We start from the raw sequence: 57,671 nt of genomic DNA on the forward strand, positions 1-57,671 counted from the left end.
GCGGCGGTGGCCGTGCTGTGGGGCGACGGCGGCACCTTCTGCGCGGGCGCCGACCTCAAGAGCCTCGGCACCGAGCGGTCCAATCAGGTCACCGAGGACGGCGACGGCCCGATGGGCCCCACCCGGATGCGGCTGTCCAAACCCGTGATCGCCGCCGTCTCCGGGTACGCGGTGGCCGGCGGACTCGAGCTAGCGCTGTGGTGTGATCTGCGAGTTGCCGAGCAGGACAGCACCTTCGGCGTGTTCTGCCGCCGCTGGGGGGTGCCGCTCATCGACGGCGGCACATTGCGCCTGCCACGGATCATCGGCACCGGCCGCGCCATGGACATGGTGCTCACCGGCCGCCCCGTCGGCGCGACCGAAGCACTCCAGATGGGTTTGGTGAACCGTGTCGTCCCGACCGGCGACGCCCGCCGTGCCGCGGAACAACTCGCCGCGGAGCTCGCCGCCCTGCCGCAAGCCTGCCTGCGCTCGGACCGCATGTCGCTGCTGGAGCAGGACGGCATGGACGAGGAGGCCGCGCTGCGCAACGAGCTGCGGCACGGCATCACCGCCCTCACCCACGGCGCCCTCGACGGAGCCAAGCGGTTCGCCGCCGGCGCGGGTCGCCACGGCACGCAGGCGTGAACCGGCATCGCGAATCACCCACCGGCGCAGCGCCGTCGAACACGGTCGAGAGCGGGGTGTAGCCGTGCGCCCGATGGGCCGGTTGAGTGTCGTCGACGAAATCTTCCTGCGCACCCACCGCGGCCTCGGCACTCCCATTGCGCTACAAGGCTTGTGGCGCACCGCCGACCGTATCGACCTCCAGCTGTTGCGCGCGGTCCACACGGCGCTGCGCACCGGGCCGTTGGGACGGCGGGTGATTCGGTCACGAGTGCCGGGCGCCCGGCGCGCCTGGCAGCCGAGCACCCGCGCATACCCGCTCACGCTCACCGACCAGCCGATTCCCACCACCGCGCTGCTGGCCTGGGCCGACGCACAGGGCGGCGGCCTCGATCCCGAGTACGGTCCCGGCTGGCGGCTGTCCGCCACCGCCCTGGACGACGGCGGTTCGCTTGTCTCCCTGACCTGTTCGCATGCGTTGGCCGACGGTCGAGCGCTGGTGCTCGCGGTGGACCACGCACTCGGCGGAACCTCGGCGACCACCGCCTCCGCCGCACCCGCATCGGACTGGGCCGATGCCCGACGGCAGTGGGCACTCGTGGTGGGTGGCACCGCACGAGCGTTGCGGCGCGATATTCCCGAGCGGCCAAGGCAACCGGCAGTTCGCGAAGTCATCGACGAGCCGTCCGTGGTGACGCCCAGCGCGATACTGCAATGTTCCGTGGCCGAATGGGACCGGGCGGCCGCCGTCCGGGACGGTACCGCCAATAGCCTGTTCATCTCGTTGATCGCGAACATGCTGTGGGCCAGTGGCTTCCAGCACGAGACGATCGACGCCAGCCTGCCGGTCGACACCCGCGACGAACCACGGGTCGACAACGATCTCGCGATGACCGACATCACCATCGACCGCACCGACACGCCCGCGACGATCCGGGAGAAGTCACGGGCCGCCTACGAGCACCGCATGTCCAGCCCCGGCGGCATGCCCGAGGAACTGCTCCAGGTGATCCCCGACCGCTTGGCCTACACCTTGTCCAAGGGCGCGGGCGAGCGAGACATCCTGTGCTCCAACATCGGAACCCTGCCTGCCACCTTGCGGACCCTGGGCCCGCACCGGTGCCTCGGCGTCGCCGCCCGGGCCATCCATCCCGGCCTCACCGCCGCCCGACTGCCGAGGACCCGCCTGTCCGGCTATCTCTGCCGTCTCGCCGACGACTATCTCCTGTCGCTGGTCGGTCTCGACCCGATGCGGATCGAATCATCCACCGCGCTAGCGGATTTGGCACAGCAGGTGCTCCGCGCTCACGGTATCCCCGCGCGCCGGTGGTGAACGGCGGCACACCGCCCACCCCACCGCGAGCTCACCGCACCGGGACGAGATCGGGTGCGGCGCGGTCGAGTACGTCTACCGGCACCGCGATGTCCGGCTCGAGGTCGGCGGCGGCGACCGGGTCACCCCATACCTGGCGCACCGGCAGCACACCCGCCCACACGCCGCCGTTCTCGATGTCCGCCGGGTCGTCGTTGGGGCCACCCGCCCGGACCTTTACCGAGGCCTCGGTGAGGTCCAGCGCGAGCACCATGGTGGCAGCCAACTCCTTCTTGTTCGGCAGGCGCACCCGCGACCAGGCACCAGGCGCGGCGTGTTCGGTGATCACCTCGAGGGCATGCAAACGCAGCGCGGGGTCGGTGATCTCCACCGCCTGGCCGTGCACCACGGCGGAGCGGAAGTTCATCGAGAAATGCATTGCCGATCGGGCGTAGACGATGCCGTCCACCAGGGTGACCGCGACCGAGACAGCACCGGCGATGGCCGCGCGCAGGTTGCCCGCGCCGGTCGACCCGTGCAAGTAGAGGGTGTCGCCGTCGCGTCCGTAAATGGTGGGCAGCACGACCGGCGCGCCGCCGAGCAGCACGCCGAGGTGGCAGACCAGACCGGCGTCGAGGACCGCGTCCAGGTCGGCCCGGTTACTGCGCGCTCGTTCCTTCGACCGGGTGAGCGTGCTGCGCGAGGTCGGCGAGAGTGCGGGCCGCGAGGTGGCTGATCCGTTCATAGGTTCAGAATCGGCTGCCGAGTGGCATTATCAAAGTGCCAATTCAGCGAAATTCGCACAGTCCATTCGTGAGGTGATCGGTGCTCGACGAACTACCCCTCGCCCTCGACCGAGGGCGGCCGGAGCCGCTGTCGGTGCAGGTCGCCGACGGTCTGCGGGCCGCGGCCAGCAATGGGCTGCTGCGCGGCGGCGACCGGTTACCGTCGTCGCGTTCTCTCGCCGAACGGCTCGGCGTGAGCCGCACCGTCGTGGCCGCCGCCTTCGATCAGTTGCACGCCGAGGGCTGGATCAGCGGCAAGCGCGGCTCGGGCACCTACCTGACCACCACACCGCCCGCCGCACCGACGCGGTCGGTGCCGCGGCACGGCGCGGGCGACGGCCCCGCACTCCTCGACCTGGAACCCGGCGCGCCGTGCGCCGAGGCCATCGATCGGCCTGCCTGGCGGCGCGCCTGGCGAGTTGCCGCCGATCTTTCCCCGCTGGTCCGCAAGGACCGCGCGGGCGAGCCGGAGTTCCGCGCGGCGGTCGTCGAGCATCTGCTCCGGCATCGCGGTCTCGGCGCGGGCAGCGAGACGGTGCCGATCGCTACGGCCGGAACCAGTTCGGCAGTGAGCGAACTCGCCGCCGCGCTGCTGCGTCCGGGGGACGCGGTCGCGATGGAGGACCCCGGATATAACCGCGCCGCAGGCGCTTTCGCGGCGGCGGGCGTCCGGGTACTGCCCGTCCCGGTCGACGCGCACGGACTCCGCGTCGACCTGCTGCCGCCGAACATCAAGGCCGTGTATTGCACACCGGCACACCAGTTCCCGCTGGGCGCTCGACTGCCCGCCGCGCGCCGGGTCGAGCTGGTCGAGCACGCGCGACAAGCCCGACTGCTCATCATCGAAGATGACTACGACGGTGAATTACGTTATGACACAGTGCCATTGCCCCTACTGGCCGCCATGGCACCGGACGTGGTCGTGCATCTGGGCACCACGAGCAAAATTCTGTCGCCGAGCCTAGGTGTCGGCTGGCTGGTCGCCGCGCCGGAGATCACGGACGCCATCGTCGCGTATCGGCACCGCACCGGGACCAGTCCGAGCCCGGCGGGCCAGCAGGTGTTCGTGTCGCTGGCCACCCATGGCGATCTGGCCAGGCATCTGCGCCGCCTGCGCCGCGCCCTGCCGCCGCGCCGGGCGCTGGTGGTGTCGGAGCTGCGCCGCCGCGGACTCGACGTGCTCGGCGACGACGCCGGTTCACATGTGGTGGTGCCGCTCGCCTCGGCCGCGGCGGAGGAACGCGGCGTGGCCGAGGCCCGAGCGCGGGGCGTCGCGCTCGACCCCCTGTCGCGGCATCATCTCGGCCCGCGCCGCCACCACTTCGGCGTCGCACTCGGCTACACCGCGCTGTCCTGGCCGGACCTGGCCACGGCCGTGCCGATCGCCGCCGCGTGCCTGGCGCGGCCGTAGCATGGTCGACATGACCGAACAGGACGTTTTGGCCCGCATCAAAGCACTGGTCGACCAGGAGCACGAGCTTCGTGCGCAGGCGAGCAAGGGTGAGCTGGACCCCAAGACGGAGCGCCAGCAGCTCGCCGAGCTCGAGGTGATGCTGGACCAGGCGTGGGATCTGCTGCGACACCGCCGGGCGCGGATCGACCAGGGCGAGTCGCCGGACACCGCGGAACCGAGTTCCCCCGGGCAGGTCGAGGGCTACCTGCAGTAGCCGCCGCCATGCCGAGCACAGAGCGCTCGCGAGCCGCGAACGCGCGAGGCCGCACAGAGCGCTTGCAAGCCGCGAACGCGCGAGGCCGCACAGAGCGCTCGCAAGCCGCGAATGCGCGAGGCCGCACAGAGCGCTTGCGAGCCGCGAATGCGCGAGGCCGCACGCCTGCCGTATACGACGTCATCGTGATCGGTGGCGGACCGGCCGGGGAGAACGCCGCCGCCTACGCCATCGCCGGGAGCGACCGCACCGCGGTGATCGTGGAACGCGAACTCGTCGGCGGCGAATGTTCCTACTGGGCCTGCATCCCGAGCAAGGCCCTGCTGCGGCCCGGCCATGTGCTGGCGGGCGCGCGGGCCATGGACGGCATCACCGCGACCGGTCTCGATGTCGAGGCCGTGTTGCGACGCCGCGACTCCTTCGTCGATAACCATGACGACGGCTCGCAGGTGAAATGGGCCAGCGACAAACGCATCGATATCGTCCGCGGCACCGGGCGGCTCACCGGTGAACGCCAGGTCGAGGTCGACGGGCAGGTGTTGCGCGCCGAGCACGCGGTGGTGCTGGCCACCGGCACCCGCGCGAGTATCCCGGAAGTGCCCGGCCTGCGCGCCGCGCTGCCGTGGACTTCCCGCGACGTCACCAACCTGCACGAGGTCCCCCATCGTGTGGTGATCATCGGCGGTGGCGTGGTGGCGTGCGAGGCGGCGACCTGGCTGGCCGCGCTCGGCGCCGAAGTCAGCATGGTCGTGCGCGGCGCCAGGGTGCTCGCCTCGGCCGAACCCTTCGCGAGCGAACGAGTGGTCGCGGCGCTGACGGAGCGCGGCGTCCGCGTCCTGTTCGGCACCGAACCCAGGAGCGTGGACCGGCCCGACGCCAAGAACACCGGCGAAGGCCGGATCCACGGCGGTCCGGTCACCGTGCGGCTGCACGGCGACCAGGGCGATACCGAGCTCGAGGCCGACGAGATCATCGTGGCGGCCGGACGCACTCCGGCCACCGAAGGACTCGGTCTCGCAGCCGTCGGCCTGCCGGACGGCTACGTGCAGGTCGACGATCACCTGACCGTGCGCGAGGTAGCAGGCGAATGGTTGTACTGCGTCGGCGATCTCAACCATCGTGCCGCCCTGACACACATGGGTAAATACCAGGCCAGGGTGTGTGGCGACGTGATCGCGGCCCGCGCGACGGGCAGGCCGCTCACCGACGCCCGGTTCACCGCCAGTGCCGACCACGGACAGGTCCCGCAGGTGGTGTACACCGCGCCCGAGGTCGCGTCCGTCGGATTGACCGAAGCGGCGGCCCGCGACGCGGGTCACGCGGTCGAGACGGTGGAGCTCGACATCGCGGTGGCCGGATCCGCGTTGGCGCGCAACGACTTCGCGGGGCACGCCAAACTGGTCATCGACACGGCCACCGACACTCTCCTCGGCGCCACCTTCGTCGGCCCCGAGGCGGGCGAACAATTGCACGCGGCGACCATCGCGGTGGTCGGCAAGGTGCCGTTGGCAACTCTGTGGCACGCGGTGCCCGCTTTCCCCGCGGTGAGCGAGTTCTGGTTACGCCTGTTGGAGACACGGCGCGCGTAAGTACCATCGGTGGATGGTGGCTTCGACAGATATCCAGACCGCCGACGGAGTCGTTCGCGGTCGTCGCGGCCACCGCGTGTTGCGCTGGCGGTCCCTCCCCTATGCCGCGCCGCCGGTGGGCGAGTTGCGGTTTCGGGCACCGCAACCCGTCAAGCCGTGGGCGGGCGTGCGGGAGAGCACCGAGTTCGGCTTCGCCGCCATGCAGCATCGGGCAGGCGCGCGGATCGGGCCGCGCCGGTACCAGCCGACCCACGAGGACTCACTGACACTGAATGTCACCGTGCCCGCGACGCCTTCGGCGACACCGCGCCCGGTGCTGGTGTTCATCCACGGCGGCGGCTACCTCACCGGCACCTCCGCGCTCGGGTTGTATTCCGGCGGGCGGCTCGCGGTGCGCGGCGATGCGGTGCTGGTGTCGATGAATTACCGGCTCGGCGCGTTCGGGTATGTCGATTTCGGCGAATTCTCCACGCCTGCGCATTCTTTCGAGTCCAACCTGGGCTTGCGCGATCAGGTCGCCGCGCTGGAGTGGGTGCGCACCAATATCGCCGCGTTCGGCGGTGACCCCGGCAACGTCACCATCTTCGGCGAGTCGGCGGGCGCACACGCGGTGCTCAGCTTGCTGGCCACGCCTGCCTCGAAAGGTATGTTCCACCAAGCGATTTCACAGAGTCCACCGGCCGACTGGGCGATGACCGCCGACGATGCCCGCCAGTTCGCCAGGCGCTGCGTCGACGCGCTCGGCGTGCCTCCGGACCAGGCGGCCGAGGCGCTGCTCACCGCCAGTGCCAACGACATTCGGCGCGCCGTCGACCGCACCAGCAACCGGGTGCTGCGCGAACGACGTGGCCTGTTCCCCGTCGCGCCGATGGTCGACGGCGACTTTCTCCCGCAGGCGCCGATCGATGCGATCACCGAAGGCAACGCGCATCGCGTGCCACTGATCATCGGCACCAACCGGGATGAAGGCACGCTGTTCGCGAAGTTCGCCGACTCGCTACCGACCACACCCGAGCGACTGCGCGCCGCACTGCCCGACGACGACGCCGAAGCCCGGATCGCGGCGGTATATCCCGGCTATCCGGCACCGAGGGCCGCAGTCCGTGCCGGTGGCGACTTCGTCTTCTGGCGGCCGTCGGTCACCGCGATGGCCGGGCACAGCCGCTACGCCCCCACCTACGCCTACCGCTACGACTTCGCCCCGCGCGCACTACATCTCGCGGGCCTCGGCGCCACCCACGCCGCCGACCTGATCCCGGTATTCGGCGTGGGCGAGACGCCGTTCGGCCGCGCCATCACCGCCGCGGGCGGCCGTCGTGGCCTGCGGGCCGTCACTCACCAATTCCAGGACAACTGGCTGGCCTTCGCCCGGACCGGGGCACCACTGCCCTCCTGGCCCGCCTACACCGAGTCGCGCCGCACCACCCTGATCATCGACGCGCCCACTCGCCTGGAACACGACCCGGACAAGGCCAAACGCTTTGCCTGGCAAGGTATCCGCGTGCCGACGTTGGCCGGGCCGATCATTTGAGCAGCCGCGACATCCGCCGGTCGGCGAGGATCTTGCCGCCGGTCTGACAGGTCGGGCAGTACTGGAAAGAACGCTCGGCGTAGGAGACCTCGCGGACGGTGTCACCGCAGACCGGGCACGGCATGCCGGTGCGGGCATGCACCTGCAGGCCGGACCGCTTTTCGCCCTTCAGCCGGGCGGCGTCCTGGCCGACCGACCGCCGCACGGCGTCGGTCAATACGGCACGCATGGCCGCGTACAGCTCGGCAACCTTGTCCGCCGCAAGGGTTTTGGTATTGGCGAAGGGCGAGATGCGTGCGGTGTGCAGGATTTCGTCGGAGTAGGCGTTGCCGATGCCCGCCAGCAACGTCTGGTCGACGATCGCGGTCTTGATCCGCTGCGAGGTGCCGCGCAGGATCTCGGTGAACTGTTCCTCGGTCACGTCGAGCGCGTCCGGCCCGAGCCGCGCGATGCCGGGCACGAGCTTCGGATCGTCGACGATGTAGACCGCGAGCCGTTTCTTGGTCCCCGCCTCGGTGAGATCGATGGCGGGCGTCGCGCCCTCCGGGGTGAAGAAACGCACCCGCAGCGCCAGCGGACTCTTACCGCCCGGCTTCGGCGGCGTCTGACTCGGTTCGTCGATCCAGCGCAGCCAGCCACCCCGGGACAGGTGGGTGATCAGCCACAACCCGCCGCATTCCATCCCGAGAAACTTCCCCCAGCGCCCCGCCCCGGTCACATCCCGCCCGGACAGCGCGGTCACCGGCGGATCGAAAGTCTTGACGGCGCTCAATGCCGCCACATCCACGCGCCCCACCACCGCGCCGACGGCATGTTCTCGCAGAAACTGCGCCAGCGCCTCCACTTCAGGTAGTTCGGGCACCCGTTCAGGCTACCGGCCACCCCCGACAAGAGCAGGTCATCTGCCCCGGCGCAGGAGGTAGATGTCCATGATCCAGCCCTTCTCGGCGCGCAGCCGGTCGCGGCTGGCGACGATCCGCTGCTCCACTGCACGCAGCGGGCCTTCGATCAGCGTTTCGTCCGGCATGCCCAGGTAGGCGCCCCACCAGATGTGGACGTCGTCGCCGGGGACCTGGGTGAACGAGCAGTCGCCGTCCAGCATCACCACGGCGGAACCGGTGAACCCGTCCTCGCGCAACCGCCTGCCCGTGGTGATGTGCACCGGTTCACCGATGCGGTGCAACACCATGCGGTGCCGAGCGGCCAGTGCCTGCACGCTGGTGACCCCGGGAATCACCTCATAGTCGAAGCGCACCGCACCGCGCGCCAGCACCCGTTCGATCATCCGCAGGGTGCTGTCGTACAGCGCGGGATCACCCCACACCAGAATCCCGCCGACCCCGTCGACCTGCGCAAAGGCTTCCTCCAGCAGCGCGGAGCGTCGCTCGTGCCAGTCCTCGACCACCCCCTGGTAGTCGGCCGGGGCACGGTCGCGCGGCGGGTCGGCGATCTCCACGATCCGATACGGCCGGTCGACGTGCTCGGCCAGGATCGCGGCCCGCACCTCGACCAGTTCACGCTTGTCCGCGCCCTTGCCGATGACGAAGAACACATCGACTCGGCGCATCGCCTTGATGGCCTGCACCGTCACCTGGTCGGGATCGCCCGCACCGATGCCGATCACGGAGAGCATGCGCATGCGCCGAGCTTGCCAGGTGCGGTGAAGACTAGAGTTGGCAGCCGTGGCGACCGATACCCAGTACGAGGACTTGCTCCGTCTGGTGCTGGAGTCCGGCACGAAAAAAGCGGACCGCACCGGCACCGGAACGCGCAGCATCTTCGGCCATCAGCTGCGATATGACCTCTCGCAAGGCTTCCCGCTGATCACCACGAAAAAGGTGCATCTCAAGTCGATCGTCTACGAACTGCTCTGGTTCCTGCGCGGCGAGTCCAACGTGGGCTGGCTGCAGGAGCACGGCGTCTCCATCTGGGACGAATGGGCCGACGCCGACGGCGAACTGGGCCCGGTCTACGGCGTGCAGTGGCGGTCCTGGCCGACCCCGGACGGCATGCACATCGACCAGATCTCCGAGGTGTTGCAGACGCTGCGGACCAATCCGGACTCCCGGCGCATGCTCGTGTCCGCCTGGAACGTCTCCGAGCTGGACAAGATGGCGCTCGCCCCCTGCCACGCGTTCTTCCAGTTCTATGTGGCCGACGGCAGACTGTCCTGCCAGCTGTATCAGCGCAGCGCCGACCTCTTCCTCGGCGTGCCGTTCAATATCGCCAGCTACGCCCTGCTCACCCAGATGGTCGCGCAGCAGACCGAGCTGGCGCCCGGTGACTTCATCTGGACCGGCGGCGACTGCCACATCTACGACAACCACCTCGACCAGGTCCGCGAACAGCTGACCCGCGAGCCGTTCCCGTTCCCCACGCTGCGGCTGCGCCCGGCGCCGACGCTGTTCGACTACGCCTACGAGGACGTGGAAGTGGTCGACTACCAGCATCATCCGGCCATCAAGGCCCCGGTGGCCGTGTGAGTGCCCGCACCATCGGACTGATCTGGGCGCAAACCCCCGACGGGGTGATCGGTTTCCAGAACACCATCCCCTGGCGGGTGCCCGAGGACATGGCCAACTTCAAGCAGGTCACCATGGGACATCCCGTGGTGATGGGTAGGCGCACCTGGGATTCGCTGCCGCCGAAATTTCGCCCGCTGGTCGGGCGCCGCAACATCGTGGTGACCAGGCAGGCCGACTGGGCTGCGGTGGGTGCCGAACGGGCCGCTTCGGTGGCCGAGGCGCTGACGCTCGGCGACCAGGACACCGTGTGGGTGATAGGTGGCGGTGAGATCTACCGCGCCGCTATGGATTTTGCGACCGACCTGCTCGTCACCGAGGTGGACACCACCGTCGAGGGCGACGCCTACGCCCCGCCCGTCGGCCCGGAATGGACCGCCGACGATGCCGCGCCGTGGCACGAATCGAGCACCGGTCTGCGGTACCGGATCCGGCGCTATACCCGCGGCCGACCCGACTAGTCGGCAAACGTCTCGCATCCACCGCTGGAGCCGCACAACACCGTTCGATCACAGATGCGGCGGCACGGCGACCCGGCCGCGCAAAGCCGACCCGTGACTTAGCCTGGTCGGGCATACTCCTGAGTAAGCGGCGGGCGACCTTCGTTCGCCCGAACGCTCCCAGCCGGTGCGCCAGCCCCCGCACCAGGTTGCTGCGATTGCGAAAGGCGGTCCATGGACAAGAAATCGCTGACTGCGGTTGCTCGCCAACAGCTCAAGTTGGCCAGCACTGCCACTAGCGGGCGCAGTTCGCAAACCATCTTCGGCGGTCACGCGAATTCGCTGCGGCAGACCGTGGTCGGACTCAGCGCGGGTCAGAGCCTGGCCGAGCACGACAACAACGGGGAATCCACCCTGCTCGTGCTCAGCGGCACCCTGACCTTGATCAGTGGCAGCAACGAGTGGAAGGGCTCCGCGGGCGACCTGCTCGTGGTGCCCAAGGCCAGGCACAGCGTCAAGGCCGTCGACGACGTGGCGTTCCTGCTGACCGTGGCGACGCCACAGTAACCACACCCCCGCCATCTGATCGGTCATCGGGTGCCTGGCACTACGCTGATCATCATGAGCGAGCCTCAGCCGATCCTCGATCCGCTCACCCCGGCCGCGATCTTCCTCGTCGCCACCATCGACGAGGGCGGCGAGGCGGTCGTGCGGGACACGCTCGCCGATATCTCCGGTCTGCGCCGCTCGGTCGGGTTCCGCATCCCCGGTGCGGGGCTCACCTGCGTCACCTCGATCGGCTCCGCGGCCTGGGACCGGCTCTTCGCCGGTCCGAGGCCCGCCGAACTGCACGAATTCCCCGGCTTCGTCGGCGCGCACCACCAGGCGCCCGCCACACCGGGTGACCTCCTGTTCCACATCAGGGCGGAGAACCAAGACGCCTGCTTCGAACTCGCCATGACGATCGGCGACCGGCTGGCCGGCGCCGCGACGATCGTGGACGAGACGGTCGGCTTCCGCTACTTCGAACAGCGCGACCTGCTCGGCTTCGTGGACGGCACCGAGAACCCAGAAGGCCGGGCCGCGTACGCGGCCGCGCTGGTCGGCGACGAAGATCCCGAATTCCGTGGCGGCAGTTACGTCGTCGTGCAGAAGTACCTGCATCCGCTGGCGGATTGGCGGGCGCTGTCGGTCGAGGAGCAGGAGAAGGTGATCGGGCGCACCAAGCTCGACGACTTCGAGCTGTCCGACGCCGACCAGCCCGCGGACTCGCACGTCGCGGTGAACACCATCGTCGACGCCGACGGCACCGAGCGGCAGATCCTGCGCGCCAACATGCCGTTCGGCAGCGTCAAGGACGGCGAATTCGGCACGTACTACGTCGCTTACGCGGCGACGCCGACCGTCACCGAGCTGATGCTCGCCCGGATGTTCGTCGGCACCGAGGAGGCAGCCTACGACCGCCTCCTCGACTTCTCCGTCGCGGTCACCGGCACCTCGTTCTTCGCGCCTCCCCTCGATTTCCTGGACGAACTCCCGCCACCACCGGACGAAGCCAGCGCAGCGAAAAACGTACAGCCCAACGACATCGGCTCAGGCTCACTCGGTATCGGCACGTTGAAAAGGAGCATGCAGTCATGAACAACCTCCATCGCGAACTCGCGCCGATCACCGACGAGGCCTGGTCGGCAATCGGCGAAGAGGCGACGCGCACCTTCAAACGGCACATCGCCGGGCGCCGCGTCGTCGACCTGTCCGGCCCGCACGGCCTCGACTACGCCGCGGTCGGCACCGGGCACACCACCCCGATCGCCGCGCCCGACGAGGGCGTCATCGCCCGGCAGCGGGTGGTCGCGCCGCTGGTCGAGCTGCGGGTACCGTTCCGGCTCTCCCGCGAGGAGCTCGACAACGTCGAACGCGGCGCGAACGACACCGACCTGGATCCGGTGAAGGACGCGGCCAAGCGGATCGCGTTCGCAGAGGACCGGGCCATCTTCGAGGGCTATCCGGCCGCCGAGATCACCGGCATCCGGGCCAGTTCGACCAACCAGGCGATCGCCCTGCCGAATGATCCGCGCCTGGTGCCGGAGTCCGTTACCCAAGCGCTCACCGCATTGCGACTGGCGGGCGTCGACGGGCCGTACTCGGTGCTGCTGAGCGCGGACCTGTTCACGGCGGTCAGCGAGACCTCCGACCACGGGCATCCGATCCGCACCCACATCGAGCGCCTCATCCCGGACGGCGAGATCATCTGGGCGCCCGCCATCGACGGCGCCTTCGTGCTGACCACCCGCGGCGGCGACTACGACCTGCGGATCGGCCAGGACCTGTCGATCGGCTACCTGTCGCACGACGCCGAGTCGGTGCAGCTGTACTTCCAGCAGAGCCTGACCTTCCTGGTGTACACCGCCGAGGCCGCGGTCGCCCTGGAAGCCTGACCCGGCCGAGGTGTGCGGTAGTGCGGCGCGCGGTAGCGTGTGCCGCAGCACGCCGGAAGCAGGTAGATGAGATGACAATGGTGCGGGCGGGTGTGGTGCCCACACAGCGCGCGGCGCTCTACAGCTGCCTCGGGATCCTGGTGACCGTGGTGCTGTGCGCGGCGGTGGTTGCCCTGTTCGGGGTCAACCGGGTGTTCACCGGGTTGCTGCTCGGCGCGGTCGCGGGCGTTGCCGTGGTGGCGGCGCTGTTCACCAGGGACGCCATCGTGCTCACCGAGCGGGTGATCTACCGGCGCACCCCGTGGACGGAGTCCAGCATCGATTGGGATCGCGTGGTCGCCGGACGGTTCACTCTCGACGAACGATCCCGCTGGTCGCTCGCACTAGACCTGGTCGGCGGGGACGAACAACACGGCGAATTGGTGCTGCTGTCGATCCCGCCGGTGCTCGGCCCGGTCTCGGGCGCCTACGACCTGCGTAAGCGGGAGCAGGTCAACGAGATCCGGGACATGTTGCGGCGCAAGCGCATTCCGGTGACCGTACTGCCGGAGATCGCCGGTGCGCTGGAACAGCACTGGCAGATCGCGCCGCCGACGCGCTGAGCCCCGGCCGACGGCCGCCTCGTCACCCGGCGCGGCCGCCACACGCGCCGGGACACCGGCCACTCGTTTCCGATACGTTGGCAAGTGTGTCGATGACAAAGGGCTCCAACGTGCCGGTGCCGACGTCCGCCGTCCGGATCGAACTGGGCTGGCAGGGCGGGCCCGGGGTGCCCGACGCCGACGCTTCGGCGCTGCTGCTGGCCGCCGGAAAGGTGCGGACGGACGCCGACTTCGTCTTCTACAACCAGCCCGCGCATCCATCCGGCGCGGTCCGGCACGAGGGCAAGCAGCAGGGGCCGACCGTGCTCGACGTGCTGTCGGCGAATCTGGACCAGGTCGAACCGCAGATCGACAGCATCGTGCTGGCCGCGTCCGCGGATGGCGGCACCTTCGGCCAATTCCATGGTCTCTACGTGCGTTTGGTGGATCCGAGCACCGGCGCCGAGGTGGCGCGGTTCGACAGTGTCGGCGCGAGCACCGAGACCGCGTTCGTGCTCGGCGAGCTGTATCGGCGCCAGGGGGCGTGGAAGTTCCGCGCGGTCGGGCAGGGCTACGACTCCGGATTGGCCGGTCTGGCCACCGATTACGGCATCTCGGTCGATGATGCTCCGGCACCCGCCGCGCCGCCGCACCAGTTCGCTCCGCCGCCACCGCCCGCCGCGCCGCCGCATCAGTTCACCGCCCCGCCGCCACCGGCCCCGCCCGCTCCGCAGTACGCGCCACCGCAACCCGCGGGTCCGCACGTCGCCCCACCGGCCGTCCCGGGGCAGCAGTCCGGATCGGTCGCTCCGCCGCCGGACGCAGCGGTCAATCTGAGCAAGATCTCGCTGACCAAGGAAGCGCCCTCGATTTCGCTGACCAAGCAGGGCGCGACCGGGGGCGTGATGCGGATCAACCTGAACTGGTCCGGTGCCACCGACAGCCGCCGCGGGTTCGGCAAACGCAAGCGCGGTCTCGATCTGGACCTGTGCTGTTTCTGGGAGCTGACCGACGGCACCAAGGGCGCCATCGGCCCACTCGACGGGTTCGGCTCGTTACAGCAGGCGCCCTTCATCCAACTCGATAAGGACGATCGGACCGGCGCCGTCGCGGCAGGCGAGAACCTCGACATCAACCTCGACCACACCGCACAGTTCCGCCGGATTCTGGTGTTCGCCTCGCTGTACGAAGGCACCGACGATTTCCGTGGCGTGCACGCCACGGCCACGCTGTACCCGGTCGGCTCGCCGCCGATCGAGATGTCGGTGAGCGGGTGCACCGACAATTCGCGGGAGATGGTGCTGGCGTTGATCGAAAACGTCAATGGGGAGTTCGTGGTTCACCGTCAAGGGGTGTTCATCCGCCCGCCTGCCCGGCGCCCGCTGTGGGGCAAGATGGAAGTCGACAAGGCCTACCGCTGGGGCCTCGAGTGGGGACGTAGCGCGGGGAAGTAGGTCTCAGGCCGGTTCGAGCTGAGCCAGCAACAGTTGCGCCCGGCCACGCAGCGCGTCCAGGTCCCCGGGCCAGCCGAGGACCCGCAGCGCCGCCTCCGGGATCGTCCGCTCCGCGTAGACCGGCGCGCTGCCTTCGTCCGAACGCATATTGATCACCATCTCGACCAGCCGAAACGGCAACGCCGCCGCGCCGACAATGCCCGCGCCACCGGCTTCGGCCAGCACCGAGGCCGACAACGTCTCGTAGTGCCCACGCAGTTCGTCGCGCCGTAGCCGGAACGCGGCGAACCGCTCGGTGCGCAGTTCCGGAAGCAGATACAGCGCACCCAGATTCCACCGCGCCGCGCAGAGTTGGCGCACATCGAACCAGGCGAGCGCATACAGCCGCGCGGGGGCCGGTTCCCGCACATCGCGCAATCGCTCCGCGAGTTCCAATGGGGCAGCTATGGTTTCGACAAGCAGCGCATCGAGGATGTCGTCCTTGGCGGCGAAGTGGTGATAGAGCGATGCCTGACGGATGCCGACCGCGTCGGCGACCACACGGGTGGAGGTGTTCGCATAACCATTGGTGGTGAACAGCTCCCCGGCAGCGTCCAGGATCTCGGCGCGCGGCGTCTGGCCGCGACGGCGTCGCTGCTCCACTCGAGGACGGCCGGGGCCGAAGTTTGCCACAAGGTTCATTCTGGCAGGTCTCCGCTGAGCCGATCCGCAACGCAGGCGTTACCCGGGTTACCGAAAGCGATACACGCGGGTCATCGAAAGCGCGATCGCCACCGCAAAACTGTCACCTGATAGGTATTGGCCGCTCGCCGAAGGACCCTCATGGCCACAACGTTCGCCCCCGCCCCGCCGCCCGACGCCGGCCGGGACGCCGCCGACCTCGCCCGATTCGGCTATCAGCCGGTCCTGCACCGCAAACTCGGCCGCTACGCCTCGTTCGCGGCCGGGTTCTCGTTCGTCTCCATTCTCACCACGATCTTCCAGTTCTTCGGCTTCGGCTATTCGTTCGGCGGCGCCGCCTTCTTCTGGACCTGGCCGATCGTGTTCGCCGGACAGTTCCTGGTGGCGCTGAACTTCGCCGAATTGGCTGCGCGCTACCCGATTTCGGGCTGCATCTATCAGTGGTCGCGCCGCCTCGGTGGCGAGCTCGTCGGCTGGTTCGCGGGCTGGATGATGGTGATCGCGCAGATCGTGACCGCTGCCGCGGCGGCGATCGCACTGCAGGTGGTGCTGCCGTCGATCTGGCCGGGGTTCCAGCTGATCGGCGACGACACCGCGCTCACCTCGTCGTCCGGCGCGACCAACGCCGTGCTGCTCGGCAGCATCCTGCTGGTGGTCACCACGGTCGTCAACGTGCTCGGCATCGCCCTGATGTCACGGATCAACTCGATCGGCGTCACCGTCGAGATCGTCGGCGTGCTCGCGATCATCGCCCTGTTCTTCACGCACACCGAGCGCGGACCCGGCGTGGTGCTGCACACCGATCAAGCGGTACCGGGCGCGTACTGGGCCGCGTTCCTGGTGTCCGGGCTGATGGCTGCCTACGTGATGGTCGGCTTCGATTCCGCCGGTGAGCTTTCCGAGGAAACGAAGAATCCGCGCCGGGTGGCGCCGCGCACCATCCTGGCCGCGCTGGCGGTCTCCGCGCTCGGTGGCGGACTGCTGCTGCTCGGCGCGCTGATGGCCGCGCCGAGCCTGTCCGACGGATCGCTGGCCACGGACGGCCTGGCCTACGTGCTCACCTCGAAACTGGACAGCCCGGCGGGCAAGGTACTGCTCGGCTGCGTCGCGGTGGCGATCACGGTGTGCACCTTGGCGATTCAGACCGCGGGTGCACGGCTGATGTTCTCGATGGCACGCGACGGGAAGCTGCCGTTCGCCCGCGGCCTGGCCGCGGTACATCCGCGCTTCGGTACGCCGGTGCTGCCTGCGGTCGTCATCGGTGTGCTCGGCATCGGCCTGCTGGTACTGAATCTCGGGAATGCCGCGATCTTCGCGACGCTGGCCAGTGTCTGCATCGTGACGCTGTACCTGGCTTACCTGTTGGTCACGGTGCCGCTGCTGGTGCGCCGGTTCAAGGGCATGCCCGCCGACGAGGCCAGCGAAACCGGCCTGTTCAGCTTGGGCCGCTTGGGATTCCCCATCAACGTGCTCGCCGTGCTGTGGGGCATTGCGATGGCGGTGAACCTGGCCTGGCCGCGGGCCGAGGTGTACACGCCGAACGGCGGCGGCTGGTGGATGCAGTGGGCCGCGCCGCTGTTCGTGCTGCTGGTGGTTGCCGTCGGAGCGGTCGTCCACCGGTTGGTCGCCGGTTCGCGGGACATCGCCGAAACCTCCGACGCCACAACACGATCCGTCTGATGTGCAGCGTGGTGGTGCTCCCGCCACCACCGCACAGCGCCCGCCGAAGGAGGCAACAATGGCCAGTACCTCATCCACCACCGGTGCCAAGGCGCACGCGCGTTCGCAGGCGGCCACCGCGACCGTCGCGGAACCGGATCTGCCCGATGGTGTCGAGTCCACGAGAATCACCTTCACTCAGCGCGTTCCGGGCGGGGGCTACGCGAATGTCGTGCTCGGGCGCGGCACTCGGGTCCGGCTGGCCGACCCGGCGGGCGCCGCGTGCGCGCACATGCTTCTGATGCGCGCCGAAGCGCCGTGGGAACGGCTGAATGTCGCCGACACAGTGAAGGTTCCGTGGCAGGCCTACCTCGGCGACGGGCATCCGCTGCTGTCCGACCAGGGCCGCGTTCTCGCCACCGTGCTCACCGATACCTCGGGCAGGCACGACGCCCTGTGCGGACCGACTGCCGAGGCGCGCCAGCTGCTGCGCCTGGGCGGGGCCAAACATGGTCTGCAACCACGCGATATCGGACCGACGGTGTCGTTCTTCCGCGGCGTGCGCGTCGAATCCGACGGCGCGCTCACCGCCACCGGCAGCGCCGCCCCCGGTGCCTCGGTCGACCTGCTGGTGCACCTGCCGGTGATCCTGCTCGTCGCCAATGCCGCGCACCCGCTCGACGACCGCGCCACCACCGATCTCGATGTCGTCGCCTGGGCCGCGCCGAAGGATCTGGCCGTCGCGCACAGCAGCGATCCGGAATACCAACGGGCCGTGGAGAACACCGAACGAGCCTGGTCGGCCGCACGCACGACGGAGGTAAGTCGATGACGTCTCGCACCATCGTGCTCGACGAGACCGTCCCCGCCCGCTCCCCCTGGTCGGCGGTGGTCGCGGCGGGCGACCAGCTGGAAATCATCGATCTGCACGGCAACCAGGCGGTCGACTGCCTGTTGTATTCGGCGGCCGATCACACCGACCGCTACAGCGCGCAGGCTACCGTCGCCGCGCAGCGCAACATCTTCCTCACCACCGGCAGCGTGCTGCTGACCGATACCGGAACCGCCTTGATGACCGTCGTCGCCGATGAGGTAGGCAACCACGACACCATCGCGGGCGCTTGCTCTCAGGAGTCGAACACGCTCCGATACGGGCACCACACCCGCCACCAGCACGCCTGCGTGGAGAATTTCCTCGCCGTCGCCCTGCACTGGGGCCTCGGCAAACGCGACCTGGTGTCGAACATCAACTGGTTCATGAATGTGCCGGTGGAAGCCGACGGCACGCTCGGCATCGTCGACGGATTGTCCGCTCCGGGAAAGAAGGTCACCCTCCGCGCCGAGATCGATACGCTGGTCCTCGTCTCCAATTGCCCGCAGATCAACAACCCCTGCAACGGTTTCGACCCGACGCCGATCCGCATGGTGGTGTCGCGGTGACCATCACGGAACTGTCCGACGGTACGAAGCGCACGGGCAATCCGCTCGAAACCAGCAGGTGTCCGCCCACGACCGTCGAAGTCATCCGTCCGGGAATGCTGACAACAGTGCAGGATTGGCCCGGGCGAACCGGATACTGGCACGTCGGAGTCCCACCGTCGGGACCGATGGACGATCCGTCGTTCCGGCTCGGCAATCGGGTACTCGGCAATCCCGAAGGCGCGGCCGGGCTGGAGTGCACCCTCGGCGGTCCGGCGCTGAAGTTCTCCGCGCCGACCTGGGTGTGCGTCACCGGCGCACCGACCGACGTCACGGTGGACGGCGTTCGGGTAGAGCAGTGGCGCACCGTTCGAGTCCCCGCGGGCGGCGTCCTCGACGTCGGTGCGGTTCGTGGACCCGGCATGCGCTGCTACGTACTGCTCGGTGGCGGCATTCAGTTGCCCGAATATCTCGGCAGCGCGGCTACATTCACCCTCGGACGGTTCGGCGGCAGAGACGGTGATGCCCTGCGCGTCGGTGCGGTCCTCCCGCTCGGTCCGCAGCAGGGCCGCGTCGCGACCGCCGTCCCGATGGACGACCAGCCCGCGCTGTCCAGGCGTTGGGAGCTGGCGGTGACCGAAGGCCCGCATGGTGCGCCGGAGTTCTTCACCCGCACCGACTTCGGCACCATCATCGGCACCGACTACCGGGTGCACTTCAACTCCGACCGCACCGGCGTGCGGCTGATCGGCCCGAAACCCGAGTGGGCACGCACCGACGGCGGTGCGGCCGGACTGCACCCCTCCAACATTCACGACACGCCGTATTCGGTTGGCGCGCTGGACTTCACCGGCGACACCCCGATCCTGCTCGGCCCCGACGGCCCGAGTCTGGGCGGCTTCGTCTGCCCGGTCACCGTGGTCGCCGCCGACCGCTGGAAGCTCGGGCAGCTCACACCCGGCGACGCCGTGCGTTTCGTGCCGATCCGTAGCCATCGCGCCGCCTCGGTCCGCGAGCTGGGACCCGCCCGCCGCGCCGCTTGGCCCACCGTGCTGTCGGCGGGCGGCGACGGTGACGACGGAATACTGCGCCGTACCGACGTCGACGACGAGACCGGCGTGACCTACCGCCGGGCGGGCGACGACGCTGTGCTCGTCGAATACGGCACCATGACACTGGACCTCGGCCTGCGGGCCCGTGTGCATGCGCTGCATCAACACCTGCTCGCGGCACGCGTCCGCGGCGTGACCGAACTGACCCCCGGTGTCCGATCGCTACAGATCCGGGTCGACCCGCAGGTATTGCCGGTGGCCGTTCTGCTCGATCTGCTGGCCGAAGCCGAACAGCTTCTGCCCGCCGCGGATCAGCTCGTCGTCCCCAGCCGCACCGTGCACCTCCCGCTGTCCTGGGACGACCCGGCCACTCGCGAGGCCATCACCCGCTACATGCACGGCGTCCGCGCCGACGCCCCCTGGTGCCCGTGGAATATCGAGTTCATCCGCCGCATGAACGGATTGGCTTCGGTAGCAGACGTTTACGACACCGTCTTCGACGCCGAATACCTCGTCCTCGGCTTGGGCGACGTGTACCTCGGCGCCCCGGTTGCCACCCCGACCGACCCGCGCCACCGCCTGGTCACCACCAAATACAATCCCGCTCGCACCTGGACGCCGGAGAACGCGGTCGGCATCGGTGGCGCCTACCTGTGCATCTACGGGATGGAGGGGCCCGGCGGCTACCAATTCGTCGGCCGGACCACCCAGGTGTGGAACCATCACGCGGGTCCGCTCGGCGGTAGCCCCGGTGCGGACCGGCATCCCGACGGCGGCGAAACACCGTGGCTGCTCCGCTATTTCGACCGGATCCGCTGGTACCCGGTCGCCGCCGACGAGTTGCTCGAGCTGCGCGCCGATTTCGCCGCGGGCAACGTCGAGGTGCGCGCCGAAGACGGCGAGTTCCGCCTCGCCGACTATCGCGCTTTTCTGGCCGCCAACGAGGGATCCATCGCCGACTTCCGCGCGACGCAGGCAGCGGCCTTTGCCGCCGAACGGAACTCATGGCAGCTGGCCGGGGAACTCACCGCCGGATAGCGGCTCACCAGCCGAACAGCTCTGCCATTTCGATCGATTCGTCGTCCCAGGCACGTTCGATCGCTTCGCGCTCGGTGGCCGGAAGTTCGGGCGACCACCCGCAGCGGCGCCAGAAGTCTTCCCGGTGTTCCTGGCTCAATGGTCTCGGTTTGTCCATGGCTGCACCTCGCCGACGGTCCTGCTCTCATGATTGTGGGCCTGCTCCGGCGGCGACATGCCGGAACAGGCCCACGGACTTCAGGTTTCAGCGCAGGTCGCGGAAGAACTCGCGGATATCGGTGGTGAGCAGCTCGGGCTCCTCCATAGCCGCGAAGTGACCGCCGCGGTCGACGTCGTTCCAGCGGACGATGGTGTTCTCGGCTTCGGCGTACTTGCGGATGCCGACATCGTGCGCGAAGACCAGCGCCGCGGTGGGCACACCCGAGTTCACCTGCCGCGCTCCCCACGGCGCGTCCTGCGCGTAGCCGACGTAGGCCGACGAACCGGCGGTTCCGTTGAGCCAGTACAGCATCACGTTGGTGAGCAGCCGATCCCGATCAATGATCTTGTCCGGGTCCACGTTTCGCGGATGTGTCCACTCCCGGAACTTGTCCATGATCCAGGCGAGCTGCCCGACCGGCGAATCCACCAGACCGTAGGCCACCGTTTGCGGGCGGGTGGACTGGATCGCTATGTAGCCGAACTCTTCCTGCATGAACGCCTCGATCCGGCGGATCCGGTCCCGCTCCAACTCGGTCAGACTCGCCAACTCCTCCTCGGACAGCGGCAGCGTCGGAATGGGGCCACCGTTGATATGCACTCCGGCAACGTGTTCCGGCGCGACCCTACCGACCTGCGGACTCACCGCGGCCCCGATGTCGCCGCCCTGCACGCCGTAGCGCTGGTAACCCAGTCGGTGCATGAGTTCGACCCAAGCCGCACCGATCCGCTCGATCGTCCAGCCCGCCTCGGTCACGGGGCTGGAGAAACCGAATCCGGGCAGTGACGGAATCACCAAGTGGAAAGCATCTTTCGGATTGCCGCCGTGTGCGCGGGGGTCGGTCAGCGGTCCGATCACGTCCAGGAACTCGACGATCGAGCCCGGCCAGCCGTGTGTCATCAGCAGCGGCAGCGCATCCGCCTCGGGCGAGCGGACGTGCAGGAAGTGGATGGTCTGCCCGTCGATCTCGGTCGTGTACTGGGCGTAGGAGTTGAGCCGTGCCTCAGCGGCGCGCCAGTCGTACTCGGTGCGCCAGTAGTCGACCAGACCGCGCAGCCAGGTGGTCGGCACGCCGGTTGCCCAGCCGTCGCTGGGCAACGGCGCGGGCCAGCGGGCGTTGTCGAGTCGACTGCGCAGGTCATCGAGCTGCTGCTGCGGGATGTCGATGCGGAATTCGTGGATCTCGTCGCTCATGAAACAGACGATATGAGCCACCTAGGACGACTTCGGCCCTAGGTTTCCGGCAGACTGAAATCCATGTTGGAAACTTCCGCGAGACTGCTCCGGCTGCTGTCGCTGCTCCAGACTCCCCGCGACTGGACCGGTACCGACCTGGCCGAACGTCTCGAGGTCGACGTGCGCACCGTGCGCCGCGACATCGATAAGCTGCGCAACCTCGGCTACCCGGTGGATGCCACCCCCGGCGTCGCGGGCTATCGGCTCGGCGCGGGCGCGAAGCTGCCTCCGCTGCTGCTGGACGACGACGAGGCGGTGGCGGTCGCGATCGGCCTGCGCACCGCCGCGGGCGGCACCATCACCGGCATCGAGGACAGCTCGTTGCGGGCCCTCACCAAGCTCGAACAGGTGCTGCCGTCCCGGCTGCGCCGCCGCGTCGGTCTGCTGCAGTCGGTCACCGTCACGGTGCGCGACGGTGGGCCGACCGTCGACCCGGACACGCTCACCGCGATAGCCGGTGCTATCCGCGATAATCACCGCCTTCGCTTCGACTACCGAAGCCACGACGGGACAGCGTCTTCGCGCACCACCGAACCGCATCGCCTCGCGCACGCGGGCCGCCGCTGGTACCTCATCGGCTGGGACGTCGACCGCGCCGACTGGCGCACCTACCGAGTCGACCGCCTCCACCCCCGCATCCCTACCGGTCCCCGGTTCACCCCCCGCGAACCGCCCGAAACGGACCTGTCCGGCTATGTCTCCCGGGGAGTATCGGATTCGCCGTACCGCTACTCCGCGCGCATCACCCTCGCCGTCCCCGCCGAGACCGCAGTGGAGCGCATCGCCCCCACCGTCGGCGTCATCGAAGCGGTCGACACCGACACCTGCATCCTCCGCACCGGCTCGAACTCCCTCGACGAACTGGCCATCTACGTGGCCACTTTCGGCTTCCCGTTCCGCGTCCACGAGCCACCCGAACTCATCGCTCACATCCGCGAACTCACAACCCGCCTCGCCGAATCGGTCGACTAGAGACACGTGGCTCAGACCACGATCACCGTCTTGCCTTCGGCGTGCCCGTCGGCGAGGTGCTGCAGGGCCGCCGCGGTTCGCGCCAAGGGATAGCGCTTTTCGATCAGCGGGCGGAGTTTGCCGTCCGCGGCCAGTCCGGCCAGGAACTCGAGGTCGGCGCGGCGCGGGCGCATGAGCAGCAGCGCTATCCGCTGGCTGGTGAAAAGGTTGGACAGCAAGACTTTTGCCATCCAGAGGACCGGACCCGCCCAGTTTCCGCCGGGTGCGCCTGCCGAGGAGACGAATACACCATTGGGGGTCAGTACCCTTCGACAGTCGCGCAGCGACCGATTGCCGACCAGGTCGAGCAGCACGTCGTAGTGGAGGCCACGCGACGCGAAATCGTCGGCGGTGTAGTCGATTACGTGGTCGGCGCCGAGCGATCGGACCGCCGTCACATGGCGCGTGCTGCAGACGGCGGTGACTTCGGCGCCGAGTGCCTTGGCAATCTGGATCGCGAAAGTGCCGACACCACCCGAGGCGCCATTGATCAGCACGGACTGTCCGGACCGCAACTGCCCGACATCACGCAAGCCCTGCAGTGCGGTCATGCCCGAATCAGGCACGGCCGCAGCCTCTTCGATGGCCAGTCCGGTCGGCGCGAGTGCCAGCCGCTGCTGCGGCACGCAGACGTATTCGGCGAAGGCACCCGAATCCACCGCACCGAACACCGTGTCGCCGGGTCGGAATCCGGTGACCTCGGGCCCGACCGCCAGCACGTCGCCGGCCAGATCGTGCCCGATGATCCGATCCTTGGGTCGCCGCAGGCCGAACCCGAGACGCAACAGGTAGGGCGTTCCGGTCAACAAGTGCAGGTCGCCCTGACTCACTGCCGCGGCACGGACACGGACCAGAATTTCGTCTGCGCGCGGTGTCGGCCGGTCCACCGTTTCCGTCCGAAGTACCGAACTGGGACCGTACTGCGGCGCGACGATCGCCGTCATCGTGCTGACACCGACTGCGGATTGCGGGCTGTGGACCTCGGCCATGGAACTTCCTCGCGTGAAACGGCTACTTACAGCGTAAGTCGCTCACCCTGGACGCTACGCTTACACCGTAAGTGCGTCAAGAGAGAGGGCCTATGCCCAAGACAACCGCCACCAGCCAACGCGCCCCGCTCAGCCGAGAAAGGGTGCTGCACACCGCTGTTCGCCTGGCCGACGAGCACGGCCTCGCGGCGCTGTCCATGCGGAAGCTGGCACAGACGCTGGGCGTCGAGGCGATGTCGCTGTACAACCACGTGACCAACAAGGACGACCTACTCGACGGCATCGCCGATCTGGTGGTCGCCGAGATGGGCGTGCCCGAGGTCGGCGGAGACTGGAAGACGGCCATGCGCGCTCGGGCGACCTCCGCCCACGAGGTGCTACTGCGTCATCCATGGGCCACCGGGCTGATCGGCTCGCGATTGAATGTGGGCCCGGCCATGCTGCGCTACGTCGACGCCACCGTCGGCTGCCTGCGGGCCGCGGGCTTCTCCTATCAGCTGGCCGACCGCGCGTGGAACGCGATGGACAGCCACATCTACGGATTCACCTTGCAGGAGTCCAACTTCCCGCTACGGCCGGACGAATACGCCTCCGCCGCACAGCACTTCCTACCCCGCCTTCCCGCCGACCGATATCCGTACATGAACGCGCTGGCCCAGCTGGTGATCGACGGAAAGCACGCCGGTGTCGCGGATTTCGACTTCGGGCTGGACCTGATTCTCGACGGGCTCGAACGCCTACTGGCCGAGTCCCGCGACTAGAGCGCCGAGTCGTCGACTGGCGCCGATCAGTCGGCGCCGACGGTCGCGTCGGGATTGGTCGCGTCACGCAGAATCCGCAGCGCCGCGACGAATTCGTCGAGCTGCGCGGCCGGTAGCAGTCCGGTGAACCAGCGGTCGACCGCGGCCAAATAGTCCGGCAGCACCTGCGCGAGCCGGTCCGCGCCGGACCCGGTCAACACCGCGTACGCACTGCGCCGGTCGGCGGGGTCGAGTTCGCGTTCCACCAGTCCCGACCGCGCGAGCCGATCGACCAGCCGGGTGACGCCGCTGGTGGACAGCGAGGTCTGCGCCGCCAGATCCGTCATGCGCAGCCGCCGGTTCGGCGAACGGCTCAGTCGCATAAGGGCGTTCAAGTCCAGCGCGGACAGGCCGTGCGCCTTCCATACCGGCTCCAACTTGGTGACCACACCTTCGTACGCCTCGAACAGCAGACCCATCGTGGTCAGCCTGGGGTCGTCGAACAGGTCCACATCCATGGCATCAACCTACCCGAAGTGGTTGCCGTGAGGATAGTTGACACGAGGAATATCACGATGTAGAAAAATGCATACGCATTATTCCCCGCAACAACTACTGGAGCTCTCGATGTCTGACACCACCCGCTGGGTCGCCGGTTTCCGTTCCGCGGTCATCAGTCCGTACGAGCAGGTCAAGCTGGCGGAATCACGGGCCTTCGCCGACGAAACCGTGCGCCAGGTGCTGCACCTGGCCGGCGGCGGCGAACAGCTCCGGATCCTGCTGACAAACCGCTACGGACGGGTCCCGCTCGTCATCGGCGCCGCGCGGGTCGCGCTGCGGAAGACCGGCAGCGACATCATCACCGACACCGACACCGGGCTCAGCTTCGACGGCGCGGCACAGGTCACCATCCCGGTCGGCGGCGAGGTGCTGAGCGATCCGATCGAGCTCGCCGTCACAGCGGGCGCCGACTTGATGTTGAGCCTCTATCTACCCGAGCAGACCGGGCTCGCGACCTTCTCCCACCAGCCCAACGAAATCGCCTATGTGGCAGCGGGAAACGTCGCCTCGAAGACGAGCCTCGCGGTCGCCGAAGAGGTTCCCGCGCGCTTCTACGTCACCGGCGTCGATGTGCTCGCCCCGGCGGACACCCCGATCGCGGTGGCACTCGGTGACTCGTGGTTCGAAGGCGTCGGCTCGACCATGAGCGCGAACCGTCGCTCGGTGGACGTCCTCAACAGTCGGCTCGACCGGGGCTGGGTGGTCAATCAGGGCATCGGGGGAAATCGCCTGCTGACCAACGAAATCGGCGTTCCCGGCTTGACGCGCTTCAACCGAGACGTCAGCACCGTCCCCGGCGTCGGCACGGTGCTGATCAACTTCGGCATCAACGACCTCATCCTCGGCGGCATGTCGGGTGAACCACCCGCCACCGCCGACGAACTGATCGCCGGATTCACCGAAATCGCCCGCCGCGCCCATGACGCGGGGCTGACCATCCACGCGGCAACCATCGGCCCTTACGCTGCCTGCGTCTATGCGGGCATGCCGATCGAGGAAACGCTGCCGATCCGCCGCCAGGTGAACGAATGGCTGCGCACCACCGACGTTTTCGACACGGTGTTCGATGTCGCCCGCGCGGTCGAGGATCCGGAGCGACCCGATTTCATCCGCCCCGCCTATGACTGCGGCGACGGCATGCATCTCAACGACGCGGGCGCCCGCGCCATGGCCGAATCCGTCGACGTCGCGGCATTGTTCCGCTGAATGCGGCGAGAGCCGTTGCGCCACTACGGGTGACGGCTCTCCTCAGCGGCCGATGCCGTCGGCGGCGCGGGTCGCGTACTCGATGGCCTCCTCGACCGCGGTCGCCACCGGGCGCCCCGCCCCCATCGCGGTGCGCCCGGCGGCGAACAACGCACCACACAGCCCACCGACCAGCACCGCGGCACGCACCTCGTCCAGCTCACCGGGAAACGCCGCACATAGTGCCTTGGCCAGCCGATCCTCGACCTCGAACAACCGCTGCAATGTGGCGGCGCGCAGCGCGGGAACCGACATCAACAACCGGAGCCGGGCCGCCTCGAGTTCACCCGTCAGGTCGCGGGGGCCACCCGCCATATCCGCGATCATCGCCCGCATCGCGGCACCGAGCACCTCCCCGACGCTGGCGTCGTCCGCGCGATCGGCGATCACGGCAAGCGCTACGTCGAGGATCTGCCCACCATCGGCGAAGAGGACGGCCTCCTTGGTCGGGTAGTGATTGAAGAACGTGGCGGGCGAAACCTCCGCCGCGGCAGCGATTTCGGTGACCGTGGTCTCGTCGTAGCCCCGCTCCTCGAACAACCGATAGGCCGCCTCGGCGATGGCCGCTCTGGTGCGCTGCTTCTTGCGTTCGCGCAGCCCGGGTTCACTCATAACAGCAGCTTACTATATTCACATCAATCTTATAGTTGCTCTATCTTTATAGTGACTCTAGCATTGGGGTATGTGTGGAATCACCGGATGGGTCTCCTTCCAGCGAGACTTCTCGACAGCAAGCAGCAACACCATCGATGCGATGACGGCCACCATGGCCTGTCGCGGCCCCGACGACAGCGGCATCTGGATCGCGCCGCACGCGGCCATCGGCCACCGGCGACTCGCCATCATCGACCTGGTCGGCGGCACTCAGCCGATGACCGTCGAAACCCCGGAAGGCGTTGTCGCCATGGTTTATTCGGGTGAGGCGTACAACTTCCGGGAGCTCCGGGCCGAACTGCGCGCCCGTGGGCACCGGTGCACGACCGAATCCGACACCGAGGTCGTGCTCCGGGCCTACCTGGAATGGGGTACGGCCTTCGCCGAGCGGCTGAACGGCATGTACGCCTTGGCCATCTGGGACTCGCGGACCGATCAGCTGGTGCTGGTGCGTGACCGCCTCGGCATCAAGCCCCTCTACTACTACCCCACCGAGGACGGCGTGCTCTTCGGCTCCGAGCCCAAGGCAATCCTCGCGAACCCACTGGCGGACAGGACAATCGGTTTGGCCGGACTGCGCGAGTTGTTCGTGACCATCGCCCGGCCGGACCTGGCCATCTGGGAAGGCATGCAGCAGGTGCCGCCGGGCGCCCTGGTGACCGTCGGCCGCGAGGGCATTCGTACGAACCCCTACTGGTCGTTGCGGACCCTCGAGCACCGGGACGATCGCGCCACGACAGTGCGCACGATCCGTGAACTACTCGAGGACATCGTTGCCCGGCAATTGATTTCCGACGTGCCACGCTGCGTACTGCTGTCCGGCGGGCTGGACTCCTCCGCACTGACCGCCCTCGCCGCGCGGCAGCTGCGTGGTTCCGGCGAGCGGTTGCGCAGCTTCAGCGTCGAATTCCAGAACCAGCAGCAGGGTTTCGTGCCCGACGAGTGGCGGGCGACGCTCGACGCACCCTACGCCAGAGCCGTCGCGGCGCATGTCGGCTCCGACCATCGCGACATCGTGCTCGACGACGCCGCCCTGTCCGATCCGGCCGTCCGTGCCGCCGTAGTCGCGGCCCGCGACGTGCCTGCCGGCTTCGGCGATACCGAGGCGTCGCTCTACCTGCTGTTCAAAGCGATTCGCGAACAGTCGACGGTCGCGCTGTCCGGCGAATCCGCCGATGAGATCTTCGGCGGCTACCGCTGGTTCGCCTGTGCCGCGGCGCACGGTATGCGCACCTTCCCCTGGTTGTCGGCGCTGCCGCCGTCATTCGCGCAGCGCACCAGGTTGCTCGATCCGGACCTGACCGCCGCACTCGACCTCGACACCTACCTCGCGGACAGCTTCGCGGACGCGATCGCCGAGGTCACCCGGCTGGCCGGGGAGAGCGACCTGGAGTTTCGGATGCGACAGGTATCGCATTTGCACATCACCCGGTTCGTGCGCACCATGCTCGACCGCAAGGACCGGATGAGCATGGCGGTCGGACTCGAAGTCCGGGTGCCCTACTGCGACCACCGCCTGGTCGAGTACGTCTACAACGCCCCATGGTCGCTGAAATCCTTCGACGGACGGGAGAAGAGCCTGTTGCGCGCGGCCACCGCCGACACGCTGCCCCGCTCCGTCGTCGAACGCGTCAAGAGCCACTACCCGATCACCAAGGACGTGCGCTACACCGAGGCGGTACGCAGGCAGACGAGCGATATCCTTGCGACACACCAACATCCGGTCTTCCGGCTGTACGACCACGACGCCGTGACCAAGGCGGTCGATCGGCCCGCCGACGAAATGATCGAACCCGATCGCTTCGACCTCGAACAGTTCCTCGATTTCGCGGTCTGGCTGGACCGCTACGCGCCGACCATCACCTGACCCGGCGCCCCGTCACTCGACCGCCAAGCCGCGCAGCACGATCTCGAGGCCACCACGGAACTCGTCGTCGACCGACATCTTTCGTGCTTGCGCCGCGGTCTCGGTCAGCATGGGATACGTGTCGGGCGAGAGTCGCGCGATGGCCGCGGTCTCCGGTGCGTTGATCGACGCGTAGTGCTCGTTCTGCAAGAACCCGAGCAGGAAGGCGACCAACGTGCGCTGGGCGATCACCCGATCTCGCCCCGCGAAGCCGCCTTCGGCGAGAACCGACAGCATGGCTTCCATCCAGCCCAGGGTGGCGGTCGAGGACTTCCGGTGCCGCGGCACCAGCGGGACCGTCGCCGGGTGTGCGGAGATGGCGGCCCGCATCCGCTCGAGCAGCAGGCTCAGCCGGTCTCGCACAGCGGCCTCCGCTGGAGTCGAGACGTCGAGCCCGACCAGCACCTCATCGACGACCAGGACCTCCAATTCCGCCCGGTCGGCGACGTAGCGGTACAGCGCCATCGTGGCCATTCGCAGTTCCTTCGCCACGGCCCGCATGGTCAGCCCGGACAACCCATCGCGATCGATTACCGCGAGCGCGGCGGCGCCGAGATCGGATTTCGTCAGCGAACGAGGACGTGGCATGGCTTGACAGCGTACAAGCCACGCGCATACTGGACGTAGGCGTACAAGGTACGCCTACGTAGCCCCTGATCGTCACCCTCACCTCGCTGCCGACGAAAGAGACACAACCATGATGACCGTCGAGCTGTTCATCTCCGACGAAACGATGAGCGCCGAACAGCAGCGCGAATTGGCCGAGCGCCTACTCCGCGAGCTGACCACCGAGCCGGGAGCGCCGGACGCGGTGATGGACAAGGTCAGGGAGCTCACGAACGTTCTGGTGCGCAGGCCGGAGGTCTGGGCCACCGGCGGACCGAGCACGGCGACCACACCGCGCTACCTGGTGCGCGTCACCGTGCCGAGCGCGTGGAGCAACAACACCGAATTCGGCGACCACATCATTCCGCTGATCACCCGGACCATCGCCGCCACCGAAAGCGACCCGGACCGCCTCACCCGTGAGCCGCACTGCGTGGTACAGATCATCGGCCTACGCGAGAACTGCGCGGGCACCCTCGGCCGGAAGACCACCATCACCGAAATCACCAAACTGATGACCCAGGACTACCGCGACTCCGCCACCACGGCCGAAGCCCCGGCGGGCCACGCCATCGACCCGGTCTGCGGCATGACGGTCGACCTGGCCACCGCCGACATCACCCTCACCCACAACGGCATCGACTACACCTTCTGCGCCCCGGTGTGCCGCAAGGTATTCGCCGAAGAACACTCGCTGGACACCGTGCCCTGACCCACGCCCACCGGCTCCGACAGGGCAACAGTGATCCTGTCAGGGCAGCAGTGATCCGGGATCGATAGCGAATTCGAAAGGACTGCGCAGGGTGACGGTGTCTCCGGCCGCCACCCTGTGGGTCAGCGCGTAGGCCTGGTCGTTGCCGAGTTCGTGGGCAAAGAGGACCGGCAGGGACTCACCCGGCAGCTGGCATTTGAACGGATTGATCTCGAATCGCCAATAGTTGGGGATGCCTGCCTCGGCGTAGACAACGGGTTTGACCATCCGGTCTTGCAGAGTCGTCGACCTGGAAACCACTTCGACAATCAGTCTCACCTGATCGGCTGAAACCCCCCGGCCATCCCATTCGATCGGGCCTTCAGCCGCAATGAGGTCGGGAATCGCCTCGTCCTCGCCGATCAGAACGCCGACACCCTCCATCACGAACAGACCCGGGGGAAGCACCGCGTCAAGCGCGCGCCCTAACCACCTGATCAGCCACTGATGCTTGGGTTTGGGTGCGGCGTTCACGACGAGCTGGCCATTCAATACCTCGTAACGCAGTCCGTCATCCGGAATGTTGTCGAGGTCCGCAGCCGTCCAATGGTCGGCGTGGGGCATCGGCATCGCCATCGGACCACCTCCAACCTCGTTGAGCGCCGAGCAACTGAAGCCTGCTGATTCCGTCTGAGTCTAACCGAACAGGCGAGCCGAGCCGCCGGTGCAGAGCACTGGCTTGTGCCCTTCACCGGCGGATTACCGTGTCCGCTCTACTCCGCGATCACGATCTTGACCTCGTCGGCCGCCTCGTCGGTCGCGTCGCTGGGGGTGACGAACCAGTGGGTGACCTCGCCGTCGGACAGGTCGCTCGCGATGTCGCCGGTCGGGAGGACCGAGAGAGCGCCTGCTGTGGCCGCGGCCAGGAACTCGAGCATGGCGGCGCGGCCGGAGACGGACGCGGTGTACGTGGTCGACTCGTAGTCGACGCCGTACTCCTCGCGGACGTGTTCGGCCTGAGCGAGTGCCTCGGTCTGGGTGATCGCGAGGACTCCGTCGCCCGCCGGGACGACGAAGGCCGGGTGCTCCTCACCGAGCGGGCGGACCCGGTCGGCGTAGGAGACCGGGTGCGCCGGGGCCGCGGCCAGGTCGGCCTGCGTCTTCGGCTCCGACGGAACCAGCCAGCGGATCGCGCTGTCCGGCACCGGGTTCGGAGTAATGCCGAACGTCGCTCCGGCGGCGGCCATGTCGGCGGCGGACAGATCACCGGCGAACAGCAGTGCCGCACCGGCCTTCTGCACCGCCCAGGCCGCGATGACCGCGTCCAGCGAGCGCGGCAGCGCCACCGCGACGATATCGCCCGGTCCCGCACCGCGATCGATGAGCACCCGCGCCAACTGCGAGGAGCGTCGATCCAGTACGTGGTAGGCGATTTCGTCGCCGTCGGCGAGCAGCGCGGGCGCTTCCGGATCTTCCTCGACCACCTCGGCGAGCACCTTGGCGACCGTGTGCGCGCCGACCCGGCCGGTCGGCTCCGGTCCGGAAACGGTTGCCGTGATGCCGGATTCGACCAGCAGGCGGGCCCGTTCACCGGCATCGAGGATGTCGATGTCGCCGACCAGTCCGTCCGGATCGCCGAGCAGCGCTTCCAGCACCCGGATCAGCCGCGCGGACAGGGTCTGCACCTCGTCGGCGGTGAACCGGCTGCCCAGGTACTTGAGCGTCAGTTCGATCGTCGACTCGGCGGTCACCAGCAGTGTCAACGGGTAGTGGGTCGCGTCGTTCACGCCGACACCGGTCACCGACATGCCGTCGATGGAGCTGGCGGCCGAAATGGCCTCCTTGTCCATCGGATACGACTCGAACACCAGCAGCGTGTCGAACAGTGATCCGGTACCCGCCACCCGCTGGATGTCGGTGAGCCCCACGTAGTGGTGCTCGAGCAGATCCGCTTGATCGTGCTGCAACCGCTCCAGCAGCTTGCCGATGGTCTGGCGATCATCGATCCGCAACCGCACCGGCAGCGTATTGATGAACAGGCCGACCATCGATTCGACGCCGGGCAGTTCGGCGGGCCGGCCGGACACGGTGGCGCCGAACACGACATCGCCACGGCCGGTGAGCCGTCCGAGCAGGATGCCCCAGGCCGCCTGCACCAGCGTGTTCACCGTGACGCCGAGTTCGGCGGCGTGTTTGGTGAGTTGCCGCGTGCGGTCCTCGTCCAATTCGGTGATCAGCTTGCCGATCTCGTACTGCTCGGCCGAACGCGGTTGCGGCGCAAGCTGTGTCGGCTCGTTGACACCGTCGAGCGCGGTCGCCCACGCCCGCAGCGACGCCTCCCGGTCCCGCCCGGCCAGCCAGCCGAGGAAGTTGCGGTAGGAAGCCACCCGCGGCAGCGCGCTCTGATCGCCACGAACCGCGTACAGCACCAGCAGATCCCGCATGAGCAGCGGCATCGACCAGCCGTCCAACAGGATGTGGTGGGTGGTGATCGCCAGGTGCCACTGCGCCGCGTCGGTGCGGAACAGCGTGAACCGCAGCAACGGCGGCACCGCCATATCGAAGTGCGTCGCCTGATCGGCCGCGACCTGCCTGCGCAGTTCGGCGGTCCGCTGCTCGGCGGGCAACTCGGTCAGATCCACCTCGCGCCACGGCGCCTCGATCCGGTCGAGCACGACCTGCACGGCCTGCCCCTCGGAGTCGGTGACGAACGCGGTGCGCAGGTTCGGGTAGCGATCGATGATGCCCTGCGCGGCCGCGCGCAGCCGCTCGACATCCAGCGCGCCGCCGAGGTCGACCACCGCCTGCATGGTGTACACGTCGACCGTCGCCTGGGTCATCATCGCGTGGAACAGCAGACCGGACTGCAGCGGCGACAGCGGCCACACCTCGGCCAGCGCCGGGTAGTTCCGTTCCCACAGCTCGATATCGGTCTGGCCGACCCGCACCAGCGGCATGTCCGACGGCGTGAAACCGCCCGCGTCCGGCCGCCGCGCATGCGTGGCCAGCGCGGTGAGCGCCGCGACCCAGAGGTCGGCGAACTCCTGCACCTGTTCCCGGGTCAACAGCCCGGACGGGAAGGCGAACGCCGCACCCAACTCCGGCCCGTCGGCACCGTCGGTGACGATCGCGTTGATGTCGATCGTCGCGTTGGCTGGCATGTCCAGATCCATGTCGCCGTCGAGCTGTCCGAGGTCGGCGACCGGCATCCAGCCGATTTCCGCGAGCTGCTCGGGGATCTCCCCGGCCGACATCCGGCCCAGATAGTTGAAGCTGATCTGGCCCGCGTCGCGCAACCGCTGACCGGTCGCCGAATTCAAGTGGCGCAGCAGGCCGTAACCGAGGCCCTTGTCCGGCACGGCGAGCAGCTGCTCCTTGACCGACTTCACGATCTCACCCAGCGCGGCGCCACCGGCGAAGGCATCGGTCAGATCGTTGTCGCCCAGGTCGAGTCGCACCGGGTAGGCCGTGGTGAACCAACCCACGGTGCGCGAAAGATCCGCACCCGGCACGACCTCTTCTTCGCGGCCGTGACCCTCGAGCTTGACCAGCGTCGCCGAACCCGCACCACGCCAGCGCGCGACCGCCATGGCCAGCGCGGACAGGAGTCCGTCGTTCACACCGCCGCGGTAGAGGCCGGGGATCGCGGTGAGCACCGCGTCGGTGACCTCGGCGGGCAACGTGACCTCGACCCGTTCGACGGTGGCGAAGGTGTCCACCTTCGGGTCGAACGGCCGGGCCCCGAGCAGCGGGTCCGGTGTCGTCGAAACCTGCTGCCAGAACGGCAGTTCCGCGAGTCGCTCGGGCGACGAGGCGGCCTCGACCAGGCTGTGCGCCCAGCGCCGCATCGAAGTTCCGTTGGCGGGCAACGCGACCTGCTGACCGGCGACCAGCTGCGACCAGGCGACCGCGAAGTCCGGAATCAGGATGCGCCAGGACACACCGTCGACGACGAAGTGGTGCGCGACGATGAGCAGCACATCACGGCGCTCCCCGCGCCCGATGGCGGCGTCCGCGGGTCCCTCTGTGGTTACGCGGGCCGCCGCCTCCGGGCCTTCCGCTCCCGCCGCGTCGAACGCGAACCAAATAAACTGCGCCATCACCGCATTCGCCGGATCCAGCCGGCCGAGCGCGGCGTCGAACGCCTCGCTACCGACCCGGCGCAGCTCCGCGTCGTCGACGTCGGCGGCCAGCTCGACCCGATGCACCATGGCATCCACGTCGACCGCACCGGGCGCCAACGCCTCGAACTTCCACCGATCGCCACCGTCCGAACGCTCGGAAGCCGTGCGGCGCAACCGCGTCCGCAGCACATCGTGGTGATCGAACACCGCCCCGATGGTCGCGACCAGCGTCTCCCGGTCGATACCATCCGGCAGGCGCAGCGCCATCGTCTGCGAGAAGCGTTCGTAGGACGAGCCACTCGACAGGATCTGCGTCATGATCGGCGTCAGCGGAATCTCGCCGACCCCGCCACCGGGCAGCTCTTCCAGCTTCACCTGTTCGGCACCCGCACCGAGCGAGGCGATTTCGGCGAGCGAGGCGACGCTGCGCCGCTCGAACACGTCACGCGGGGAGAACACGACGCCGCGCGCCTTGGCCCGCGACACCAGCTGGATGGACAGGATGCTGTCGCCGCCGAGCGCGAAGAACGAGTCGTCCAAACCGATCTGTTCGACCCCCAGCACCTCGGCGAACACCTCGGCGATGATCGCCTCGATCTCGCTGGCGGGCGCGCGGAACTCACGCGGCGCGAGCACCGGCTCGGGCAGCGCCTTGCGGTCGAGCTTGCCGACCGGGGTCAGCGGGATCTCGTCCAGCACCACGATCGCCGACGGCACCATGTGCGGCGGCAGACTCCGCGCGGCGTGCTCGCCGAGGCGGACCGTGTCGATCTGGTGGCCGGGCACCGCGAGCACGTAGGACACCAGGATCGTCGCACCCGCCGCGGTCTGCTTGCCGAGCGTGATCGCGAACTCGACATCCTCGTGACCGGCGAGCACGGTGTCGATCTCGCCGAGCTCGATGCGGAAGCCGCGGATCTTCACCTGGAAGTCCGAGCGGCCCACGTAGTCCAGTTCCCACCGCACCTCGGGCACGGCGGCATTACCCGCGCGCTCGCCGGGCTCGGCGAACCAGCGCACCACGTCACCGGTGCGGTACATCCGCGCACCCTCGTTGCTCCACGGATTGGCGACGAACCGTTCCGCGGTGAGGTCGGGACGGTTGTGGTAGCCACGCGCCACCGCGCCACCGGCGAGGTAGAGCTCACCCGCGACACCCGGCGGCACCGGGTTGAGCCGCGAGTCGAGCACCAGCGCCGACATGCCGCGCACCGGAAGGCCGATGGTGATGTGCCTTCCCGGGGTCAGGCTGGCGTAGGACGAGATGATCGTCGTCTCGGTCGGACCGTAGGCGTTGAAGTACTTCCGGCCCGGCTGCCACTTGGCCAGCAGTTCCGGCGTGGTGACATCGCCACCGACGGAAGCGACTTCGAGCGCCTCCATGCCCGCCGGATCCACCGTGCCGAGCACCGCGGGGGTGATGATCGTGTGCGTCACCCGCTCGGTGCGCAGCAGCTCGGCCAGCTCCGGTCCGCCGATGATGTTCGACGGCACGATCACCAGCGTCGCACCGGTGTAGGCGGCACACAGCCATTCGAGCACCGACGGGTCGAAGCTCGGCGAGCAGATGTGCAGGAACCGGTGGTGCGCCTCGAGGTGGTACAGGTCGGTGGCGACACCGACCAGGCCGCCCATACCCGCGTGGGTCACGGTGACGCCCTTGGGCATACCCGTCGAACCCGAGGTGTAGATGACATACACCGGGTGCCGCATGGCCAGCGAGGAAATCCGATCCGCGTCGGTCACCGGCGCCGGGGACTCGGCGTCGATCAGCTCACCCAGCTCAGGATCGTCCAGCCGCAGCCATTCGACGTCGCGCGGCAGGCGATCCACGTACTCGCTGGCGGTGATACCGATGACCGCGCCGGAGTCGTTGACCATGTGCCGCATCCGGTCTTCGGGGTAGGTCGGGTCGATCGGCACGTGCGCGCCACCGGCCTTGGCCACCGCCCAGAACGCCGCGACCATTTCGTAGGAACGCGGGAAGGACAGCGCCACAATGCGTTCCGGGCCGACACCGCGATCGATCAGTACCCGCGCCAGCCGCGACGAGTACTCGTCGAGCTCGCGGTAGGTGATCGAGCGACCCTGGTAGCGGACCGCGATCTGCTCCGGGTCCAGCCGCGCGCCCCGCGCGAGCAGGTCCGGCAGCAGCCCGGTGGCCATCACGTCCTCGCCGTGCACGTGCGTCAGCAGGTCGTACTCGGCCTCGTCGAGCAGCGGCAGGTCACCGATCGGGGTGGCCCGGTCGGTGGCGATCGCGTCGAGCAGCCTGGTGAACCGCTGCGCGAACACCTCGACCGTGGCGTCGTCGAACAGGTCACGGGCGAAGGAGAACTCGGCGTACATGCCCGCGCCGTCGGCGGCGCCCGCGGCCGCCTCCCTAATCGTCAGCGACAGATCGAACTTCGCCGTGTCGACATCGAAATCGACCGCCCCGACGTGCAATCCGGGCAGTTCGAAGCTGGTCTCCGGCAGGTTCTCGAACGACAGCGCCACCTGGAACAGCGGGTGCCGTGCGGTCGAGCGCTCCGGGTTGAGCAGTTCGACGAGCCGCTCGAACGGCAGGTCCGCGTGCGCGAAGGCCTGCAGGTCGGCGTCCTTGGTCCGCGCGAGCAGCTCACCGAAGGTCAGATCGCCTGCCACGTGCGAGCGCAGCACCAGCGTATTGACGAACATGCCGATCACGTCGTCGAGTTCGGCCTCGCCACGTCCGGCCACCGGGGTGCCGATGGCGATGTCGTCGGTGCCGGACATCCGCGTCAGGAACAGCGCGAGCGCCGCGTGCACGAGCATGAACATGGTCGCGTTCTGTTCCCGCGCGACCTCGGTGAGCCGTCGATGCAGCTCGCCGTCGATCGGGAACACCACGCGCCCACCGACGAACGACTGTGTCGTCGGCCTGGTCCGGTCGGCGGGCAGGTTCAGCTCGTCCGGCAGCCCGGCCAGTGCGGTACGCCAGTACTCGGCCTGCTGGGAGATCAGGCTCGTCGGATCGGTTTCCGAACCGAGCACGTCGCGCTGCCAGATGCTGTAGTCCGCGTACTGCACCGGCAGCGGCGCCCAGCCCGGGGGCACCCCGGCCGAGCGGGCCGCGTAGGCGAGCATCACGTCGCGGGTCAGCGGGCCCATCGACCAGCCGTCGGCGCTGATGTGGTGCACCACGAACACGAGCACGTATTCGCTGTCGGTGACCCGGAACAGCTTGGCGCGCAACGGAACTTCGGCGGTGACGTCGAATCCGGCGGTGACCACGTCGATGATCCGTTGACGGATGTCTTCGGCGGCAACGGTTTCCGGCGTCAGGTCCGGCACGGCCTGTTCGGCGGGCAGGATGACCTGGGTCGCGGCGCGACCCTGTTCCGGGTAGACGGTACGCAGTGTCTCGTGCCTGCTGATGACATCCGCGACGGCGGCTTGCAGCGCGCCGACATCGAGGTCGCCGGTGAGCCGCACCGCGACCGGGATGTTGTTGACGGCCGAGGCGGTATCGAATTGGTTGAGGAACCACATGCGCTGCTGGGCGAGCGACAGCGGAACCTGTTCCGGACGCGGGCCCGCCACCAGGGCGCGGCGGCCACCGGCACCGGCGTGCTGTTCGACCTTCACGGCCAGACCGGCGACGGTCGACGCTTCGAACAGCGCGCGCACCGGGACTCGCACATCGAGCGCGGCACCGATCCGAGCCGCGACCTGAGTAGCCAGCAGCGAGTTACCACCGAGACCGAAGAAGTCGTCGTCGGCACCGACGCGCTCGACACCGAGCACCTCGGCGAACACCGACGCCACGATCTCCTCGATCGGGGTCGAGGGCGCACGGAAAACTTGAGCCTCGAACTCCGGCTCCGGCAACGCCTTACGATCCAACTTGCCGTTCACGTTCAACGGCAACGCATCCAACACCACAAACGCCGACGGCACCATGTACGACGGCAACGCGGCGCTGAGTGTCGACTTCACCTGCGCCACATCGACATCACCGTTCGACGGCACCAGATAAGCGACCAGTCGATCACCGGTCCTGGGATCGGACTTGGCGACCACCGCGGTCTGCGCGATCCCCGGCAACCCCAGCAGTGCCGCTTCGATCTCACCGAGCTCGATCCGGAAACCACGGATCTTGACCTGGAAGTCGCTACGACCCCGGTACTCCAACTCACCGGAAGCGTTCCACGCCACCACATCACCAGTGCGATACATCCGAGCACCGGACTGGAACGGATTGGCAACGAACCGATCCGCCGTCAGATCCGCACGACCGAAGTAGCCACGCGCCAACTGCGCACCTGCGAGGTAGAGCTCGCCCGCCACGCCGTCCGGAACCGGCCGCAGCCGCGAATCCAGCACGTAGACCTGGCTGTTCCATTCGGGCAGGCCGATGGCGACGGAGGTTTCGTCCGCCCTGGTCACCCGATGGCTGGTGATGGACACCGCGGCCTCGGTCGGACCGTACAAGTTGAACAGCTCAACGCGCGGGTAATCACGCACGAACCGCTGCGCCAACGCACCAGGCAGTGCCTCACCGATCGCCAACACCCGCCACAACGAGTTCGGGAAGTCACCGGCGGTGAGCGCGTCGAGCATCGACGGGACCACATGCAGGGTGGTGACCCACTCGCGGGCCATCAACTCGTTGAGATACGCCGGGTCCCGATGACCATCAGGCGCGGCAATCACCAAACGACCACCACACACCGCAGCCGACCAGAACTCCCACACCGACAAGTCGAACGTCGCCGCGGTCTTCAACAGAATCGCATCAGCAGCATCGAGACCGAACTCGGTCACCTTCCACTGCAACTGATTCGCAATCGCCCCATGCGACACCGCGACACCCTTGGGGCGACCGGTCGAACCGGACGTGAAAATCACATACGCGGTGTTGTCCGGGCGAAGTGGTGCCACCCGATCAGCATCGGTGATCGGGGACTTGTCCAGACCCTCGAGATCGAGCTCGTCCAACCGCACCACCGGCGCGACATCGGTATCGAACTCAGCATCGGCGTTGGTCAGCACACACACCGGCCCAGCCGTCTCGAGAATGTAGCCGGTCCGCTCAGCAGCCTGATCCGGATCCACCGGCACATACACACCACCGGACTTCGCCACCGCATACATCGCCACAACCAGATCCACCGACCGCCGCAACGCCAACCCAACCCGCGACTCCGGACCCACACCCAACGAAATCAAATGCCGCGCAAGACGATTCACCCGACCATCGAGATCACCATAGGTGACCGACGCGCCGTCCTCGGTGACCAGCGCGACTTCCTTCGGTCCGGCCGCGACCGAGGCGTCGAGCAGCGACACCAGCGTCGCCGACGAATCCACCACGTAGTCGGTTGCATTGCGCGCGGCGATCAGCTGGTTTCGCTCCGCGGCATCGAGCAGTTCGATATCGCCGACCGCGGTGCGCGGCGCGGCGATGATCTCACCGAGCAGGCGGGCGAACCGATCGACGAAGCCCTGCACCGTATCCCGGTCGAACATATCGGTGGCGTAGGTGAAGAACCCGGTGATGCCCTCGGGCTCGCCCGCGTCACCGTAGCGGTCGGTCGCTATCAGGTGCAGATCGAACTGGGAGAGCTCGGTATCGATGTCGAGTCCGGACACCGTCAGGCCCGGCAGCTCCAGCCCGGCCTGGGCCAGGTTCTGGAACGACAGACCCACCTGGAACAGCGGATGCCGCGCGGTGGACCGGACCGGGTTGAGCACCTCGACGAGTCGTTCGAACGGCACATCGGCATTCGCGAAGGCCTGGATGTCGATCTCACGTTGCCGCGCGAGCAGTTCGGTGAACGCCATGCCCGCGTCGACCCTGGTGCGGAACACCAGTGTGTTGACGAACATGCCGATCAGGTCGTCCAGGACGGCCTCGCCACGACCCGCCATCGGCGTGCCGATCGCGATGTCGTCGGTGCCCGACAGCCGGGCCAGCAGCACCGCGAGCGCGGTGTGCACGACCATGAACAGCGTCGCGCCCTCGGTGCGGGCGAGCTCGATCAAGGCCTGGTGCGTCTCGGCGTCGATGCGCAGTTCGACCTTGCCACCGGCGAAGGACTGCACCGCGGGGCGCGGGCGGTCCGACGGCAGATCCAGCTGGTCCGGCAGGTCCGCCAGCGCCTGCCGCCAGTAGGCGACCTGCTTGGATGCCAGCGACTCCGGGTCGTCCTCGCTGCCGAGCAGTTCGCGCTGCCAGATGCTGTAGTCGGCGTACTGCACCTCGAGCGGCGCCCAGTTCGGCGCCTCGCCGGCCGAACGCGCGGCGTAGGCGATCATCAGGTCACGGGTCAGCGGGCCGACCGAGGAACCGTCACCGGAGATGTGGTGCACCACCATCGCCAGCACGTATTCGACCTCCGGCGCGACCGAACCCGCCGTGGTGTCTTCGGCGGCCGCCGTACCCGTCGAGTCGCCGGCGATCTGGAACAGCGCGACCTTCATCGGCACCTCGGCGGTGACGTCGAACATCGTCGATGTCAGTGCCACCACGGCGGATTCGATGTCGGCCGGTGCGACCACGCGCACTTCGAGGCGCGGCACGGCCTGCGCGGGCGGCAGGATCACCTGCACCGGACCGCTGTCGGTCTGCGGGTAGATGGTGCGCAGGATCTCGTGCCTGCTGACCAGGTCCGCGATCGCGGCACGCAGGGCGGCCACGTCGAGAGCACCGGTGAGCCGCACCGCGATCGGCACGTTGTACGCCGCCGACTGGGTGTCGAACCGGTTGAGGAACCACATGCGCTGCTGCGCGAGCGACAGCGGAATGTGTTCCGGGCGTGGCCCCGCGGTCAGCGCCTTGCGGCCACCGGCGTCGGCGTGCTGCTCGACCCGAACGGCCAGTGCGGCGACGGTCGATGCCTCGAACAGCAACCGGACCGGCACGCGGGTGTTCAGTGCCTCACCGAGGCGGGCCGCGACCTGGGTCGCCAGCAGCGAGTTACCGCCCCAGGCGAAGAAGTCGTCGTCCAGACCGAGCCGTTTCGATTCGGTCCCTTCGCGATCCGAAAGCCGCAGCACGTCGGCGAAGGTGTTCGCCACGATCTGCTCGATCGGCGTCGTGGGCGCGCGGAACACCGCCTTCTCGAAGGTGGGCTGCGGCAACGCCTTCCGGTCGAGCTTGCCATTGGCGTTCAACGGCAGCGCGTCGAGCTCGACGAACACCGACGGCACCATGTACGACGGCAGCTCCGCGGCCAGCGCGGTCTGCAGTGCGCGCTTGTCGAGCTGACCCGACCGCGGCACGACATACGCGACCAGCCGGTCGCCGATGCTCGGATCGGTGTGCGCGAGCACGGCGGCCGCGGTGACCGCGGGCTGCCGCAGCAGCGCGGCCTCGATTTCACCGAGCTCGATGCGGAAGCCGCGGATCTTCACCTGGAAGTCGGTGCGGCCACGGTAGTCCAGCTCACCGGCGGCATTCCAGGCCACCAGGTCGCCCGTGCGGTACATGCGCTCGCCCGGTGCGCCGAACGGGTCGGCGACGAACCGGTCGGCGGTCAGCTCGGGCTTGCCGAAGTAACCGCGCGCCAATTGCGCACCGGCCAGGTACAGCTCACCGGACACACCGGCCGGGACCGGCCGCAGCCTGGTGTCGAGCACGTAGACCCGGCTGTTCCATTCCGGCGCGCCGATCGACACCGCGATCTGGTCGGCATCGGTGACCAGGTGGCTGGTGATCGACACCGCGGCCTCGGTCGGGCCGTACAGGTTGAATAGTTCGGCGGAGTTGGCGCGGCGGAACCGCTGCGCGGTCGCCGCGGGCAGCGCCTCACCGATGGCGAGCACCCGGCGCAGCGAATGCGTCAGGCGGCCAGCGGATTCGGTGAGCAGCGCGTCCAGCATCGACGGCACCACGTGCAGCGTGGTCACGCCGGTGCCGCGCATCAGCTCGTTGAGGTAGGCCGGATCACGGTGACCGTCGGCCGCCGAGATGACCAGGCGGCCACCCGATCCGGCCGCGGTCCAGAACTCCCACACCGACAGGTCGAACGTCGCGGCGGTCTTCAGCAGGATCGCGTCGTCCGCGCCGAGCCCGAATGTCGCGATCTCCCACTGCAACTGGTTGACGATCGCGGCGTGCGGTACGGCCACACCCTTGGGCTGGCCGGTCGAACCGGAGGTGAAGATCACGTACGCGGTGTTCGCCGGGGTCAGCGTGGCGCGGCGTTCGCCCGCGGTCACCGGGCCGGCCGCGAAGCCGGTCAGGTCGAGCGCGTCGAGTTGCACGGTTTCGGTGGTGGCGGTGCGGAAACCGTCGCGGCCGGTGGTCAGCACGCAGACCGGTGCCGCGGTGCCGAGGATGTAGTCGGTCCGCTCGGCGGGCTGGTCCGGATCGATGGGCACATACGCCGCACCGGATTTCGCGACCGCGTACATGGCGACCACGAGATCGGTGGACCGGCGGATGGCCAGCGCCACCCGGTCCTCCGGGCCGACGCCACGCTCGATCAGGTAGCGGGCCAGGCGGTTCACCCGGCTGTCCAGCTCGCCGTAGGAAAGCTCCTGCTGGCCGGTCGGATCGTCGGCGACGAGCGCGATCGCATCCGGTGTCGCCGCGACCGTGGCATCGAGCAGCGACACCAGCGTCGCGGTGGTGTCGACCTCGTGCGCGGTGTCGTTCCACGTGGTGAGGATGCGGGTCTGCTCGTCCTCGGCGAGCAGATCGATCTCACCCACCGGCCTGGTGGCGTCGGCGACCACGGCGTCGAGCACGCGCACGAACCGGTCGGCGAAGCCCTGCACCGTGTCCTCGTCGAACAGGTCGATGGCGTAACCGAATTCGGTGATGATCTCGGCGGGCGTGCCGTCCTCGGCGTACCGGTCGTACAGCGTGACGTGCAGGTCGGTCTTGGCCAACTGCGAGTCGAAGTTCACTGCGCTCACCGACAGGCCGGGCAGCTCGAAGGTGGTCTCGGCCAGGTTCTGGAACGACAGACCCACCTGGAACAGCGGGTTGCGCGCGGTGGAGCGGACCGGGTTGAGCACCTCGACCAGTCGCTCGAACGGCACGTCGGCGTTGGCGAACGCCTCCAGGTCGCGTTCCTTGACGTCGGCGAGCAGGTCGGCGAAACGGTCGCCCGGCGCGACTCTGGTGCGGAACACCAGGGTGTTGACGAACATGCCGATCAGGTCGTCGAGTTCGCGTTCACCGCGGCCCGCGATCGGGGTGCCGACCGCGATGTCGTCGGTGCCGGACAACCGCGACAGCAGCACTGCCAGCGCGGCGTGCACCACCATGAACAGCGACGCGTTGTTGGCGCGAGCCAGTTCGTGCAGGCGGGCGTGTCGCTCCGGGGAGATCTCGAAGCGAATCGCCTTGCCCTGGAACGACTGCGCGGGCGGGCGCGGCCGGTCGGCGGGCAGCTCCAGCTGATCGGGCAGCTCGGCGAGCGCGGTCTTCCAGTAGGCGACCTGCTGGGCGGCCAGCGATTCCGGATCGTCTTCGGAACCGAGCACCGCACGCTGCCAGAGCGCGTAGTCGGCGTACTGCACCGGCAGCGGAACCCACTGCGGCACTTCGCCTTGCACGCGGGCCACGTACGCGGCCATCACATCGCGGGCCAGCGGGCCCATCGACGAACCGTCCGCGGCCACGTGGTGCACGGTGAAGGCGAGCACGTGCTCGTCCGGCGCGATCCGGAACAGCGCCACCGCCAACGGCACCTCGACGGTGACGTCGAAGGTGGTCAGCGCGAAGGCGATGACCGCGTTGAGCAGATCGTCCTCGGTGACGTCGACCGGGGTGAGCGCGGCCGCGGACTCCGCCGCGGGCCGGATCACCTGGTGCGGGCCCTCCGCGGAGCGCGGGTAGGTGGTGCGCAGCACTTCGTGGCGGGCGAACACGTCACCGATCGCCTGCTCCAGCGCGGCGACATCGAGCGTGCCCGACAGCCGCACCGCGAGCGGGATGTTGTCGACCGCCGAGGTCGCGGTGTCGAACTGGTTGAGGAACCAGTAGCGCTGCTGTGCGGGCGAGAGCGGGATCCGCGCCGGACGCTCGCCGGTCTCCAGCTTGGGCCGGTGCCTGCCGGAACCCGCGTTGCGCTCGACCTGGGTGGCCAGCGCCGCCACGGTGGACGCCTCGAACAGGTCGCGGACGGCCAGCTGGGTGTCCAGCGCGGCACCCAGCCGCGCGGTCACCTGGGTGGCCAGCAGCGAGTTGCCACCGAGTTCGAAGAAGTCGTCGTCCAGGCCGACCCTGGCGACGCCGAGCACGTCGCCGAAGGTGCCCGCGACGATCTCCTCGATCGGGGTGGCCGGGGCGCGGAACACCTTCGCCTCGAACACCGGCGCGGGCAGCGCCTTGCGGTCCAGCTTGCCGGAGGCGTTGAGCGGGAATTCCTCCAGCACCACGAACGCCGAGGGCACCATGTACGCGGGCAGCTCGCCACCGAGTTCGGCGCGCACGCCGTCGATGTCGATCGTGTGGCCGCTGGTCGGCACGACGTACCCGACCAGCTGATCGCCGAGACGGTCGTCCGAGCGCACGATCACCACGGCCTGAGCGATGGAATCCAATGCGGTGAGCGCGGATTCGATCTCGCCGAGCTCGATGCGCAGGCCGCGCAGCTTCACCTGGAAGTCGGTGCGACCCAGGTACTCCAGTTCGCCGCGTGAGTTCCAGGTGACCAGATCACCGGTGCGGTACATGCGTTCGCCGTCCGCGCCGAACGGGTTGGCCACGAACCGATCCGCGGTCAATTCCGGCCGCGCGACATAACCGCGGGCCAGCTGGACACCCGCGAGGTACAGCTCACCCGCGACACCCACCGGCACCGGGTGCAGACGCGAATCCAGCACGTACACCTGGGTGTTGAACACCGGGGCACCGATCGGCACGGACACGGTGTCGGCTTCGGTCACCTCGTGGAAGGTGACGTCGACCGCGGCCTCGGTCGGGCCGTACAGGTTGTGCAGGCGCGCACCGGTCAGTTCCTGCATCCGCTGCGCGGTGGCGGCGGGCAGTGCCTCACCGGAGGCGAAAACGTGGATCAGGCTGGTGCATTCGTCCGCGCGCTGCTCGGCGACGAACACCGACAGCATCGACGGCACGAAGTGCGCGGTGGTGACCTCTTCGGTGGTGATGACCTGGATCAGGTAGCCGGGATCGCGATGGCCGTCCGGCTTCGCGACCACCAGGCGGGCACCGATCTGCAAGGGCCAGAAGAACTCCCACACCGACACGTCGAAGGTGGCCGGAGTCTTCTGCAACACCACATCGGTGCCGTCCAAGCCGTACTCGGCCTGCATCCACACCAGACGGTTGACGATCGCCGCATGGCTGACCGCCACACCCTTCGGGCGGCCGGTCGAACCGGAGGTGAAGATCACGTACGCGGTGTTCGACGGACGCAGCGGCGCACGACGATCCGTGTCGAGCACCGGGGCATCCGAGTACTTCGACAGCTCGATCCGGTCGATCTCGACGACGGCGGTCTTCCCCGCGTCGAACCCGTCCCGCGTGGTCGTCAGCACGCACACCGGCTCGGCGGTGTCGAGCACGTAGCGGGTGCGGTCGGCCGGATGATCCGGATCCAGCGGCACGTACGCACCACCGGCGACGCTGACCGCGTACATGCCGACGACCAGCTCGATCGACCGGCGCATACCGAGGGCGACCATGGAATCCGGGCCTACGCCCAGCGAGATGAGGTGGCGGGCAAGCCGGTTCACTCTCGTTGCGAACTCGGCATATGTCAGCGTCACGTAGTGACTCGATGAGGGGTGGTGGTCGGGCGACGGGTGGGCCAGACTTGTCCCCTCGAACGTCAACGCGGTCGCATCGGGTGTCCGGGCGACCTGTGCCTCGAACATCGACACCAGGGTCGCGGTGTCGTCCACCGGGTGCGCGGTGTCGTTCCAACGCGCGACCACCTGCGCGTGCTCGGCCGAATCCAGCAGCTCGACATCGCCGATCACCGCGGTCGGATCCGCGACCACGGCGGTCAGCAGCCGGACGAGGCGATCCGCGACGCCCGCGATCGTGTTCGCGTCGAACATATCGGTCGCGTAGGCGAATTCGGCGGTCATGCCGTCGGCGGAGCCCTCGGCATCGAGCCGGTCGGACAGGCTCAGGTGCAGGTCGAACTTGGCCGTCACCACGTCGAGTGGGACACCGGCGACCTCGAGACCGGGCAGCTCGAACGAGGCTTCCCCGGTGTTCTGGAACGACAGCATCACCTGGAACAGCGGGTGCCGCGCCTGCGAGCGGGCCGGGTTGAGGATCTCCACCAGTCGCTCGAACGGCAGGTCCGCGTGCCCGAAGGCGGCGAGGTCACGGTCCTTGGTGCGCGCGATCAGCTCGGCGAAGGGCTCGGCCGGGTCGACTGTGCTGCGCAGGACGAGCGTGTTGACGAACATGCCGATGGCGTCGTCGAGCACAGCCTCACCACGACCGGCCACGGCGGTGCCGATGGCGATGTCGTCGCTGCCGGACAACCGGGCCAGCAGGGCGGCGAACGCGGCGTGCACCACCATGAACAGGCTCGCGCCGTGCTGCCTGGCGAGTGCGTTCAGGTCCCGCACCAGTTGCGCGTCGAGCGAGAACTCGTAGACCCCACCGCGGTTCGACGCGATGGCGGGGCGCGAGCGGTCCGACGGCAGGTCCAGCTGGTCGGGCAGCCCGGCCAGGCTGTCGGACCAGTAGGCGACCTGCTGGGCGATCAGCGAGGTCGGATCGTCCTCGGAGCCAAGGGTTTCCCGCTGCCACAGCGCGTAGTCGGCGTACTGCACCGGCAACGGCGCCCAGGCCGGGGCCTCGCCGCGCGAGCGGGCCGCGTAGGCCACCATCACGTCGCGAGCCAGTGGCCGTACCGACCAGCCGTCGCCCGAGATGTGGTGCACCACGAACACCAGCACATGGGTGTCGGGCTGCGAGCCGTCCATCGAGCCCGCGACGCGGAACAGCTGGGCCCGCACCGGCACCTCGGTGGTGACGTCGAAGCCGGTCAGCACCAATTGGCTGACGCGGTCCTGGATTTCGGTCTCGGACACCTCGATCGGGGTCAGCTCGATTTCCTGCCCGGCGGGCAGCACGACCTGAACACCTTGGCCGTCGGCGGTTTCCGGGTAGACGGTGCGCAGCACCTCGTGCCGGTCGACCACGTCGGCGACGGCCCTGGCCAGCGCGTCGGTGTCGAGCGAGCCGGTCAGCCGGACGGCGAGCGGGATGTTGTTGACCGCGGTCTGGTTGTCGAACCGGTTGAGGAACCACATCCGCTGCTGCGCCAGCGACAACGGAATGCGGGCGGGACGCGGGCCGGCGACGAGTTCGCGGCGGCGCCCGGTGCCCTGGTGTGCTTCCATCCGCGCGGCCAGCGCGGCGACCGTCGGCGCCTCGAACAGCATCCGCACCGGGATGCGGGTGTCCAGCGCGGCACCGAGACGGGCAACCACCTGGGTGGCGATGAGCGAGTTGCCGCCCAGCTCGAAGAAGTCGTCGTCCAGGCCGACGGCACGCTCGCCGTCGGTGTCGGTGAGGCCGAGCACCTCGGCGAAGGTGTTGGCCACGATCTCTTCGACCGGAGTGGACGGTGCGCGGAATTCCCGTGCCTCGAACGCGGGTTCGGGCAGCGCGCGCCGATCCAGCTTGCCGTTCGGGTTGAGTGGCATGGCGTCGAGCACCACGATCGCGGCGGGCACCATGTACGACGGCAGTCGCGCGGCCAGGTGCGTCCGGAGCGCGTCGACGTCCACCGTCGCGCCGCCGACCGGCACGACATAGCCGACCAACTGGTCGCCGGTGTGCGCGTCCGAGCGCACCATGGCGACGGACTGAGCCACCGAATCGTGTGCGGCGAGCGCGGTTTCGATCTCGCCGAGCTCGATCCGCAGGCCGCGCAGCTTCACCTGGAAGTCGGTGCGGCCGATGTATTCGATGGCGCCGGTGTGGTCGCGGGTGACGAGGTCACCGGTGCGGTACATCCGGGCGCCCGGCGCACCGAACGGGTTGGCCACGAAGCGATCCGAGGTCAGGTCGGCGCGGCCGAAGTAGCCACGCGCCAACTGCGCGCCCGCGAGGTACAGCTCGCCCGCGACACCAGGCGGCACCGGGTGCAGGCGTGCGTCGAGCACGTAAGCCTGAGCGTTCCAGACCGGCAGGCCGATCGGCACCGCACCCGCCACCTCGTCGGCGACGGGGCTGTGCGTGGCGTGCACGGTGAATTCCGTTGGGCCGTACAAATTGAATAGCTGCAGCGCGGAGCGCTTCGATGAGGGGCGGTGGTCGGGCGACGGGTGGGCCAGCTCGGCCGAGGTGACCCGGCGGATGGCCTCGACCGCTTCGGCGGTGAAGGCCTCACCGGCGACGAACAGCGTCCGCAGCGACGCGAGCGCGGCGCTGCCGCCGGTCGCGTCCACGTTTCCGGCGAAGACGGTGAGCATCGACGGCACGAACGAGGTCATGGTGACGCGTTCGGCCGCGATCACGTCCGCGAGGTACTGCGGGTCGCGATGCCCGTCGGCACTGGCGACCACGATGCGGCCACCGGTGGTCATCGGGCCGAACAGCTCCCACACCGACACGTCGAAGGTGGCGGGCGTCTTGAACAGCACCACGTCGTCGGCGCCGATGCCGTATTCGCCGGTGATCCAGCGGATCTGGTTGACGACGGCGGAGTGCGGCACCGCGACACCCTTCGGGCGCCCGGTGGAGCCGGACGTGAAGATCACATACGCCGGGTGGTCCGGCCGCAGCGGCGCGATCCGTTCGGCGTCGGTCACCGGGGCGTCCGAGTAGCTGGACAGATCCAGCTCATCGATCGAGAGGGTAATCCGGCCGTCCGCGTCGAAACCGTCGCGGGAGGTGGTCAGCACGCATACCGGATCGGCCGATTCGAGCACGTAGTTCACTCGGTCGGCGGGCTGGTCGAGGTCGAGCGGCACGTAGCCACCACCGGCCTCCTGCACCGCGTAGGCGGCGACGACCAGGTCCACCGAGCGCCGCAGACCCAGCGCGACCAAAGTCTCCGGGCCGACCCCTGCCTCGATCAGCTTGCGCGCCAATCGGTGCACGCGGGCACCGAATTCGGCGTAGGTCAAGGAGTTTCCGGTTGCCGGATCGATCACCGCGACCGCGTCCGGGGTGGACCGCACCTGGGCGGCGAACTCGGCGACCAGGGTGGTCGGTGCGCCGAGGTCACGGTCGGTGTCGTTCCAGCCGCGCAGCGCCTGCTCGGTCTCCCGCTCGTCCAGCAGCGTGATATCGCCGATCGGCCGATCCGGTTCGGCCGCAAGAGCCTTCAGCAGCCGGTTGAACCGCTGCCCCAGCTCGGCCATCGTGTCCGGGTCGAAAAGGTCGGTGGCGTAGATGAACTCGGCACTGATGCCGGCCGGGGCCGCGCCCGCGCCGTTGGCGGGCTGGCCGGTGTTCTTCTCCGACAGCGTCAGCTGCAGGTCGAATTTGGCGGTGTCGATCGGCAGTTCGACCCCGCTGACCGTCAATCCGGGCAGCTCGAGACTGTTCTGGCCGAGGTTCTGGAACGACAGCATCACCTGGAACAGCGGATGCCGCGCCTGCGATCGCGCGGGGTTCAGGATCTCGACCAACCGCTCGAACGGCAGGTCCGCGTGCCCGAACGCGGCGATGTCGGTGGCCCGCACCGTTCGCAGCAGATCGGTGAAGGTCGCGCCGGCGTCGATCGGGGTCCGCAGCACCAGGGTGTTGACGAACATGCCGATCAGATCGTCGAGGGCGCGCTCGCCACGACCGGCGACCGGCGTGCCGATGGCAATATCGCTCTCCCCCGACAGGCGCGACAGCAGCACGGCCAGCGCGGTGTGCGTGACCATGAACAGCGTGGCGCCCCTGGTGCGGGCGAGTTCGGTGAGCCTGGCGTGGGTTTCGGCGTCGATCTCGAACTCGTGCGTAGCGCCGCGCCCGGAGGCGACCGCGGGCCGCGGCCGGTCGGCGGGCAGGTCGAGCTGATCGGGCAGTCCGGCCAGCGAGTTCGACCAGTACGCGATCTGCTGGGCGATCACCGATTCCGGGTCGTCCTCGTCGCCGAGTACCGCGCGCTGCCACAGCGCGAAGTCGGCGTACTGGACTTCCAGTGGCCGCCAGGCGGGTTCGCCGCCTTCGACGCGAGCGCCGTAGGCAGTCATCACATCTCGGGTCAGCGGGCCCATGGAGAAGCCGTCGGCCGAGATGTGGTGCACCACCAGGGCGAGCACGTGCTCGGTGGGGCTGATCTCGAACAGCCGAGCCCGGAACGGCACCTCGGTGGTGACGTCGAACGCGGTCAGCACCAGCTCGGAAAGCCGTTGCGGCAGTTCGGCCTCGGTCACCTCGAAGGGCGCGAGGTCCGGGATCACCTTGGCGGTCGGGACGGTCTGCTGGTGGGCAGCGCCGTCGACCTCCGGGTAGAAGGTGCGCAGCGACTCGTGCCTGGCCAGCACGTCGGCAACGGCGATCTGCAGGGCCTGCCGGTCCAGCAGACCGGACAGCCGCACCGCGGCCGGAATGTTGTCCACCGCCGAGTCCGGATCGAAGCGGTTGAGGAACCACATGCGCTGCTGAGCCAGCGACAGCGGCACCAGTTCGGGCCGCTGCTGCGGCACCAGCGCCGCGCGGGCACCGGCACCGGCGTGGGTCTCCGCGCGGGCCGCGAGCGCGACCACCGTGGACGCCTCGAACAGCTCGCGCACCCCGAGATCGGTGTCCAGCGCGGCGGACAGCCGCGCGGCGACCTGGGTCGCGGTGAGCGAGTTGCCGCCGAGCGCGAAGAAATCGTCGTCCAAGCCGACCCGTTCCAGGCCGAGCACCTCGGCGAAGGTGGCCGCGACGATCTCCTCCACCGGCGTCGTCGGCGCGCGGAACACCGCGGCCTCGAACACCGGCGCGGGCAGCGCCTTGCGATCCAGCTTGCCGGAGGCGTTGAGCGGGAACTCGTCCAGCACGATCACCACGGACGGAACCATGTAGGCGGGCAACCGCTCCGCCAGGTCCTCGCGCAGCAGCTCGGTGTCCACCCGGACATTCGGCGCGCCGATGACATAGGCGACGAGCTGGTCGCCGGTGTGCTGGTCGCCGCGGACCACCACGACCGACTGGGCGACCTCGTCCAGCGCGGTGAGCGCGGCCTCGATCTCGCCGAGCTCGATCCGCAGACCACGCAGTTTCACCTGGAAGTCGGTGCGGCCCAAGTACTCCAGCTCACCAGTTGCAGTCCATTGCACCAGGTCCCCGGTGCGGTACATCCGCTCGCCTACAGCGCCGTAGGGGTTGGCCACGAATCGGTCGCTGGTCAGATCCGGACGCGCGACATAACCGCGCGCCAGCTGGGTGCCGCCCAGATACAGCTCACCCGCGACACCGACCGGAACCGGCCGCAGCCGCGAATCCAGCACGTACACCTGGGTGTTGTAGACCGGCGCGCCGATCGGGACGGTGTCGGTATCGGTGTCGACGACCTCGTGGAAGGTGACGTCGACCGCGGCCTCGGTCGGGCCGTACAGGTTGTGCAACGCGGCGCCGGTCAGCTCGCGCAGGCGGTGCGCGGGCTTGGGCGGCAGCGCCTCACCGGAGGCGAACACCAGGCGCAGCGAATCACACTGAGCCGCAGCGGCATCGGCCACGAACACGGCGAGCATCGACGGCACGAAGTGGGTGACGGTGATCCGCTCCGCGCTGATGACCTCGGCCAGGTACGCCGGATCCCGATGCCCGTCGGGCTTGGCCACGACCAGGCGGGCACCGATCTGCAACGGCCAGAAGAACTCCCACACCGACACGTCGAAGGTGGCGGGGGTCTTCTGCAGCACCGCGTCCGTGGCGTCCAACTCGTAAGCGGACTGCATCCACACCAGGCGGTTGACGATCGCCGCGTGCGAAACGCCGACGCCCTTGGGGCGGCCGGTGGAACCGGAAGTGAAGATCACGTACGCGGTGTTCGACGGCCGCAACGGGTCCCGGCGGTCCGCGTCGGTGATCTCGGCCTCGGACAGCCCGCTCAGATCGAGCAGATCGATCCGCACCTGCGCGGTATCGATGTCGAGGTCGCTACCCGAGGTGAGCACGCACACCGGATCGGCCGTGGCCAGAATGTATTCGGTGCGCTCGGCCGGATGATCCGGATCCAGCGGCACATAGGCGCCACCGGCGACCGCGACCGCGTACATGCCGACGACGAGATCGATCGAGCGCCGCATGCCGAGCGCCACATACGATTCCGCGCCGACGCCGCGCGCGATCAGCCAGCGCGCCAGCTGGTTCACCCGTCCGGCGAACTCGTCATATGTCAGCGTCGCGTAGCGACTCGATGAGGGGTGGTGGTCGGGCGACGGGTGGGCCAGACTTGTCCCGTCGAAGGTCAACGCGGTCGCGTCGGGCGTGCGCGCGGCCTGCTCGTAGAACATCGAGACCAGCGTCGCCGATGCGTCCACCTCGTGCGCGGTGTCGTTCCAGCCGGACACCACGAGCTCACGCTCGGCGGTGTCGAGCAGCTCGATATCACCAACCGGCACAGCGGGTTCGGTGGTGATCGCGGTCAGCACCCGGATCAGGCGATCGGCGATACGCCGCACGGTCTGCTCGTCGAACAGGTCGCGCAGGTAGCCCGCGCGGATCCGCAGTCGCGAGTCCAACTGCGCGATCAGCGTCAACGGGTAGTGCGTGGCATCGGCCGCGTCGAGACCGACGACCGCCATGCCATCGATATCCGCGGCGCGTTCCTGCAGGCCCTCGGCGTCCACCGGGTAGGACTCGAACACCACCAGCGTGTCGAACAGTCCACCGATACCGGCGGCGGACTGGATGTCCGCGAGACCGACGTAGTGGTGATCGAGCAGATCCGCCTGCTCGCCCTGGGTCCTGGCCAGCAGCTGCCGCGCGGACTCCGCCGGGTCGAAACGCACCCGCACCGGCACGGTGTTGATGAACAGGCCGACCATCGACTCCACGCCGGACAGGTCCGCGGGACGCCCGGACACCGTGGTGCCGAACAGCACGTCGTCGCGGCCGGTCATCCGGCCGATCAGGATGCCCCACGCCGTCTGCAGCACAGTATTCGGGGTGACACCCAGCGAACCGGCCAGCGCCGTGAGCCGTTCGGTCGCCGCCTCGTCGAGCTCGAAGAAGTATTCACCGGCGAGCGAGGTGATTTCGCGTCCCGCGTCCGGACGGGCCAGCAGCGTCGGCTCGGTGACACCGCGCAACGCCTCGGTCCACGCGGCCACCGAGGCCGAATGATCCTGCTGCGCGGTCCATTCCAGGAAGTGCCGGTAGGACCGCACGGCGGGCAGCACGCTGGTATCCGCGTGTGCCGCGTAGAGCACCAGCAGGTCCTGCATGAGCAGCGGCATCGACCAGCCGTCGAGCAGGATGTGATGGTTGGCCACCACGAACTGCCAGCGGTCGCGCGCCACCTGGATCAGGGTGAACCGGATCAGCGGCGGCTCGGCCAGATCGAAGCGCTCCGCGCGGTCCGCGGCGATCAGGTCATCGCCGTGGCCCTGCTCGATCCGGTCGTGCTCGGACCAGGCGACCCGGACGCTGTCCAGCACCACCTGCACCGGGCTGCCGTCGTGATCGGTGACGAACGCGGTGCGCAGGTTCTCGTAGCGGTCCACCAAAGCCTGTGCGGCCGAACGCAACCGAGCCGCGTCCACGCGGCCGGTGAGGGTCAGCACCGCCTGCGCGGTGTAGACGTCCACCGAGGTGGCGGCGAGCCTGGCGTGGAAGAGCAGACCGGCTTGCAGCGCCGACAGCGGCCAGATGTCGGCCAGGTTCGGGAAGCGCCGCTCCCAGCCGTCGATATCGCTCTGTGTTACCCCCCGCCCTCCGCCCAGCGGACTGCGCACCAGCGCGAAGTCGGACGGGGTGTGCCCGCCCGCGCCGGTCGAATTGGCGTGCCGGGCAACCGCTTCCAGCGCGGTGGTCCACAGTTCACCGAATTCGCGGACGGCGGCGGCGTCGAGCAGCGTCGATGGGTAGCCGATATTCGCGGTCAGCTTGTCGCCGGTCACGATCGCGTTGATATCCAGCGGCGCCATCGCGGGCATGTCCGCGTCGTAGGCCCCAGCCAGTGCGCCCATTTCGGCGGCCGGGATCCAGCCGAAGCCGCGCAGCGACTCCGGCACATCGCCCTCGGAGACGCGGCCGAGGTAGTTGAAGCTCACCTGGCCGGGCAGCTCCACCGGCAACTCGGCGGCGGTCTCGGGGTTCAGGTAGCGCAGCAGGCCGTAACCGATGCCCTTGTCCGGCACCGCGAGCAGCTGCTCCTTGATCGCCTTGACCGCCTGGCCGAGCGCGGGTCCACCGGCCAGCGCGGCATCGATGTCGATGCCGGACAGGTCGAAGCGGACCGGGAAGATCGCGGTGAACCAGCCGACGGTGCGGGACAGATCCGCGCCGGGCACGATGTCCTCTTCGCGGCCGTGGCCCTCCAGGCGGATCAGCAGCGAATCGTCGCCGCGGGTACCGGCCCTGCGCGCCCGCCATTTCGCGGTGGCCAGGGTCAGCGCGGTGAGCAGGCCGTCGTTCACGCCGCCGTGGAACAGCGCGGGCACTTTGGTCAGCAGGGCCTTGGTGACCTCGGCGGACACCTCGACCTGAAGCTTCTCGATGACACCCGAGGTGTCGACCGCCGGATCCATCGGACGCTCGGTCAGCAGCGGGTCGGCCGCGTCGACCACCGAACGCCAGTGGTCGAGTTCGGCGACCCGCTCGGCACTGCGCGCCTCCCGTTCGAGTGCGTGTGCCCAGGCGCGCATCGAGGTGGCCGGCGCGACCAGCTCGGGTTGCTGCCCGGCGGTGCGCTGGCCCCAGGCCGCGACGAAGTCGGGCACCAGGATGCGCCAGGAGACACCGTCGACCACCAGGTGGTGTCCGACGACGATCAGGCGCCCGGCCCGGTCGCTGCTCGACGGCTCCAGCCACACGAACCGAATGACCACGCCCGCGGCGGGATCCAGTCGATCGAGGGACGAATCCACTGCCGCGCTGGCGATCTCGAGCAACTCGGCGTCGTCGACACCGGCGTCGAAGGTGGTGTGATCGATCAACGCGTCCACGTCGACCGTTCCCGCGGCGGCGGTTTCGAGGATCCACTCCCCGTCGACCTCGCGCAGGCTGGCCCGCAGCATGTCGTGCCGGTCGATGACCGCCCCGACGGTCGCGACGATGCCCGCTCGGTCGATGCCGACCGGCAGCTCCAGCGCGAGGGTCTGGTTGAACCGGCGGAACGAGCCGCGCCGCTCCGCCATGAACCGCACGACCGGGGTGAGCGGCATGGTGCCGACCCCACCACCGGGCAGCTCGGCGAGCACCACCGCCGAAGCCGCGGCGGCGTCGGCGGTCTCGGCGACCGCGGCCAGCCCGGCCACGGTGCGCTGCTCGAAGACGTGTCGCGGCGTGAACACCACGCCGCGCGCCTTGGCCCGCGACACCAGCTGGATGGAGACGATGCTGTCGCCGCCGAGGGCGAAGAACGAATCGTCGACACCGACCCGCTCCACGCCGAGCACCTCGGCGAAGACCTCGGCGATGGTCTGCTCGACCGGCGTGCGCGGCGCCCGGAACACGACCTCGGTCGCGAACACCGGCTCCGGCAACGCCTTTCGGTCCAGCTTGCCCACCGGGGTCAGCGGGACGCGGTCGATCACCATGATCGAGGACGGCACCATGTACGCGGGCAACCGCTCCTCGACGTGACCGGTCAAGGCGGCCACATCGATCGACCGGCCCGGTGCGGCAACGACATAGGACACCAGTGAGGTGGCACCTGCGGAACTCTTGTGGCCGACGGTGACCGCGAAGTCGACCGACGCGTGCGCCGCGAGCGCCGCGTCGATCTCGCCGAGCTCGATGCGGAAACCGCGCACCTTCACCTGGAAATCGGACCGGCCGACGTATTCGACCGCTCCGGTGCGGGTCCAGCGGACCACGTCACCCGTGCGGTACATCCGCGCACCCGGGACAGCCGGATTGGCCACGAACCGTTCGGCGGACAGCCCCGGCCGCGCGTGATAGCCGCGGGCCAACTGGATGCCCGACAGATAGAGCTCACCCGCGACACCCACCGGCACGGGCCGGAGCTGGGCGTCCAGGATCAGCGACTGCATGCCGCGGGTCGGCCCACCGATGGTGACCAGATCGCCCGGCGTCAGCGGGTCGCTGATGTTGGTCATGATGGTGGTCTCGGTCGGGCCGTAACCGTTGTGGAAGCGTCGCCCCGAACCGTCCGGCGCGCCACCCCACTTGGTGACCAGATCGGCCGGGACAGCCTCACCACCGGCCACGATCACCCGCATGTCGGCCAGCGCAGCCGGATCCAGCGAGGCGAGCACCGACGGGGTGATGAACGCGTGCGTGACGCGCTCGGTGCGGATCAGCTCGGCCAGTTCCTCGCCGCCGTACACGCCGGGCGGGCAGACGACCAGGGTGCCGCCGCGGCCGATCGCGAGCAGGAACTCGAGGATCGAGGCGTCGAAGCTCGGCGACGCGAAATGCAATGCGCGCGTGTTCGAGTCGACGTCGTAACGAGCGTTCTGCTCGTCCCGGAAGTTGGCGAGACCGGCATGGGTGACCACGACGCCCTTGGGGACACCGGTGGAACCGGAGGTGTAGATGACATAGGCCGGGTGTTCCGGGCGCACCGGCCGCACGCGATCGGCATCGGTGATCGCGGCGGCGTCGAATCCGGTCAGCTCCAGCTCGTCGAGCACCAGCCATTCGACCGAGTCCGGCAGGTCGGCGCGGACCGAGGTCACGGTCAGGCCGACCGGGGAGCCCGAATCGGTGACCATGTGCGCGATGCGGTCGGCCGGGTAGGTCGGGTCGATCGGCACGAAGGCGGCACCGGACTTGGCGACCGCCCATTCGGCGAAGTAGGAGTCGTCCGAGCGGGGCACGGCGACCGCGACCAGATCCTCGGTGCCGAGCCCACGCTCGATCAGCAAGCGCGCCAAGCGGTTCGAGCGTTCGTCCAGCTC

34 protein-coding genes (2 of these 34 cut by a window edge) are annotated in these 57,671 nt (G+C 68.7%); 22 read left to right on the forward strand and 12 right to left on the reverse strand.

Features of this window, described 5'->3' with window-relative positions; all coding sequences use genetic code 11:
• A protein-coding gene (locus ACFK0J_RS35765; RefSeq protein ID WP_378734118.1) for a crotonase/enoyl-CoA hydratase family protein crosses the window boundary here: on the forward strand, window positions 1–627 show its 3' portion. 135 nt of this gene lie to the left of the window's left edge; only the last 627 of its 762 coding nucleotides appear in the window; the start codon falls outside the window, past its left edge; it ends in the stop codon at window positions 625–627.
• A gap of 73 nt (window positions 628–700) precedes the next feature.
• The gene (locus ACFK0J_RS35770) at window positions 701–1,939 is read left to right on the forward strand and encodes a hypothetical protein (protein WP_378743260.1); all 1,239 of its coding nucleotides are present in this window, start codon (window positions 701–703) and stop codon (window positions 1,937–1,939) included.
• A gap of 31 nt (window positions 1,940–1,970) precedes the next feature.
• Here ACFK0J_RS35770 and ACFK0J_RS35775 read toward each other — a convergent pair whose 3' ends face one another.
• Window positions 1,971–2,663, reverse strand: coding sequence for a pyridoxamine 5'-phosphate oxidase family protein (locus tag ACFK0J_RS35775; RefSeq protein ID WP_378734119.1), 693 nt, complete (start codon window positions 2,661–2,663; stop codon window positions 1,971–1,973).
• Window positions 2,664–2,743: 80 nt separating this feature from the next.
• Between ACFK0J_RS35775 and ACFK0J_RS35780 the strand changes: the two genes are divergently transcribed.
• From ACFK0J_RS35780 to ACFK0J_RS35795, 4 genes are all read left to right on the forward strand, one after another.
• Window positions 2,744–4,114 (forward strand): PLP-dependent aminotransferase family protein, encoded by a 1,371-nt coding sequence (locus ACFK0J_RS35780; protein WP_378734121.1) that lies wholly within the window; start codon window positions 2,744–2,746, stop codon window positions 4,112–4,114.
• Window positions 4,115–4,124: 10 nt separating this feature from the next.
• A complete protein-coding gene (locus ACFK0J_RS35785) occupies window positions 4,125–4,370 on the forward strand; it encodes a DUF2630 family protein (protein WP_218471756.1) in 246 nt (81 codons plus the stop codon).
• Window positions 4,371–4,555: 185 nt separating this feature from the next.
• Window positions 4,556–5,959 (forward strand): dihydrolipoyl dehydrogenase family protein, encoded by a 1,404-nt coding sequence (locus tag ACFK0J_RS35790; protein ID WP_378734122.1) that lies wholly within the window; start codon window positions 4,556–4,558, stop codon window positions 5,957–5,959.
• Window positions 5,960–5,972: 13 nt separating this feature from the next.
• A complete protein-coding gene (locus ACFK0J_RS35795) occupies window positions 5,973–7,490 on the forward strand; it encodes a carboxylesterase/lipase family protein (RefSeq protein WP_378734123.1) in 1,518 nt (505 codons plus the stop codon).
• Here ACFK0J_RS35795 and ACFK0J_RS35800 read toward each other — a convergent pair.
• Entirely contained in the window at window positions 7,483–8,352 is an 870-nt protein-coding gene (locus ACFK0J_RS35800; protein ID WP_378734124.1) for an Fpg/Nei family DNA glycosylase, read from the reverse strand. The two genes, ACFK0J_RS35795 and ACFK0J_RS35800, sit on opposite strands and share 8 nt — an antisense overlap.
• Window positions 8,353–8,388: 36 nt before the next feature.
• Complete coding sequence (gene cobF, locus ACFK0J_RS35805; protein ID WP_378734125.1) at window positions 8,389–9,129, reverse strand: precorrin-6A synthase (deacetylating); 741 nt, start codon at window positions 9,127–9,129, stop codon at window positions 8,389–8,391.
• Between the two features lie 43 nt (window positions 9,130–9,172).
• Here cobF and ACFK0J_RS35810 point away from each other — a divergent pair, with 43 nt between their 5' ends.
• From ACFK0J_RS35810 to ACFK0J_RS35840, 7 genes are all read left to right on the forward strand, one after another.
• A complete protein-coding gene (locus tag ACFK0J_RS35810) occupies window positions 9,173–9,973 on the forward strand; it encodes a thymidylate synthase (protein WP_378734126.1) in 801 nt (266 codons plus the stop codon).
• On the forward strand, window positions 9,970–10,473 hold the full coding sequence (locus tag ACFK0J_RS35815) for a dihydrofolate reductase (RefSeq protein ID WP_378734127.1): 504 nt from the start codon (window positions 9,970–9,972) through the stop codon (window positions 10,471–10,473). The genes ACFK0J_RS35810 and ACFK0J_RS35815 overlap by 4 nt, the downstream gene beginning before the upstream one ends.
• 213 nt (window positions 10,474–10,686) lie before the next feature.
• Window positions 10,687–11,019 carry a cupin domain-containing protein gene (locus tag ACFK0J_RS35820; RefSeq protein ID WP_218471763.1) on the forward strand — a complete coding sequence of 111 codons (333 nt, stop codon included), beginning with the start codon at window positions 10,687–10,689 and terminating at the stop codon, window positions 11,017–11,019.
• A 54-nt stretch (window positions 11,020–11,073) separates the two neighbouring features.
• The gene (locus ACFK0J_RS35825; RefSeq protein ID WP_378734128.1) at window positions 11,074–12,093 is read left to right on the forward strand and encodes a Dyp-type peroxidase; all 1,020 of its coding nucleotides are present in this window, start codon (window positions 11,074–11,076) and stop codon (window positions 12,091–12,093) included.
• Window positions 12,090–12,890, forward strand: a complete 801-nt coding sequence (locus ACFK0J_RS35830; protein ID WP_378734129.1) for a family 1 encapsulin nanocompartment shell protein — start codon at window positions 12,090–12,092, stop codon at window positions 12,888–12,890. The genes ACFK0J_RS35825 and ACFK0J_RS35830 overlap by 4 nt, the downstream gene beginning before the upstream one ends.
• Before the next feature lie 71 nt (window positions 12,891–12,961).
• Window positions 12,962–13,492, forward strand: coding sequence for a hypothetical protein (locus tag ACFK0J_RS35835; RefSeq protein ID WP_378734130.1), 531 nt, complete (start codon window positions 12,962–12,964; stop codon window positions 13,490–13,492).
• A gap of 92 nt (window positions 13,493–13,584) precedes the next feature.
• Entirely contained in the window at window positions 13,585–14,925 is a 1,341-nt protein-coding gene (locus tag ACFK0J_RS35840; RefSeq protein ID WP_378743262.1) for a TerD family protein, read from the forward strand.
• Window positions 14,926–14,928: 3 nt separating this feature from the next.
• Here the strand turns inward: ACFK0J_RS35840 and ACFK0J_RS35845 are convergent, their stop codons facing one another.
• Window positions 14,929–15,597 (reverse strand): TetR/AcrR family transcriptional regulator, encoded by a 669-nt coding sequence (locus tag ACFK0J_RS35845; protein WP_378734131.1) that lies wholly within the window; start codon window positions 15,595–15,597, stop codon window positions 14,929–14,931.
• 150 nt (window positions 15,598–15,747) lie between these two features.
• On the opposite strand from ACFK0J_RS35845, the gene ACFK0J_RS35850 reads away from it, so the two are divergent.
• The 4 genes from ACFK0J_RS35850 (at window position 15,748) to ACFK0J_RS35865 (ending at window position 20,774) form a co-directional block, all read left to right on the forward strand.
• Window positions 15,748–17,286 carry an amino acid permease gene (locus ACFK0J_RS35850; protein ID WP_378734132.1) on the forward strand — a complete coding sequence of 513 codons (1,539 nt, stop codon included), beginning with the start codon at window positions 15,748–15,750 and terminating at the stop codon, window positions 17,284–17,286.
• A gap of 58 nt (window positions 17,287–17,344) precedes the next feature.
• On the forward strand, window positions 17,345–18,097 hold the full coding sequence (locus tag ACFK0J_RS35855; RefSeq protein WP_378734133.1) for a DUF1989 domain-containing protein: 753 nt from the start codon (window positions 17,345–17,347) through the stop codon (window positions 18,095–18,097).
• Window positions 18,094–18,705: an urea amidolyase associated protein UAAP2 gene (locus ACFK0J_RS35860; RefSeq protein ID WP_378734134.1), complete on the forward strand. Its 612-nt coding sequence runs from the start codon at window positions 18,094–18,096 to the stop codon at window positions 18,703–18,705. Before ACFK0J_RS35855 ends, ACFK0J_RS35860 begins: the two co-directional genes overlap by 4 nt.
• A gap of 95 nt (window positions 18,706–18,800) precedes the next feature.
• A complete protein-coding gene (locus ACFK0J_RS35865) occupies window positions 18,801–20,774 on the forward strand; it encodes a 5-oxoprolinase/urea amidolyase family protein (RefSeq protein ID WP_378743264.1) in 1,974 nt (657 codons plus the stop codon).
• Window positions 20,775–20,778: 4 nt separating this feature from the next.
• Here ACFK0J_RS35865 and ACFK0J_RS35870 read toward each other — a convergent pair whose 3' ends face one another.
• Both ACFK0J_RS35870 and ACFK0J_RS35875 read right to left on the reverse strand, forming a co-directional pair.
• Window positions 20,779–20,931, reverse strand: a complete 153-nt coding sequence (locus tag ACFK0J_RS35870) for a hypothetical protein (protein WP_378734135.1) — start codon at window positions 20,929–20,931, stop codon at window positions 20,779–20,781.
• Window positions 20,932–21,018: 87 nt separating this feature from the next.
• Window positions 21,019–22,167, reverse strand: a complete 1,149-nt coding sequence (locus ACFK0J_RS35875; RefSeq protein WP_378734136.1) for an epoxide hydrolase family protein — start codon at window positions 22,165–22,167, stop codon at window positions 21,019–21,021.
• Between the two features lie 63 nt (window positions 22,168–22,230).
• Here ACFK0J_RS35875 and ACFK0J_RS35880 point away from each other — a divergent pair, with 63 nt between their 5' ends.
• Window positions 22,231–23,181, forward strand: a complete 951-nt coding sequence (locus ACFK0J_RS35880) for a helix-turn-helix transcriptional regulator (RefSeq protein WP_378734137.1) — start codon at window positions 22,231–22,233, stop codon at window positions 23,179–23,181.
• An 11-nt stretch (window positions 23,182–23,192) separates the two neighbouring features.
• Here ACFK0J_RS35880 and ACFK0J_RS35885 read toward each other — a convergent pair whose 3' ends face one another.
• On the reverse strand, window positions 23,193–24,209 hold the full coding sequence (locus ACFK0J_RS35885; protein ID WP_378734138.1) for an NAD(P)-dependent alcohol dehydrogenase: 1,017 nt from the start codon (window positions 24,207–24,209) through the stop codon (window positions 23,193–23,195).
• A 92-nt stretch (window positions 24,210–24,301) separates the two neighbouring features.
• Here ACFK0J_RS35885 and ACFK0J_RS35890 point away from each other — a divergent pair, with 92 nt between their 5' ends.
• A complete protein-coding gene (locus ACFK0J_RS35890) occupies window positions 24,302–24,970 on the forward strand; it encodes a TetR/AcrR family transcriptional regulator C-terminal domain-containing protein (protein ID WP_378734139.1) in 669 nt (222 codons plus the stop codon).
• 26 nt (window positions 24,971–24,996) lie between these two features.
• Here the strand turns inward: ACFK0J_RS35890 and ACFK0J_RS35895 are convergent, their stop codons facing one another.
• Window positions 24,997–25,467 carry a MarR family winged helix-turn-helix transcriptional regulator gene (locus tag ACFK0J_RS35895; RefSeq protein ID WP_378734140.1) on the reverse strand — a complete coding sequence of 157 codons (471 nt, stop codon included), beginning with the start codon at window positions 25,465–25,467 and terminating at the stop codon, window positions 24,997–24,999.
• A gap of 109 nt (window positions 25,468–25,576) precedes the next feature.
• Here ACFK0J_RS35895 and ACFK0J_RS35900 point away from each other — a divergent pair, with 109 nt between their 5' ends.
• The gene (locus ACFK0J_RS35900; RefSeq protein WP_378734141.1) at window positions 25,577–26,716 is read left to right on the forward strand and encodes a GDSL-type esterase/lipase family protein; all 1,140 of its coding nucleotides are present in this window, start codon (window positions 25,577–25,579) and stop codon (window positions 26,714–26,716) included.
• Between the two features lie 42 nt (window positions 26,717–26,758).
• Here the strand turns inward: ACFK0J_RS35900 and ACFK0J_RS35905 are convergent, their stop codons facing one another.
• Window positions 26,759–27,367: a TetR/AcrR family transcriptional regulator gene (locus ACFK0J_RS35905; RefSeq protein WP_378734142.1), complete on the reverse strand. Its 609-nt coding sequence runs from the start codon at window positions 27,365–27,367 to the stop codon at window positions 26,759–26,761.
• Window positions 27,368–27,437: 70 nt separating this feature from the next.
• On the opposite strand from ACFK0J_RS35905, the gene asnB reads away from it, so the two are divergent.
• A complete protein-coding gene (asnB, locus tag ACFK0J_RS35910; RefSeq protein WP_378734143.1) occupies window positions 27,438–29,276 on the forward strand; it encodes an asparagine synthase (glutamine-hydrolyzing) in 1,839 nt (612 codons plus the stop codon).
• Between the two features lie 12 nt (window positions 29,277–29,288).
• On the opposite strand, the gene ACFK0J_RS35915 is transcribed toward asnB, so the two are convergent.
• Complete coding sequence (locus tag ACFK0J_RS35915) at window positions 29,289–29,903, reverse strand: TetR/AcrR family transcriptional regulator C-terminal domain-containing protein (protein ID WP_378734144.1); 615 nt, start codon at window positions 29,901–29,903, stop codon at window positions 29,289–29,291.
• A gap of 109 nt (window positions 29,904–30,012) precedes the next feature.
• Here ACFK0J_RS35915 and ACFK0J_RS35920 point away from each other — a divergent pair, with 109 nt between their 5' ends.
• Complete coding sequence (locus ACFK0J_RS35920; RefSeq protein ID WP_378734145.1) at window positions 30,013–30,633, forward strand: ATPase; 621 nt, start codon at window positions 30,013–30,015, stop codon at window positions 30,631–30,633.
• A gap of 39 nt (window positions 30,634–30,672) precedes the next feature.
• Here ACFK0J_RS35920 and ACFK0J_RS35925 read toward each other — a convergent pair whose 3' ends face one another.
• Together ACFK0J_RS35925 and ACFK0J_RS35930 are read right to left on the reverse strand one after the other, a co-directional pair.
• A complete protein-coding gene (locus ACFK0J_RS35925; RefSeq protein WP_378734146.1) occupies window positions 30,673–31,248 on the reverse strand; it encodes a Uma2 family endonuclease in 576 nt (191 codons plus the stop codon).
• Between the two features lie 137 nt (window positions 31,249–31,385).
• Window positions 31,386–57,671, reverse strand: partial view of a non-ribosomal peptide synthase/polyketide synthase gene (locus tag ACFK0J_RS35930; RefSeq protein ID WP_378734148.1) — the 3' portion only. 17,841 nt of this gene lie beyond the right edge of the window; the window shows 26,286 of its 44,127 coding nt (coding positions 17,842–44,127); its start codon lies off the right edge, out of view; the stop codon is at window positions 31,386–31,388.

The sequence above is a fragment of the Nocardia brasiliensis genome, from assembly GCF_042691675.1.
Classification (GTDB): domain Bacteria; phylum Actinomycetota; class Actinomycetes; order Mycobacteriales; family Mycobacteriaceae; genus Nocardia; species Nocardia brasiliensis_D.

Coding starts and splice junctions, on each gene's coding strand:
- ACFK0J_RS35770 (WP_378743260.1), top strand. CDS start 701: ATGGGCCGGTTGAGTGTCGTCGACGAAATCTTCCTGCGCACCCACCGC.
- ACFK0J_RS35775 (WP_378734119.1), bottom strand. CDS start 2,663: ATGAACGGATCAGCCACCTCGCGGCCCGCACTCTCGCCGACCTCGCGC.
- ACFK0J_RS35785 (WP_218471756.1), top strand. CDS start 4,125: ATGACCGAACAGGACGTTTTGGCCCGCATCAAAGCACTGGTCGACCAG.
- ACFK0J_RS35795 (WP_378734123.1), top strand. CDS start 5,973: ATGGTGGCTTCGACAGATATCCAGACCGCCGACGGAGTCGTTCGCGGT.
- cobF (WP_378734125.1), bottom strand. CDS start 9,129: ATGCGCATGCTCTCCGTGATCGGCATCGGTGCGGGCGATCCCGACCAG.
- ACFK0J_RS35820 (WP_218471763.1), top strand. CDS start 10,687: ATGGACAAGAAATCGCTGACTGCGGTTGCTCGCCAACAGCTCAAGTTG.
- ACFK0J_RS35825 (WP_378734128.1), top strand. CDS start 11,074: ATGAGCGAGCCTCAGCCGATCCTCGATCCGCTCACCCCGGCCGCGATC.
- ACFK0J_RS35830 (WP_378734129.1), top strand. CDS start 12,090: ATGAACAACCTCCATCGCGAACTCGCGCCGATCACCGACGAGGCCTGG.
- ACFK0J_RS35835 (WP_378734130.1), top strand. CDS start 12,962: ATGACAATGGTGCGGGCGGGTGTGGTGCCCACACAGCGCGCGGCGCTC.
- ACFK0J_RS35840 (WP_378743262.1), top strand. CDS start 13,585: ATGACAAAGGGCTCCAACGTGCCGGTGCCGACGTCCGCCGTCCGGATC.
- ACFK0J_RS35850 (WP_378734132.1), top strand. CDS start 15,748: ATGGCCACAACGTTCGCCCCCGCCCCGCCGCCCGACGCCGGCCGGGAC.
- ACFK0J_RS35855 (WP_378734133.1), top strand. CDS start 17,345: ATGGCCAGTACCTCATCCACCACCGGTGCCAAGGCGCACGCGCGTTCG.
- ACFK0J_RS35860 (WP_378734134.1), top strand. CDS start 18,094: ATGACGTCTCGCACCATCGTGCTCGACGAGACCGTCCCCGCCCGCTCC.
- ACFK0J_RS35865 (WP_378743264.1), top strand. CDS start 18,801: ATGCTGACAACAGTGCAGGATTGGCCCGGGCGAACCGGATACTGGCAC.
- ACFK0J_RS35870 (WP_378734135.1), bottom strand. CDS start 20,931: ATGGACAAACCGAGACCATTGAGCCAGGAACACCGGGAAGACTTCTGG.
- ACFK0J_RS35875 (WP_378734136.1), bottom strand. CDS start 22,167: ATGAGCGACGAGATCCACGAATTCCGCATCGACATCCCGCAGCAGCAG.
- ACFK0J_RS35880 (WP_378734137.1), top strand. CDS start 22,231: ATGTTGGAAACTTCCGCGAGACTGCTCCGGCTGCTGTCGCTGCTCCAG.
- ACFK0J_RS35885 (WP_378734138.1), bottom strand. CDS start 24,209: ATGGCCGAGGTCCACAGCCCGCAATCCGCAGTCGGTGTCAGCACGATG.
- ACFK0J_RS35890 (WP_378734139.1), top strand. CDS start 24,302: ATGCCCAAGACAACCGCCACCAGCCAACGCGCCCCGCTCAGCCGAGAA.
- ACFK0J_RS35895 (WP_378734140.1), bottom strand. CDS start 25,467: ATGGATGTGGACCTGTTCGACGACCCCAGGCTGACCACGATGGGTCTG.
- ACFK0J_RS35900 (WP_378734141.1), top strand. CDS start 25,577: ATGTCTGACACCACCCGCTGGGTCGCCGGTTTCCGTTCCGCGGTCATC.
- ACFK0J_RS35905 (WP_378734142.1), bottom strand. CDS start 27,367: ATGAGTGAACCCGGGCTGCGCGAACGCAAGAAGCAGCGCACCAGAGCG.
- asnB (WP_378734143.1), top strand. CDS start 27,438: ATGTGTGGAATCACCGGATGGGTCTCCTTCCAGCGAGACTTCTCGACA.
- ACFK0J_RS35915 (WP_378734144.1), bottom strand. CDS start 29,903: ATGCCACGTCCTCGTTCGCTGACGAAATCCGATCTCGGCGCCGCCGCG.
- ACFK0J_RS35920 (WP_378734145.1), top strand. CDS start 30,013: ATGATGACCGTCGAGCTGTTCATCTCCGACGAAACGATGAGCGCCGAA.
- ACFK0J_RS35925 (WP_378734146.1), bottom strand. CDS start 31,248: ATGGCGATGCCGATGCCCCACGCCGACCATTGGACGGCTGCGGACCTC.